At 67.9% G+C, this 56,225-nt stretch carries 53 protein-coding genes, 3 tRNA genes and 1 pseudogene (2 of these 57 only partly in view); 31 read left to right on the top strand and 26 right to left on the bottom strand.

Annotated elements, in window-relative coordinates:
• The 9 genes and pseudogenes from gnd to AOM45_RS01990 all read left to right on the top strand — a co-directional run.
• Positions 1–536, top strand: partial view of a phosphogluconate dehydrogenase (NAD(+)-dependent, decarboxylating) gene (gene gnd, locus AOM45_RS01955; protein ID WP_081901853.1) — the 3' portion only. 379 nt of this gene lie to the left of the window's left edge; only the last 536 of its 915 coding nucleotides appear in the window; its start codon lies beyond the left edge, outside the window; the stop codon is at positions 534–536.
• Between the two features lie 3 nt (positions 537–539).
• Positions 540–1,646: a DNA replication/repair protein RecF gene (gene recF, locus AOM45_RS01960; RefSeq protein WP_030465615.1), complete on the top strand. Its 1,107-nt coding sequence runs from the start codon at positions 540–542 to the stop codon at positions 1,644–1,646.
• A 97-nt stretch (positions 1,647–1,743) separates the two neighbouring features.
• Entirely contained in the window at positions 1,744–2,277 is a 534-nt protein-coding gene (locus AOM45_RS01965; protein ID WP_035909137.1) for a DciA family protein, read from the top strand.
• A 226-nt stretch (positions 2,278–2,503) separates the two neighbouring features.
• Positions 2,504–4,474, top strand: coding sequence for a DNA topoisomerase (ATP-hydrolyzing) subunit B (gene gyrB, locus AOM45_RS01970; protein WP_030465613.1), 1,971 nt, complete (start codon positions 2,504–2,506; stop codon positions 4,472–4,474).
• A 56-nt stretch (positions 4,475–4,530) separates the two neighbouring features.
• On the top strand, positions 4,531–7,074 hold the full coding sequence (gene gyrA / locus AOM45_RS01975; protein ID WP_030465612.1) for a DNA gyrase subunit A: 2,544 nt from the start codon (positions 4,531–4,533) through the stop codon (positions 7,072–7,074).
• A gap of 34 nt (positions 7,075–7,108) precedes the next feature.
• Positions 7,109–8,107, top strand: a complete 999-nt coding sequence (locus tag AOM45_RS53990; RefSeq protein WP_030465611.1) for a DUF3566 domain-containing protein — start codon at positions 7,109–7,111, stop codon at positions 8,105–8,107.
• A gap of 73 nt (positions 8,108–8,180) precedes the next feature.
• Positions 8,181–8,254: transfer RNA gene (locus tag AOM45_RS01985), tRNA-Ile, on the top strand.
• A 194-nt stretch (positions 8,255–8,448) separates the two neighbouring features.
• Positions 8,449–8,568: pseudogene (locus AOM45_RS52635) on the top strand (DLW-39 family protein); the annotation flags it as partial.
• Positions 8,569–8,602: 34 nt separating this feature from the next.
• A tRNA-Ala gene (locus AOM45_RS01990) sits at positions 8,603–8,675 on the top strand.
• A gap of 199 nt (positions 8,676–8,874) precedes the next feature.
• On the opposite strand, the gene AOM45_RS01995 is transcribed toward AOM45_RS01990, so the two are convergent.
• Positions 8,875–9,267 (bottom strand): DoxX family protein, encoded by a 393-nt coding sequence (locus AOM45_RS01995; RefSeq protein WP_035909134.1) that lies wholly within the window; start codon positions 9,265–9,267, stop codon positions 8,875–8,877.
• A 94-nt stretch (positions 9,268–9,361) separates the two neighbouring features.
• Here AOM45_RS01995 and AOM45_RS02000 point away from each other — a divergent pair, with 94 nt between their 5' ends.
• Complete coding sequence (locus AOM45_RS02000) at positions 9,362–9,895, top strand: DUF2020 domain-containing protein (RefSeq protein ID WP_030465609.1); 534 nt, start codon at positions 9,362–9,364, stop codon at positions 9,893–9,895.
• Positions 9,896–9,953: 58 nt separating this feature from the next.
• On the opposite strand, the gene AOM45_RS02005 is transcribed toward AOM45_RS02000, so the two are convergent.
• Positions 9,954–10,520 carry a hypothetical protein gene (locus tag AOM45_RS02005; RefSeq protein ID WP_030465608.1) on the bottom strand — a complete coding sequence of 189 codons (567 nt, stop codon included), beginning with the start codon at positions 10,518–10,520 and terminating at the stop codon, positions 9,954–9,956.
• 95 nt (positions 10,521–10,615) lie between these two features.
• Between AOM45_RS02005 and AOM45_RS02010 the strand changes: the two genes are divergently transcribed.
• Positions 10,616–11,164 carry a peptidylprolyl isomerase gene (locus AOM45_RS02010; RefSeq protein ID WP_030465607.1) on the top strand — a complete coding sequence of 183 codons (549 nt, stop codon included), beginning with the start codon at positions 10,616–10,618 and terminating at the stop codon, positions 11,162–11,164.
• On the top strand, positions 11,161–12,051 hold the full coding sequence (locus AOM45_RS02015; protein ID WP_063756970.1) for a rhomboid family intramembrane serine protease: 891 nt from the start codon (positions 11,161–11,163) through the stop codon (positions 12,049–12,051). Before AOM45_RS02010 ends, AOM45_RS02015 begins: the two co-directional genes overlap by 4 nt.
• A gap of 1 nt (position 12,052) precedes the next feature.
• On the opposite strand, the gene AOM45_RS02020 is transcribed toward AOM45_RS02015, so the two are convergent.
• Complete coding sequence (locus tag AOM45_RS02020; protein ID WP_030465605.1) at positions 12,053–12,448, bottom strand: PH domain-containing protein; 396 nt, start codon at positions 12,446–12,448, stop codon at positions 12,053–12,055.
• Positions 12,449–12,694: 246 nt separating this feature from the next.
• Positions 12,695–12,961, bottom strand: coding sequence for a cell division protein CrgA (gene crgA, locus AOM45_RS02025; RefSeq protein WP_030465604.1), 267 nt, complete (start codon positions 12,959–12,961; stop codon positions 12,695–12,697).
• 436 nt (positions 12,962–13,397) lie between these two features.
• On the opposite strand from crgA, the gene AOM45_RS02030 reads away from it, so the two are divergent.
• Together AOM45_RS02030 and AOM45_RS51665 are read left to right on the top strand one after the other, a co-directional pair.
• Complete coding sequence (locus AOM45_RS02030) at positions 13,398–14,339, top strand: class E sortase (protein ID WP_156093618.1); 942 nt, start codon at positions 13,398–13,400, stop codon at positions 14,337–14,339.
• Positions 14,339–14,494 carry a hypothetical protein gene (locus tag AOM45_RS51665; protein WP_169774241.1) on the top strand — a complete coding sequence of 52 codons (156 nt, stop codon included), beginning with the start codon at positions 14,339–14,341 and terminating at the stop codon, positions 14,492–14,494. The genes AOM45_RS02030 and AOM45_RS51665 overlap by 1 nt, the downstream gene beginning before the upstream one ends.
• A gap of 142 nt (positions 14,495–14,636) precedes the next feature.
• Here AOM45_RS51665 and AOM45_RS02035 read toward each other — a convergent pair whose 3' ends face one another.
• Positions 14,637–15,977, bottom strand: a complete 1,341-nt coding sequence (locus AOM45_RS02035) for an FAD-dependent oxidoreductase (RefSeq protein ID WP_030465602.1) — start codon at positions 15,975–15,977, stop codon at positions 14,637–14,639.
• 77 nt (positions 15,978–16,054) lie between these two features.
• Here AOM45_RS02035 and AOM45_RS02040 point away from each other — a divergent pair, with 77 nt between their 5' ends.
• Positions 16,055–16,696: an aminodeoxychorismate/anthranilate synthase component II gene (locus AOM45_RS02040; protein WP_030465601.1), complete on the top strand. Its 642-nt coding sequence runs from the start codon at positions 16,055–16,057 to the stop codon at positions 16,694–16,696.
• 49 nt (positions 16,697–16,745) lie between these two features.
• Here the strand turns inward: AOM45_RS02040 and pknB are convergent, their stop codons facing one another.
• Genes pknB through AOM45_RS02075 form a run of 7 tightly spaced genes read right to left on the bottom strand, consistent with a single transcriptional unit; the run spans position 16,746 to position 26,361 of the window.
• Complete coding sequence (gene pknB, locus AOM45_RS02045) at positions 16,746–18,752, bottom strand: Stk1 family PASTA domain-containing Ser/Thr kinase (RefSeq protein ID WP_030465600.1); 2,007 nt, start codon at positions 18,750–18,752, stop codon at positions 16,746–16,748.
• A gap of 55 nt (positions 18,753–18,807) precedes the next feature.
• Positions 18,808–20,250: a serine/threonine-protein kinase gene (locus tag AOM45_RS02050; RefSeq protein WP_030465599.1), complete on the bottom strand. Its 1,443-nt coding sequence runs from the start codon at positions 20,248–20,250 to the stop codon at positions 18,808–18,810.
• Positions 20,250–21,716 carry a peptidoglycan D,D-transpeptidase FtsI family protein gene (locus AOM45_RS02055; protein WP_030465598.1) on the bottom strand — a complete coding sequence of 489 codons (1,467 nt, stop codon included), beginning with the start codon at positions 21,714–21,716 and terminating at the stop codon, positions 20,250–20,252. The genes AOM45_RS02050 and AOM45_RS02055 overlap by 1 nt, the downstream gene beginning before the upstream one ends.
• On the bottom strand, positions 21,713–23,185 hold the full coding sequence (locus AOM45_RS02060) for an FtsW/RodA/SpoVE family cell cycle protein (protein ID WP_030465597.1): 1,473 nt from the start codon (positions 23,183–23,185) through the stop codon (positions 21,713–21,715). The genes AOM45_RS02055 and AOM45_RS02060 overlap by 4 nt, the downstream gene beginning before the upstream one ends.
• Positions 23,186–24,619, bottom strand: coding sequence for a PP2C family protein-serine/threonine phosphatase (locus AOM45_RS02065; RefSeq protein ID WP_030465596.1), 1,434 nt, complete (start codon positions 24,617–24,619; stop codon positions 23,186–23,188).
• The gene (locus AOM45_RS02070) at positions 24,616–25,077 is read right to left on the bottom strand and encodes an FHA domain-containing protein FhaB/FipA (protein WP_030465595.1); all 462 of its coding nucleotides are present in this window, start codon (positions 25,075–25,077) and stop codon (positions 24,616–24,618) included. The genes AOM45_RS02065 and AOM45_RS02070 overlap by 4 nt, the downstream gene beginning before the upstream one ends.
• A 51-nt stretch (positions 25,078–25,128) precedes the next feature.
• Complete coding sequence (locus AOM45_RS02075; RefSeq protein ID WP_030465594.1) at positions 25,129–26,361, bottom strand: FHA domain-containing protein; 1,233 nt, start codon at positions 26,359–26,361, stop codon at positions 25,129–25,131.
• A gap of 118 nt (positions 26,362–26,479) precedes the next feature.
• Here AOM45_RS02075 and AOM45_RS02080 point away from each other — a divergent pair.
• The 4 genes from AOM45_RS02080 to AOM45_RS02095 all read left to right on the top strand — a co-directional run bounded on the left by AOM45_RS02080 (position 26,480) and on the right by AOM45_RS02095 (position 29,068).
• Positions 26,480–26,562: transfer RNA gene (locus tag AOM45_RS02080), tRNA-Leu, on the top strand.
• Between the two features lie 89 nt (positions 26,563–26,651).
• Entirely contained in the window at positions 26,652–27,464 is an 813-nt protein-coding gene (locus tag AOM45_RS02085; protein ID WP_156093590.1) for an NADP-dependent oxidoreductase, read from the top strand.
• Positions 27,465–27,779: 315 nt separating this feature from the next.
• Complete coding sequence (locus AOM45_RS02090; RefSeq protein WP_030465592.1) at positions 27,780–28,397, top strand: hypothetical protein; 618 nt, start codon at positions 27,780–27,782, stop codon at positions 28,395–28,397.
• A 14-nt stretch (positions 28,398–28,411) separates the two neighbouring features.
• Positions 28,412–29,068 carry an NAD(P)H-binding protein gene (locus tag AOM45_RS02095; protein WP_030465591.1) on the top strand — a complete coding sequence of 219 codons (657 nt, stop codon included), beginning with the start codon at positions 28,412–28,414 and terminating at the stop codon, positions 29,066–29,068.
• 55 nt (positions 29,069–29,123) lie between these two features.
• Here AOM45_RS02095 and AOM45_RS02100 read toward each other — a convergent pair whose 3' ends face one another.
• Positions 29,124–30,404 carry a D-arabinono-1,4-lactone oxidase gene (locus AOM45_RS02100; RefSeq protein WP_030465590.1) on the bottom strand — a complete coding sequence of 427 codons (1,281 nt, stop codon included), beginning with the start codon at positions 30,402–30,404 and terminating at the stop codon, positions 29,124–29,126.
• 87 nt (positions 30,405–30,491) lie between these two features.
• Between AOM45_RS02100 and AOM45_RS02105 the strand changes: the two genes are divergently transcribed.
• On the top strand, positions 30,492–31,673 hold the full coding sequence (locus AOM45_RS02105; RefSeq protein WP_030465589.1) for an amino acid deaminase/aldolase: 1,182 nt from the start codon (positions 30,492–30,494) through the stop codon (positions 31,671–31,673).
• Here the strand turns inward: AOM45_RS02105 and AOM45_RS02110 are convergent.
• On the bottom strand, positions 31,670–32,314 hold the full coding sequence (locus AOM45_RS02110) for a TetR family transcriptional regulator (RefSeq protein WP_063756969.1): 645 nt from the start codon (positions 32,312–32,314) through the stop codon (positions 31,670–31,672). The two genes, AOM45_RS02105 and AOM45_RS02110, sit on opposite strands and share 4 nt — an antisense overlap.
• 82 nt (positions 32,315–32,396) lie before the next feature.
• Here AOM45_RS02110 and AOM45_RS02115 point away from each other — a divergent pair, with 82 nt between their 5' ends.
• From AOM45_RS02115 to AOM45_RS02125, 3 genes are read left to right on the top strand one after another with little or no spacing between them, the layout of a single operon-like run.
• The gene (locus AOM45_RS02115; RefSeq protein WP_030465587.1) at positions 32,397–33,644 is read left to right on the top strand and encodes a GH1 family beta-glucosidase; all 1,248 of its coding nucleotides are present in this window, start codon (positions 32,397–32,399) and stop codon (positions 33,642–33,644) included.
• Between the two features lie 40 nt (positions 33,645–33,684).
• Positions 33,685–34,845 carry an MFS transporter gene (locus tag AOM45_RS02120; protein WP_081901880.1) on the top strand — a complete coding sequence of 387 codons (1,161 nt, stop codon included), beginning with the start codon at positions 33,685–33,687 and terminating at the stop codon, positions 34,843–34,845.
• Positions 34,845–35,624, top strand: a complete 780-nt coding sequence (locus tag AOM45_RS02125) for an SDR family NAD(P)-dependent oxidoreductase (RefSeq protein WP_030465585.1) — start codon at positions 34,845–34,847, stop codon at positions 35,622–35,624. The genes AOM45_RS02120 and AOM45_RS02125 overlap by 1 nt, the downstream gene beginning before the upstream one ends.
• A 340-nt stretch (positions 35,625–35,964) precedes the next feature.
• Here AOM45_RS02125 and AOM45_RS02130 read toward each other — a convergent pair whose 3' ends face one another.
• On the bottom strand, positions 35,965–36,324 hold the full coding sequence (locus tag AOM45_RS02130) for a hypothetical protein (RefSeq protein WP_035909125.1): 360 nt from the start codon (positions 36,322–36,324) through the stop codon (positions 35,965–35,967).
• A gap of 494 nt (positions 36,325–36,818) precedes the next feature.
• Between AOM45_RS02130 and AOM45_RS02140 the strand changes: the two genes are divergently transcribed.
• On the top strand, positions 36,819–38,201 hold the full coding sequence (locus AOM45_RS02140; RefSeq protein ID WP_059362162.1) for a helix-turn-helix domain-containing protein: 1,383 nt from the start codon (positions 36,819–36,821) through the stop codon (positions 38,199–38,201).
• Positions 38,202–38,300: 99 nt separating this feature from the next.
• Positions 38,301–38,636 (top strand): hypothetical protein, encoded by a 336-nt coding sequence (locus tag AOM45_RS02145; protein WP_236703053.1) that lies wholly within the window; start codon positions 38,301–38,303, stop codon positions 38,634–38,636.
• A gap of 70 nt (positions 38,637–38,706) precedes the next feature.
• Here the strand turns inward: AOM45_RS02145 and AOM45_RS02150 are convergent, their stop codons facing one another.
• Positions 38,707–39,417: an SDR family oxidoreductase gene (locus AOM45_RS02150; protein ID WP_030465580.1), complete on the bottom strand. Its 711-nt coding sequence runs from the start codon at positions 39,415–39,417 to the stop codon at positions 38,707–38,709.
• 85 nt (positions 39,418–39,502) lie between these two features.
• Here AOM45_RS02150 and AOM45_RS02155 point away from each other — a divergent pair, with 85 nt between their 5' ends.
• Positions 39,503–40,330, top strand: coding sequence for a LysR family transcriptional regulator (locus AOM45_RS02155; protein ID WP_030465579.1), 828 nt, complete (start codon positions 39,503–39,505; stop codon positions 40,328–40,330).
• On the opposite strand, the gene AOM45_RS02160 is transcribed toward AOM45_RS02155, so the two are convergent.
• From AOM45_RS02160 to AOM45_RS02175, 4 genes are read right to left on the bottom strand one after another with little or no spacing between them, the layout of a single operon-like run.
• Complete coding sequence (locus tag AOM45_RS02160; RefSeq protein WP_030465578.1) at positions 40,323–41,342, bottom strand: CopD family protein; 1,020 nt, start codon at positions 41,340–41,342, stop codon at positions 40,323–40,325. The two genes, AOM45_RS02155 and AOM45_RS02160, sit on opposite strands and share 8 nt — an antisense overlap.
• Positions 41,339–41,869 (bottom strand): copper resistance CopC family protein, encoded by a 531-nt coding sequence (locus tag AOM45_RS02165; RefSeq protein WP_030465577.1) that lies wholly within the window; start codon positions 41,867–41,869, stop codon positions 41,339–41,341. Before AOM45_RS02165 ends, AOM45_RS02160 begins: the two co-directional genes overlap by 4 nt.
• Positions 41,866–42,591, bottom strand: a complete 726-nt coding sequence (locus AOM45_RS02170) for a YcnI family copper-binding membrane protein (protein WP_030465576.1) — start codon at positions 42,589–42,591, stop codon at positions 41,866–41,868. The genes AOM45_RS02165 and AOM45_RS02170 overlap by 4 nt, the downstream gene beginning before the upstream one ends.
• 45 nt (positions 42,592–42,636) lie before the next feature.
• Complete coding sequence (locus AOM45_RS02175) at positions 42,637–43,152, bottom strand: hypothetical protein (protein WP_059362165.1); 516 nt, start codon at positions 43,150–43,152, stop codon at positions 42,637–42,639.
• A 58-nt stretch (positions 43,153–43,210) separates the two neighbouring features.
• On the opposite strand from AOM45_RS02175, the gene AOM45_RS02180 reads away from it, so the two are divergent.
• Positions 43,211–44,812: a BCCT family transporter gene (locus tag AOM45_RS02180; RefSeq protein WP_030465574.1), complete on the top strand. Its 1,602-nt coding sequence runs from the start codon at positions 43,211–43,213 to the stop codon at positions 44,810–44,812.
• A 41-nt stretch (positions 44,813–44,853) separates the two neighbouring features.
• Here AOM45_RS02180 and AOM45_RS02185 read toward each other — a convergent pair whose 3' ends face one another.
• Positions 44,854–45,288 carry a DUF6474 family protein gene (locus tag AOM45_RS02185; protein WP_030465573.1) on the bottom strand — a complete coding sequence of 145 codons (435 nt, stop codon included), beginning with the start codon at positions 45,286–45,288 and terminating at the stop codon, positions 44,854–44,856.
• An 82-nt stretch (positions 45,289–45,370) separates the two neighbouring features.
• Here AOM45_RS02185 and AOM45_RS02190 point away from each other — a divergent pair, with 82 nt between their 5' ends.
• Positions 45,371–47,014, top strand: coding sequence for a TM0106 family RecB-like putative nuclease (locus AOM45_RS02190; RefSeq protein WP_030465572.1), 1,644 nt, complete (start codon positions 45,371–45,373; stop codon positions 47,012–47,014).
• Here the strand turns inward: AOM45_RS02190 and AOM45_RS02195 are convergent.
• Positions 47,011–47,769, bottom strand: a complete 759-nt coding sequence (locus AOM45_RS02195) for an SDR family NAD(P)-dependent oxidoreductase (RefSeq protein WP_030465571.1) — start codon at positions 47,767–47,769, stop codon at positions 47,011–47,013. The two genes, AOM45_RS02190 and AOM45_RS02195, sit on opposite strands and share 4 nt — an antisense overlap.
• 369 nt (positions 47,770–48,138) lie before the next feature.
• On the opposite strand from AOM45_RS02195, the gene AOM45_RS02200 reads away from it, so the two are divergent.
• Positions 48,139–49,920: a gamma-glutamyltransferase family protein gene (locus AOM45_RS02200; protein WP_030465570.1), complete on the top strand. Its 1,782-nt coding sequence runs from the start codon at positions 48,139–48,141 to the stop codon at positions 49,918–49,920.
• An 11-nt stretch (positions 49,921–49,931) separates the two neighbouring features.
• Here AOM45_RS02200 and AOM45_RS02205 read toward each other — a convergent pair whose 3' ends face one another.
• The 3 genes from AOM45_RS02205 to AOM45_RS02215 all read right to left on the bottom strand — a co-directional run bounded on the left by AOM45_RS02205 (position 49,932) and on the right by AOM45_RS02215 (position 51,170).
• Positions 49,932–50,159, bottom strand: a complete 228-nt coding sequence (locus tag AOM45_RS02205) for a hypothetical protein (protein WP_030465569.1) — start codon at positions 50,157–50,159, stop codon at positions 49,932–49,934.
• 88 nt (positions 50,160–50,247) lie between these two features.
• The gene (locus tag AOM45_RS02210; RefSeq protein ID WP_030465568.1) at positions 50,248–50,592 is read right to left on the bottom strand and encodes a hypothetical protein; all 345 of its coding nucleotides are present in this window, start codon (positions 50,590–50,592) and stop codon (positions 50,248–50,250) included.
• Between the two features lie 203 nt (positions 50,593–50,795).
• The gene (locus AOM45_RS02215; RefSeq protein ID WP_030465567.1) at positions 50,796–51,170 is read right to left on the bottom strand and encodes a hypothetical protein; all 375 of its coding nucleotides are present in this window, start codon (positions 51,168–51,170) and stop codon (positions 50,796–50,798) included.
• A 349-nt stretch (positions 51,171–51,519) separates the two neighbouring features.
• On the opposite strand from AOM45_RS02215, the gene AOM45_RS02220 reads away from it, so the two are divergent.
• Complete coding sequence (locus AOM45_RS02220; protein WP_030465566.1) at positions 51,520–52,263, top strand: class I SAM-dependent methyltransferase; 744 nt, start codon at positions 51,520–51,522, stop codon at positions 52,261–52,263.
• A gap of 20 nt (positions 52,264–52,283) precedes the next feature.
• Entirely contained in the window at positions 52,284–55,439 is a 3,156-nt protein-coding gene (locus tag AOM45_RS02225; RefSeq protein WP_030465565.1) for a glycosyltransferase, read from the top strand.
• A gap of 55 nt (positions 55,440–55,494) precedes the next feature.
• Here AOM45_RS02225 and AOM45_RS02230 read toward each other — a convergent pair whose 3' ends face one another.
• Positions 55,495–56,225 carry the 3' portion of a hypothetical protein gene (locus AOM45_RS02230; RefSeq protein WP_051782821.1) on the bottom strand. The gene runs 415 nt beyond the window's last position, so only the last 731 of its 1,146 coding nucleotides appear in the window; its start codon lies off the right edge, out of view; the stop codon is at positions 55,495–55,497.

Genomic DNA, 56,225 nt, shown 5'->3' on the forward strand with positions numbered 1-56,225 from the left:
GCGGCGACGCGAAGCACGTCGAGCAGGCGATGCCGATCTTCGACGCGCTGCGTCCGGAGGGTCCGCGTGAGGAAGGCTTTGCGCACGCGGGCAAGGTCGGTGCCGGCCACTACTCGAAGATGGTGCACAACGGCATCGAGTACGGCCTGATGCAGGCGTACGCCGAGGGCTTCGAACTGCTCGACAAGACCGACGTCGTGGACAACGTGCCCGCGGTGATCTCGGCCTGGCAGCGCGGAACCGTTGTGCGGTCGTGGCTTCTCGACCTGCTGGTGCGCGCTCTGGAGTCCGACCCGGAGCTCGACGACCTGCGCGGGTACGTCGAGGACTCCGGTGAGGGCCGGTGGACCGTCGAGGAGGGCATCAACAACGCGGTGCCGCTGCCGGTGATCTCCGCCGCGCTCTTCGCCCGGTTCACCTCCCGGCAGGAGGACTCGCCGGCGATGCGTGCCGTCGCCGCGCTGCGCAACCAGTTCGGTGGCCACTCGGTGCACCTCGCGGGTCCGTCGTCCGGTTCGGGCAGCACCCAGGGCTAGCGGGTGCACGTCAGACACCTCCAGGTCAGCGACTTCCGCTCGTGGGAACTCGCGGACCTGGCGTTCGAACCTGGCGTCTCGGTGCTCGTCGGACGCAACGGTCAGGGCAAGACGAACCTGGTCGAGGCGATCGGGTACGTGGCGACGCTGGGTTCGCACCGCGTCGCCACCGACGCGCCGCTGATCCGGCACGGTGCCCAGCGCGCCGTCGTGCGGGCGGTCGTGGTCAACGACGACCGCGAGCTGCTCGTGGAGCTCGAGATCACGGCGGGCAAGGCGAACCGGGCGCGGATCAACCGCGGTCCGGTGCCGCGTCCGCGCGATGTGCTCGGGATCCTGCGCACCGTGTTGTTCGCACCGGAAGACCTCTCTCTGGTGAGAGGCGATCCGAGCGACAGGCGGCGGTTCCTCGACGAGATGCTCGTGTTGCGCGCGCCCCGGTTCGCCGGAGTTCGCAGCGACTACGACCGTGTCCTCAAGCAGCGCAGCGCGTTGTTGAAGACGGTGAAGCATTCTCGATCGGCGGACCTGTCGACGCTCGACGTCTGGGACGGGCATCTCGCGAAGCACGGCGCGGAGCTCCTGGCCGCGAGGATGAAGCTGGTCCGCGACATGGCGGGCCACGTGACCTCGGCGTACGCGGAGGTCGCTCCGGAGTCGCGGCCGGCGCTGATCTCGTACAGGTCGAGCGTCGGCGAACTGCCGGAGGACAGGGAGAGCATCGAGGACCTGTTGCTCGCCGAACTCGACCGGGTTCGGCGGCAGGAGATCGAACGCGGCGTGTGCCTCGTCGGCCCGCACCGCGACGACCTCGACCTCACGCTCGGCGAACTTCCCGCGAAGGGGTACGCCAGTCACGGAGAGTCGTGGTCGTTCGCGCTCGCGCTGAGGCTCGGCGGGTACGAACTGATGCGTGTCGACGGCATCGAACCGGTGCTCGTGCTGGACGATGTCTTCGCGGAGCTCGACCGCGGCCGGCGACAGCAGCTGGCCAAGGTGGCGGCCGCCGCCGAGCAGGTGCTGATCACCGCGGCGGTGGCGGAGGACGTGCCGGACGAGCTGAGCGGTGCCCGGTTCGAGGTGAATGGCGGGGAGGTCCGGCGTGTCTAACTCAGATCCCCAAGATGTAGCTCGATCGGGTGTGTCCGCCCACACATCTGGGGACAAGTCTGTGGATGGTGTGGATAACTCCGTCACAAATCCGGACTTGTCCACAGGTTCATTCACACCTGAGGGTGAGTCACTGAAGGGTTCCGACCTCGCACGGGCCGCTCTCGAAGCCGCGAAGGCGAGCGCGAAGGCCCGCGGCCGGGTGCCGGGGAGCAAGTCGAAGGGCCGTCCGGTCAACCGCCGCCGGCGTCGCTGGTCAGGGCCAGGTCCCGACGACCGCGACCCTCAGCCGATCGGGCGGATCGCGTCGAGGGTCGCCGCCGACCGCGGGTGGGTCGAGCAACTCCAGGGTGGTCAGGTCTTCGGCCGTTGGGCAAAATTAGTAGGTGAGGACGTCGCCGAGCACGCGAAACCGATCGCGCTCAGTGACGGGGAACTGACGGTCCAGGCGTCGTCGACGGCGTGGGCCACTCAGCTGCGCCTGCTGCAGCGCGACCTGCTCAAGCGGATCGCCGCGGGCGTCGGCCACGGCGTCGTGAAACGGCTCAAGATCAAGGGCCCGGACGCTCCGAACTGGCGACACGGCCCCAGGCACGTTCCGGGGCGCGGTCCGCGTGACACCTACGGGTGAGGCTCTGTCAAGGGCTCAGCGGCCGTTCTGTGGCGCAATGAGCGTTCACCTGCGGATTTGAACCCCCGTTTCAGCCGTCCTGACCCGTCTTGAGCCGCGTCAGGCTCTCTGTGACCGATTCAAAGGTGTCCTTGACCCCTTTCTGTCGGGGTAGCCCGGTAGAATCACGGGGAGCGTCACCCATCACCGTGCGGCTCTGCCGCATCAGCGAGGAGACTCCAGGCCCGTGTCAGCTAAGAAGAATGAGTACGGCGCGTCCTCGATCACCGTCCTCGAAGGCCTCGAGGCAGTGCGCAAGAGGCCGGGCATGTACATCGGCTCGACCGGCGAGCGCGGTCTGCACCACCTGGTCCAGGAGGTTGTGGACAACTCGGTCGACGAGGCGATGGCCGGCTTCGCGACGACTGTCGACGTCACCCTGCTGGCCAACGGCGGAGTCCGGGTGATCGACGACGGTCGTGGCATCCCCATCGACGTGCACCCGGTCGAGGGCAGGCCCACCGTCGAGGTCGTGCTGACCGTGCTGCACGCGGGCGGCAAGTTCGACAGCGACTCCTACGCGGTGTCCGGCGGTCTGCACGGCGTCGGCATCTCCGTGGTGAACGCGCTGTCCACGGCCGTCGAGGTGGAGATCAAGCGCCAGGGGTACGTGTGGACCCAGCGCTACGAGAACTCGAAGCCCGCGCACGAGCTGCGCCAGGGCGAGCCGACCGACGAGACGGGCACCACCGTCACGTTCTGGGCGGACCCGGACATCTTCGAGACCACCGAGTACAACGTCGAGACGATCGCGCGCCGCCTGCAGGAGATGGCGTTCCTCAACAAGGGCATCACCATCGTCCTGCGCGACGAGCGGGTCTCGGAGGAGGACGAGGAAGCCGACGCCGAGGGCCACAAGGCCGCGGTGAAGGAACGCGTCTACCACTACCCGGGTGGTCTGGAGGACTTCGTCCGCCACATCAACCACACGCGCGACGCCGTGCACCAGAAGGTCATCGGCTTCGAGGCGCAGGGCGACGACCTCCAGGTCGAGGTCGCGATGCAGTGGAACACCGGCTACACCGCCTCGGTCTACACGTTCGCGAACACGATCAACACGCACGAGGGCGGCACGCACGAAGAGGGCTTCCGCGCCGCGTTGACGCGTGTCGTCAACGAGTACGCGCGCGAGAAGAAGCTTCTCAAGGAGAAGGACGCCAACCTCACCGGTGACGACATCCGCGAGGGTCTCGCCGCGATCATCTCGGTGAAGTTGAAGGAGCCCCAGTTCGAGGGCCAGACGAAGACCAAGCTGGGCAACAGCGAGGCGAAGTCGTTCGTGCAGAAGTCGACGAACGAGCACCTGGCCGACTGGTTCGAGCGCCACCCCAACGAGGCGAAGACCATCGTCACGAAGTCGGTGTCGTCGGCGCAAGCCCGCATCGCCGCGCGCAAGGCCCGTGAGCTGGTGCGCCGCAAGGGCGCGTTGGACATCGGCGGCCTGCCGGGCAAGCTGAAGGACTGCCGCTCGACCGAGCCGGAGCGCTGCGAGCTCTACATCGTCGAGGGTGACTCCGCCGGCGGCTCGGCTAAAGAGGGGCGCGACTCGATGTACCAGGCGATCCTGCCGATCCGCGGCAAGATCATCAACGTCGAGAAGGCGCGGATCGACCGCGTCCTGAAGAACACCGAGGTCCAGTCGCTGATCACGGCGCTCGGCACCGGCATCCACGACGAGTTCGACCTCGCGAAGCTGCGCTACCACAAGATCGTGCTGATGGCCGACGCCGACGTCGACGGCCAGCACATCCGCACGCTGCTGCTGACGCTGCTGTTCCGCTTCATGCAGCCGCTCATCGAGCACAACCACGTGTACCTCGCGCAGCCGCCGCTCTACAAGATCAAGTGGCAGCGGACCGAGCCGGAGTACGCGTACTCCGACCGCGAGCGCGACGCCGTGATCAAGGACGGCATCGCGTCGGGCAAGAAGCTCGGCAAGGACGACAACATCCAGCGGTACAAGGGTCTCGGTGAGATGAACGCCGAGGAGCTGTGGGAGACCACGATGGACCCGGCGAACCGGATCCTGCGCCAGGTCACCATGGACGACGCGGCCACCGCCGACGAGCTGTTCAGCGTGCTCATGGGCGAGGACGTCGAGGCACGCCGTTCGTTCATCACCCGCAACGCCAAGAGCATCAAGTTCCTGGACATCTGAGTCCGGTCTTTCGTTCTGGGCATCCTGGCGTTTCTGGCGAGTAAGGAAGAAGAACAGTGAGCGAGACGACTCTGCCGCCGGACCACGACCGCATCGAGCCGGTCGAGATCCAGCAGGAGATGCAGAACTCGTACATCAACTACGCGATGTCCGTCATCGTGGGTCGCGCGCTGCCGGACGTGCGCGACGGGTTGAAGCCCGTGCACGTGCGAGTGCTGTACTCGATGTTCGACTCCGGTTTCCGTCCCGACCGCGGCTACAACAAGTGCGCGCGTGTCGTCGGCGACGTGATGGGCAACTACCACCCGCACGGTGACTCGGCGATCTACGACGCGTTGGTGCGTCTCGCCCAGCCGTGGGCCCTGCGGTACCCGTTGATCGACGGCCAGGGCAACTTCGGTTCCGTGGGCAACGACCCCGCCGCGGCCATGCGGTACACGGAATGCCGGCTCTCCCCGTTGGCCATGCACATGCTGCAGGACATCGAGGAAGACACCGTCGAGTTCCGCGACAACTACGACGGCCGCATCCAGGAGCCGACGGTCCTCCCGTCGCGCATCCCGAACCTGCTGATCAACGGCAGCTCCGGCATCGCGGTCGGCATGGCCACCAACATCCCGCCGCACAACCTCCGCGAGGTCGCGGACGGCGTGGTGTGGGCACTGGACAACTTCGAGGCCTCCGACGAGGAGACCCTCGAGGCGATGATCGCCCGGATCAAGGGCCCGGACTTCCCGACGTACGGCCAGATTCTCGGCACCTCCGGCATCGAGGACGCATACCGCACCGGTCGCGGCTCGGTCCGGATGCGCGCCGTGATCGAGGTGGACGAGGACGCCAAGGGCCGCACGATCCTCGTCGTCACCGAGCTGCCGTACCAGGTGAACCCGGACAACCTGGTCGAGAACATCGCCGCGCTGGTCCGCGACGGCAAGCTCACCGGCATCGCGAACATCGCCGACGAGTCGAACCGCCGCATCGGCATGCGCATCGTGATCACGCTCAAGCGCGACGCGGTGGCGAAGGTCGTGCTGAACAACCTCTACAAGCACACCCAGCTGCAGTACTCGTTCGGCGTCAACATGCTGGCGCTGGTCGACGGTGTGCCGCGCACGCTGCGGATCGACCAGATGATCCGCCACTACGTGAAGCACCAGATCGAGGTCATCGTGCGGCGGACGCGGTTCCGCCTGCGCAAGGCCGAAGAGCGCGCGCACATCTTGCGCGGCTTGGTGAAGGCGCTCGACCAGCTCGACGCGGTGATCGCGTTGATCCGCCGGTCCGAGACGCCGGACATCGCGCGCACCGGCCTGATGGAGCTCCTCGACGTCGACGAGATCCAGGCCAACGCGATCCTGGAGATGCAGCTCCGCCGCCTGGCCGCCCTCGAGCGTCAGAAGATCATCGACCAGTTGGCCGAGATCGAGCTGGAGATCGCGGACCTCAAGGACATCCTCGAGAAGCCCGAGCGGCAGCGCAAGATCGTGCGCGACGAGCTCACGGCGATCGTGGACAAGTTCGGCGACGACCGGCGCACCAAGATCATCCCGTTCGACGGCGACGTGTCCATGGAGGACCTGATCGCGGTCGAGGACGTGGTCGTCACGATCACGCGCACCGGCTACGCGAAGCGCACCAAGACCGACCTCTACCGGGCGCAGAAGCGCGGCGGCAAGGGCGTGCAGGGCGCACAGCTCAAGCAGGACGACATCGTCGCTCACTTCTTCGTGTGCTCCACGCACGACTGGATCCTGTTCTTCACGAACAAGGGCCGTGTGTACCGCACGAAGGCGTACGAGCTGCCCGAGGCGAACCGCAACGCGCGCGGTCAGCACGTCGCGAACCTCCTCGCGTTCCAGCCGGAGGAGGAGATCGCGCAGGTCATCCAGATCAAGAACTACGAGGTGTCGCCGTACCTCGTGCTCGCCACCCGGAAGGGTCTGGTGAAGAAGTCGAAGCTCTCCGACTTCGACTCCAACCGATCGGGTGGTCTTATCGGCATCAACCTGCGCGAGGACGACGAGCTGGTCGGAGCGGTGCTCTGCTCGGCCGACGACGACCTGCTCATGGTGTCCGCCGACGGCCAGTCGATCCGCTTCCACGCGACCGACGACGTGCTGCGCCCGATGGGGCGTGCCACGTCAGGTGTGCAGGGCATGCGGTTCAACGCAGACGACGAGCTGCTGTCCGTGGGCGTCGTCCAGGAAGGCCTGTTCGTTTTGGTCGCGACGGACGGTGGGTACTCGAAGCGAACGCCGATCGAGGACTACCCGGTTCAGGGCCGTGGCGGCAAGGGTGTGCTGACCATTCAGCACGACCGGCGACGTGGCAGGCTGGTCGGAGCGCTCATCGTCGACGTCGACGACGAGCTCTACGCCATCACCTCGAGCGGCGGGGTCATCAGGACCCGTGCCGAGCAGGTGCGCAAGGCGGGACGGCAGACGAAAGGCGTGCGGCTGATGAACCTCGGCGAGAGCACCACTTTGATCGCCGTCGCACGCAACGCGGACGAGCCCAGCGACGTCACTAACGGTGAGACGTCTGTCGCGGAGGACTCTGCCGCCGACCAGGCAGCCACCCCCACCGACTCGGCCGAGTAGCCGGAATCGTTAGCGAGAGGTCAAGGACAAGCTCGTGACTCCACCCGAGAACCGCGAAGGTCGGGACGCGGACAAGACCGCGGTGATCACCAAGCCGACTCCGCAGAAGCCTGCGGAGAAGGCGGACTCGGCCGCGCCGCCGGCCTCGGGTTCCTCGGGTGGGGACAAGACCAAGCCGGTGTCGGCGGAGAAGGCGGCCGAGGCCGCCGCATCCACCGCGCCTGCCGAGACCCCCGCTGCCGAGAAGAAGACCGAGAAGGTCGAGAAGGTCGCGCCTGCCGCAGCTGCTCCGGCTCCGGCCGAGCAGAAGACGGTGTCCATCGACACCCCGGCTCCGACGCCCGCACCCGCGGCGACGCCCGCACCCGCGGCCGACGAGCCCGTCGTCGTCTCGACGCCGCCGCCCTGGCAGCGCGTGACGAACGACACGGAGGCCGGCGAGCAGGACACGGCGGAGGCGCACGTGGCTCCGGCCGCGCCGCCCGTCCCGTCCGCGGCACCTTCTGAGCCCGCGTTCCCGTCGACCGACCCGGACACCGTCAAGGTGCAGAAGCCCATGGTCACGGGCTCGGCCGTGCCGGTGGGCCTGGGCAGCAGCCGCACGTCGGTGAACCTCGGCAACGGCGGCAGCCGTCCCGCCGCGGCCACCCCGTCGGCCCGTCGCCCCGGCCGCGGCCCGCGCCGCGCCTCGCTGCAGGTGAAGCGCGTCGACCCGTGGTCGGTGCTCAAGCTCGCCCTGGTGCTGGGCGTCGCGCTGTTCTTCGTCTGGCTCGTGGCGGTCGGCGTGCTCTACGGCGTCCTGCACGGCATGGGTGTCTGGGACAAGATCAACAGCACCGCGAACGACCTGCTCCAGGCCAATGAGCCGGGCGAACCGCTGATCAGCGCCGGCCGCGTTTTCGGCGTCTCGGCGATCATCGGCGCGGTCAACATCGTGCTCTTCACGGCCCTCGCGACCGTCGGCGCGTTCGTCTACAACGTGTCCGCGGATCTGGCCGGTGGCTTGGAGTTGACGCTCTCCGAGCGTGAATGACCCCCGATTTGGGAGCGGCGAGGACGATCCTGTAAGGTTCTCCTCGTCGCCCCGAGGGGTGACAGTTGATCGAGGGCCTATAGCTCAGGCGGTTAGAGCGCTTCACTGATAATGAAGAGGTCGGAGGTTCAAGTCCTCCTAGGCCCACTCGATTCGCGGGATAGCTATGCGAGCGGAATGCGCTCACCGATTGCGAATCATCGTCCTTTTTCTCTGGGGGCCAAGCCCCCAGACCCCCTGCCGGGGGCGAGCCCCCGGACCCCCATCATCATCGCTCGCACCGGCTCTGCATCGTGTAGCGTGATGGGGTCGTGCGCCAGCAGTCTTGGGAGGGATTCGAAGTGGCTAAGAAGATCATCGCACTCGTCGTGGTTGCCGGTGCGGTCCTGTTCTTCGTGAAGCGCAGCCGTTCGGCCAAGGCCGATGCGGACCTGTGGCGCGAGGCCACCGCCCCCACCGACTGATCTCGCGGGCGGCTTGCCGCCCCGGATCTTCGGGGACGTAGCTCAATTGGCAGAGCACCGCCTTTGCAAGGCGGGGGTTAGGGGTTCGATTCCCCTCGTCTCCATTCGAACCTCGGGCCGAGGAGTGTCTGCGGAAAGCGCAGACACTCCTCGGCCCGAAGTGTTTTCTGGGGGCCGAGCCCCCAGACCCCACGCCGGGGGCAAGCCCCCGGACCCCCGGCCGCCTCGCCTTCGGCTTCGGCAGGCCCTATCCATGAGCTCTGCCGATCTGGCGTTCAGCTCTTGGGCGTTGCTCCTTGGGGGTCACACGTTGGTTAGTGACTTCTTTCCTGACTTGCGGAGTTGGTCGACGCTCCAGGCGCCGGCGCCTGTGAACACCAGCAGCAGGAACGCCCACGAGTAGACGGCCGCCAGCTCGCCGCCGTTCTGGATGGGCAGCAGGCCGCGCGGCTGGTGCACCACGAAGTAGGCGTAAGCCATGGCGCCGGAACTGATCAGTGCGGCCCACCTCGTCCACAGTCCGATCAGGACCAGGGCGCCGCCGATCAGCTCGATGAGACTGGCAGGGCCCGCGGGCCAGGCGAGCAGGGAGCCTCCCTTGAGGATCTTCTGGACTCCGTGGATCAGGAAGAAGAGGCCGATTACGATCCGGAACAGGGCCAAGGCCTGGTCACGTCTTTGCTCCAGAAACTGCATGGCGAGTGGTCCTTCCGGGCAGGGCGAAAGAAGTTGAACGATCATCTACTCTGCCGGTTGGAAGGCTTTCGTGGTCTGGTTGACTGTTGCTCCTATGAAACGCGCACTGTTGCTGCCCTTGCTCGGTGTACTCGCCGCGTGCGGTACGGAGGTCGTTCAGAGCTCGCCGGTTCCCGCGCCTCAGAGCGAGCAGGCAACCGCTACGACCAGCGCCGCTCCGACCGTGCCGGCCGCGCCGCAGCCCGCGAAGGACGGTGCCTGTCCGTACCTCGCGACGGCGTTCGTGGCCGAGGCCAACGGTCAGCGTGTTCCGAAGGTGAAACTGTCAACGGACGAACCGCACCCGGCGTGCTTCTTCTACGCCAACGCGACCGAGATCCAGTTGAGCGTTCGTGTCTACGTCGGTGACGAGCGGGTCGCGAAGCTGATCGTGAACGAGGCGGCACCGGACGGGTCGCAGCCTGCGAGCTCGCCTGCCGGATGGACCGGAGGGTACGTCAGCAACGACACCGGTGTCGTGTACGCCGTCTCAAAGGGCACTGCCGCCGTGGTCGTGACGAGCAACCAGAAGCAGTCGATCAAGGCTCGCCGCATCGCGGACGAGGCGATCAAGGGCCTCAAGCTCTGAAGACGCGCGAACGGGTGGTCTTCCAGCCGGAAGACCACCCGTTCTGCTGTTTCTGGACCTACTTGACGGGTTCCTTCTGGGTCGGCACCTGCCCGTTGAGAACCGGCTCCGGCAGCGGGGCCTGCTCCTCGTCCTGCAGGTGGACCTCTTCCGGCCTGCGCGTCAACGCGACGTAGCCGGCCACCGCGGCCGCGATCAGGAGACCGACGACCCACGGCCACTTGCGGCTCTTCGGCGCGTCGGCACCGAGCTTGCCCGCGGCCTTGCGGATCTCCTTGGCACGCGACTTCGCGTCCTTGCGCGCGTGCTTGGCGGCCTTGCGAACTTCCTTGCGTACTTCTTCGGCCTTGCTCATGAGCTCAGCGCGCGTCTTCGCGCTCTTCTTGGCGAGGCGCTTGCGGGAGCGGCGGGTCTGCTTCTCCCAGTCCTCGGCCTTGCCCATGAGCGTGTCTGCCCGCTCGACGAGCGCGCCGCGAACCTGGTCAGCCGTGATGCCACGCTCGGCGAGCTTCACCTCAGCGGCGTGACCAGCGCGAACGACACCCTGACGCGCGGCCTTCAGACCGGTGCCGACAGCCTTGCCAACGGACTCGCCGGCACGGGTCATGACGTCCACCTCGTCCATTCTGTGCTCCACACGTTGTCGTCCGGTTATGTGCTGCAAGTACCCCATGGTGCCCCTTTCTGAACATCCCCGCCCGTGGATGGCACGATGGGGTGGTGGCTGACAGCAACGAATCCTTCGTCGGGACCAAGGTGACGGCGACCCTGCACACCACGCAGGGCGACATCCGTCTCAACCTGTTCCCCGACCACGCCCCCAAGACGGTGGCGAACTTCGTCGGGCTCGCCGAGGGCACGAAGAACTACACCGAGGCGAACGCGAGTGGCACGAACTCGGGCCCGTTCTACGACGGCACCCTGTTCCACCGCGTCATCGCGGGCTTCATGCTCCAGACCGGTGACCCGACCGGCACCGGCCGCGGTGGCCCCGGCTACCGCTTCCAGGACGAGTTCACCTCTGACCTGCAGTTCAACAAGCCCTACATCCTCGCGATGGCGAACGCCGGGCCGAACACCAACGGCTCGCAGTTCTTCATCACCGTGGCGCCGACGACGTGGCTGAACTTCAAGCACACGATCTTCGGTGAGGTCGCGGACCAGGAGTCGCGCGACGTCGTCGACGCGATCGGCAACACCTCGACCGGCGCGGGCGACCGTCCCGTGAACGACATCAAGATCGAGCGGATCACGATCGAACGCGCGTGAGCGACGCCCTCGTGCCACCGGACGGGCCGATCGGAGCGGAGCCGGAAACCCCGGTCTGCGCACGTCATTCCGATCGGCCCACCCGGCTGCGCTGCACCAGGTGCGACCGTCCGGCCTGCCCGGACTGTCTGCGCGACGCCGCGGTCGGCTCGCAATGCGTCGACTGCGTGAACGAGGGCAAGCGCACGGTCCGGCGCGCGCGCACGATGGCCGGCGCGGAGCAGTCGGAGGGGCGTCTGGTCGTCACGCCGGTGATGATCGCGTTGAACGTGATCGCGTACCTGGTGACCGTGGTGCAGTCCGGCAGCCTGTTCACCAACCAGACCTCGGCGGTCTTCCAGGCGACCGTGCTGGATCCCGTGCTCGCCGCGAACGGCGAGTGGTGGCGGATCCTCACGTCCGGCTTCATGCACTACGGGCTCTGGCACCTGGTGCTCAACATGGGCGTCCTCTACATCGCCGGGTACCACGTCGAGCCGGAGCTGGGCAGGCTGCGGTTCAGCGTCGTGTACTTCCTGGCGCTGCTCGGAGGCAACGCGGCCGCGTTCTACTTCGGCGGCGTGTGCGACCGTCTGGCCGGCGCGTCCGGCGCGGTGTTCGGCATCATGGGCGCGCTGCTCGTGGTGTGGCGCCGCAAGAAGCGCGACATCTCCACGGTCGTCGTGATCGTCGTGATCAACCTCGTGTCGAACCTCTTCACCGACGCCTCACTGCTCGGGCACCTCGGTGGGGTCGTGGTCGGCGGACTGGTGACGCTCGCGATGGTCAAGGCGCCCCGCGAGAACCGCAACCTCTACCAGATCGCTGCGGTGGTGGCGGCGCTCGTGCTGATCGGTGGCATGTTCGCGTTGCACGCGAACGGCCTCATGAACGTCGTCTGCGTCTAATTCACGGCCGCAGTGCGTGCAGCACGCCGGCGACTTCTTCCGGGTCGGCGCCGAGGTCCAGTTTCGTGAGCACCACGAGACGGTCGTCGGCGTCGAGTTCCAATGTCTGCTGTTCCCTGCCGAGGCGCCGGGTGGTCTGCAGCTTGACCTTCACCTCGTGCCACGGCAGCAGCGTCGTGCTCGCGAGCCCGCGCACGGCGAGCCCGTTCACGTCCGCGGTGAGCCGCGGGCGAGCGATCGTCGCGAACGCCGCGAGGTAGCTGACCAGCAACGTTGCCAGTCCGACGAGGAGACGGCCCCCGTTGTCGTCAGCGAGGAACGTCGCGACGGCGAGCAGGAGGGCGAGCGCCCACGCGGCGGCGACGAGCGGGGCGGGAGTCGACCAGGTGCGAGTCACACCGTCGAGTGTCCCGCATGAAATGTGGACAACTGAACGGGTCCGCATGAGGGGAAACCGACGCTTGTGCAATTTCGCGCAAAGTTGTCCACAGGACTTGTCCCCAATGGGGATGACTTACAGCCGTGTGCTTCGGTGACGCTCGGATGAACCAGGTGAACTCGGTCGAAACAAAGGTCGGCCCGGACGTGTGACGTCCGGGCCGACCTCTACGAACAGTGAGCTGATGAGCCTCGTGCGTGGCTGCTACCGCCAGCGCATCGTCATGAGCAGGCCGATGATCATCAGCGCGAAGCCGATGGCGAAGTTCCACGCGCCCAGCTCGAGCATGAACGGGATCTTCTCGGCCGCGATGTAGTTGACGACCAGCCACGCGAGACCGAGCAGCATGAAGCCGAGCATCACAACGACGTAGACCGGGTGAGACGGCCCCGCTGCCTTGACCTTGACCGGCGTGCGGCGGTCAGTGGGTGCGGTGTAGACCGCCTTCTTCCGGACCTTCGACTTGGGCATGCTGTCCTCGCCTGACGTGGATATCCGTGAGTGACGCTAGTTTACGTGCACTACTCGGGAGACACGTTAACGTAGCGAAGGTGGTCAGCGAACCACCTGGAAGACGCAGTTGTTTTCAGTTCACAGTCCGCGCGGAGGTTCTCAGGTGAACTCGGGACCGCAGCAGCCGCCTCCACGGCGTCCTGCACCCCGTCGTGACGACCTGCAGCACGTGCGGGCCACCCCGTCGCCGCGCCCGTTGCCTCCGCCCGACGCGACCCAGTTCACCAGCGCATTCTCCGGCAGTCTGCCCCCGGCAGGTGCCCCGCCGCGCCGTCCACAAGGCCCGCCGCCGCAGGCCACCGGCACGCCCGCACGCGGAATGCCGCCCCAGGGCATGCCTCCTCGCGGAACCCCTCCCAGGGGGATGCCGGGCCAGGGGATGCCGCCTCGGGGAATGCCGCCTCGTCCTCGCCCGGTCGATCCGCCCACCGAGGTGATCCCGCGCGTTGAGGACGACTACGACGACGAGTACTACGACGACGACTATTACGACGAGGACGAGAAAGACGCCCTGCCGCCGGAGAGCCTCGCGCGCAAGACGGTCCGCGGCGTCGGCGAGGCCCTCATCACGATGGGCCTGGTCGTGCTCCTGTTCGTCGTCTACGAGGTCTACGTGACCGACCTGCTCTCCGCGGAGAAGCAGCAGGAGGCAACTGCGGCGCTCGACTCCGAATGGGGCTCGAACACCGTCACGCCGCCCCCGGCAGATCCGAACCGCCAGTCGAAGCTGAACCTCATCGAGGGCAAGGCCTTCGCGAAGATGTACATCCCGGTCTTCGGCAACGACTGGAAGTTCTCCGTCGTCGAGGGCACTACCGACAAGCACCTGGAAATCGGTCCGGGCCACTACAAGGACACCGCCCAGCCGGGCGAGGCGGGCAACTTCGCGATCGCCGGCCACCGCGTCGGCAAGGGTGCCCCGTTCAACGACCTCGACCTGCTCGAGTCCTGCAACGCCGTGGTCGTGCAGACCCAGACCCAGTGGTTCGTCTACCGCGTGCTCCCGATGAGCAGCGAGGTGGCGGGCTGGGCCTCGAACCCGAAGGCGAAGCAACCGGCCTGCGCCGGCGTGGCCCCGCTCTCGACCACCCTCGGCGACGCCTACGCCAAGACCGTGGGCCAGGAGATCGTGCTGCCGACCCAGGGCGAGGTCATCGCCCCGATCCCGCACCAGACGGCCGCCGCGGTGCCCGCCGACAAGCAGGCCCGGCTGCTCACCCTGACGACCTGCCACCCGCGCTTCTCCGACCGGCAGCGCCTGATCGTGCACGCCATCGAGACCAAGAGCTACCCGGTGGCCGACGGCTTCGTGCCGCCAGAGATGACGGAGGGCTGATGTACGGCTGGATCTGGCGGCACCTGCCGGGCCCGCTGTATCTGCGAGTCGTCGAGGCCGTCGTGCTGGTGGTCGGCATCGTCGCCCTGCTGATGTTCGTGGTGTTCCCGTGGGCGGAGCCGAAGCTGCCGTTCAACAACGTCACCACCCAGTGAGCCAGTCGGCGTCGTTCGCCACAGACGGTCGCAAGCGAGCAACACGGCCTGCGCCGGGTTGAGCGCGTGCGTGCCACCGCCGGCGAAATGGTGAAGCCGCCACCGCGCCCACGCGATGGCGGCTTCATCGGGGAACGGCCGTTCAGCCGTTCGAGATCGAGGTCATCTCCTCACGCGACACGACCTTGACGCGCTCCCGGCCGTGCGCCGCACCCAGGGCGATCTCGTGCGCGTCGAGCCTGCTCCAGCCCTCGTTCGTCACGAACGGCACGCCGCGCTGCTCGAGGAACTCGACCACGGCGTCCCGTGACGGCGAGGCACAGCGGGGGAGCGACGGGGCGTCTTCCAGGAGGCTGGTGATGGTTTCCAGCGCGTCGCCCTTGGTGTGGCCGATCAGGCCGATCGGGCCCCGCTTGATCCAGCCCGTCGTGTAAACGCCGGGCATCGGCACCTCGTCCAGGTCCAGCACTCGGCCGGCGAGGTGCGGGATCGTGCCGGAGACGTGGTCGAACGGGATGTCGGTCAGGTGCGTGGAGAGGTAGCCGACCGCGCGGTACACGGCTTGGACGTCCCAGTCGGTGAAGACGCCGGTGCCGCGGACGTTGCCGTCGCCGGTCAGCTCCTGCGTTTCGGTGCGCAGGCCCGTGACGCAGGACGAACCCAGGACCTCCACCGGTGCTTCCAGGAAGTGGAGGTGCAGGCGGCGGGGGCGGGTGCCCTCGTCGCGGATCGCCCACTCCTGGAGGGTCTTCACGATCATCTCGACCTGCTTGTTCGAGCGGATCGCGGCCATGGAGGCCTCGTCGAACTCGATGCCCTCGGCGTGGACGATCACCTCGACGTTCGGCGAGTGGTCCAGTTCGCGCAGTTCGAGGGGCGTGAACTTCGCCTGGGCCGGGCCGCGGCGGCCGAAGACGTGGACGTCGGTCACCGGTGACGACCGAAGGCCCTCGTAGACGTTCTGCGGGATCTCGGTCACCAGGAGCTCGTCCGCGGTCTTGGCGAGGATTCGCGCGACGTCGAGTGCCACGTTCCCGACGCCGAGGACCGCTACGGACTTCGCCTCCAACGGCCAGGTGCGCGGGGCGTCCGGGTGGCCGTCGTACCAGGACACGAAGTCCGCGGCGCCGTAGCTGCCGGGGAGGTCGATGCCCGGGATGTCCAGCTGTCGGTCGGACGACGCGCCGGTCGAGAAGATGACCGCGTCGTAGAACTGGCGCAGGTCGTCGAGCTTGATGTCGACGCCGTACTCGACGTTGCCGAAGAAGCGGACCGACGGCTTGTCGAGCACCTTCTGCAGTGCCGTGACGATGCCCTTGATGCGCGGGTGGTCGGGCGCGACGCCGTAGCGGACGAGGCCGTAGGGCGCCGGGAGCTTTTCGAAGAGGTCGATCTGCACGTCGACGTCGGACTTGGTCAGGATGTCGGCCGCGTACACACCGGCTGGGCCGGCGCCGACGACAGCGACGCGCAAAGAACTCATGACACCTATTTTAGGGTAGCCTAACCTCAAGGAAGACGAGAGCTAACTCACTCGACTCGACCGACTAGGCTCTGTCCATGCGCGTGCTCGTGGTCGACAACTACGACAGCTTCGTCTACAACCTCGTCCAGTACCTCGCTCAGCTTGGTGCGGAGTGCGTCGTGCGGCGCAACGACGAGGTTGACCTCGACGAGATCGACGACGTCGACGGCGTGCTCGTGAGCCCCGGCCCCGGTACGCCGGAGCGGGCGGGCGCGAGCATCGACGTCATCAAGAAGTGCGCCGACACCGGAAAGCCGGTCTTCGGCGTGTGCCTCGGCCACCAGGCGATCGGTGTGGTGTGGGGCGGAACGGTCGACCGCGCGCCCGAGTTGCTGCACGGCAAGACGAGCATCGTCTTCCACGAGGGCAAGGGTGTGCTCAAGGGCGTGCCGCAGCCGTTCATCGCGACCCGCTACCACTCGCTGACGGTGCTGCCGGAAACGATTCCCGCGGAGTTCGAGGTCACCGGCAAGACCGAGACCGGCATCGTGATGGCCATGCGCCACAAGGAACTTCCGGTCGAGGGCGTGCAGTTCCACCCCGAGTCGGTGCTGACCGACGGCGGCCATCGGATGCTCGCCAACTGGCTCAAGGTCTGCGGCTTCGAGGTGCCGGAGGCCACGGTCGCGCAGCTCGAGACCGGCATGCGCACGCTCGCCGCGGCCGCCCGCCAGTAACGAAAAAGGGCGGCTTCCGCAGTGGAAGCCGCCCCAGCTCGAAAGCTTTCTACGTCGTCACGACGCCGAACTTGCCGATCGTCAGCGTCACGGTCGACCCCTTGGTGAACGGCTGACCCTTGCCGGGGTTCTGCGCGACCACCTTCTTGTCCTGCGAGACGTTGGTGACCGGCTGGTCCTCGATGTTGAGGTTGCCGTTCCAGCCCAGCGACCTGAGCTTGTTCTCGGCTTCCTTCTGCGACAGGCCCGTCAGGTCCGGCATCTCGAGCTGGTTGCCCTTCGAGACCCGGATCGTCACCTGCGTGTCCTTGGCCGCCTTGCTGTTGCCGGTCGGGTTCTGCGACACGACCCGGCCCTCCGGCTGCGCGCTGTCGACCTGCTCGACGTTGACCTTGAAGCCGGAACCCTCGAGCGTCTGACGGGCGTCGTTCACGTCACTGCCCACGACGTTCGGCACGTTCTGCTTCTCCGGTGCCTTGCCGAGCTGGATCGTGATCGTGCCGCCCTTCTTGAGCTTCAGGCCGTTCGCCGGGTTCTGGCTCGCGACCTTGCCGACCTTGTTCTGGTCGTCGACCTCGACGGCGTCGGTGCTCTGCTGCAGCTTGAAGCCGTTCGGATCCTTGTCCAGGATCGCCTGCGCCTCCTGCGGGGTCTTGCCCGTCAGGTCGGGCACGGTGCCCTCGCCGGGAGGCGCACCGATGGAGATGGTGACCGTTGAACCCTTGTTGACCTGGCTGCCCTCCGGCGGGTTCGTGCCGACGACCTTGTTGATCTGGTCGGCCGTGCACTTGGCGGCGGCGCCGTTCGGGCCGGGCTCGCAGGCGACGTCCTCGGTGGCGGCCACCAGACCGGCCTTCTGGATCTTCTCCTTGGCGTCCAACGGGCTCAGGCCGACGATCGACGGAACGGGGACCTTCTCCGTGGCCTTGTTGCTGGTATCCATGATGTTCGAGGTGATCCACGCAGCGAGGCCGAGCACGGCCACGCACAGGATCACCACGAGCGTGATCATGATGGCCTTCTTGCGCTTGGCGCGCCGCTCTTCTTCCTCGTCCGCGATCGGGTCGTAGTCGTCGTCCGGCTCCGACTTCAACGCCGCGGGACGGTGCCTGCCGCCGCCACCGGAGATCACCTGCGTGCGCGGGGTGCGCGCCGCCTGCTCGTTCATCACGGCGGTGCGGTCCTCGGCCGTCATCACGGCCGGCGCGGACGGACGCTGACCCGACAGCACGCGCACCAGGTCGGCCCGCATCTCCGCGGCCGACTGGTAGCGGTTCGCCGGCCCCTTCGCCATCGCCTTCAGCACGATCGCGTCGAGCTGCGGCGACACCTTCGGGTTCAGCGACGACGGCGCCTTCGGGTCTTCCCGCACGTGCTGGTACGCGACCGCGACGGGGGAGTCGCCGGTGAACGGCGGCTCGCCGGTCAGCAGCTCGAACAGCACGCAGCCGGCCGCGTAGACGTCGGACCGGGCGTCGACGGACTCGCCGCGCGCCTGCTCCGGCGACAGGTACTGGGCGGTGCCGATCACCGCTGCGGTCTGGGTGACCGCGGCCTGGCCGTCGTGTATCGCACGGGCGATGCCGAAGTCCATCACCTTCACGGCACCGGACTTCGTGATCATCACGTTGGCGGGCTTCACGTCGCGGTGGACGATGCCGTGCCGGTGGCTGAAGTCGAGAGCGGCCGAGACGTCGGCCATGACCTCCATCGCGCGCTTGCCCGACAGCGGGCCCTGCGTCTTCACGATGTCGCGCAGCGTTCGCCCGTCGACGAACTCCATGACGATGTAGGGCAGCGGACCGTACTCGGTCTGCGTCTCGCCGGTGTCGTAGACGGCGACGATCGCCGGGTGGTTCAGCGCCGCGGAGTTCTGCGCCTCGCGGCGGAATCGCTCCTGGAACTGGGCGTCACGGGCGAGGTCAGCGCGCAGCACCTTGATCGCCACGTCTCTGCCGAGGCGGACGTCCCGCCCCTTGTGGACCTCGGACATGCCGCCGTACCCGAGGGTCTCACCCAGTTCGTAGCGGTTTGAGAGCAGTCGCGGAGTGCTCATCGGTGCTTCGTCCCGCTCCTAGTCGACGGTGTTCCCAGCTCGGTTCTTGTCTTGCTCATGGCGCGCACGTCACCTTCACCTGCGAGCCGGCCGGCACCCCGCCTGTCGGCGAGATGGCGGTGACCCTGCACTTCTTCAGGTCGCCCGGCGCCGTGCCCTGGGGGCTCTGCACCCTGGGCTCCAGGCCGTGGCCGATCAGGTCTGTCCTGACCTCGTCGCCAGAACGACCGATGTAGTCGTCCTCGTCGACTTGCATCAGCGCGTTGCCCGGTATCCGATCAGCCGAGTCGGGCTTCGCCTGCCCGTTCGCCGGCGGGTTCACCGAACTGGACGCGGCCGGTCGGTCACCTTGCCCGTTCCCGGTGTTCGGCTTCACTGCCCACTGCCACACGAGGACCACGCCGAGCACCAGCAGCACGGTCACCAGGAAAGCGACCATAACCCAGACGACGGTCCGGTTTCTCCCCGGTGGTGTCGGCATGGGGGTGAACGTGCCGGTTTGGTGCGCCGGTGGCATCGCCGGGTGGGTGCCGGGACGGCCCTGGTGGTGGGCCATCTGCGGTGGAATCGGCAACGGCTGCGACACCTGGGGTGGCGGCGGAGGCGGTGCCACCTGCTGCGGCACGACCTGGGGCATGGCGAACCCGGACGGCGTCGGCAGCGGCTGGCCCACCCGCACCGCGCTGACCGCGGCGGCGAACTCCCCACCGGTCCGGTAGCGCTGCCGAGGGTCCTTGACCAGCGTCGCTTCGATCAACGCGCGGGCACCCGGCGGCACGTCCGGCGGCAACGGCGGCGCCATGTCGCGGATGTGCATCATCGCGACGGTCACGGCGTTGTCCGACAGGAACGGCCGGTGTCCGGCCAGGCATTCGTAGCCACACACGGCCAACGAGTAAACGTCGCTCGCCGGTTCGGCCTCTCCGCCAAGAGCTTGTTCGGGCGCGATGTAGTGCGCGGTGCCCATCACCATGCCCGACCGCGTCACGGGTGCCGCGTCCACGGCCTTCGCGATGCCGAAGTCGGTGATCTTCACCTTCCCCGACGGCGTGACCATGATGTTGCCCGGCTTGACGTCCCGGTGCACGAGCCCGCGTTCGTGGGCGGCCTGCAACGCGTTGCCCGTCTGCTCCAGCAGGTCGAGCGTCACCTCGGCGGTCAGCCGGCCGCGCGAGATGATCGTCGCGAGCGGTTCGCCCTCGACGAGCTCCATGACGAGGTACGCGGTGTCCTCCGGTCCGTCGCTGACGGACGCGGTCTCGCCGTAGTCGTGCACCGACGCGATGCCGGGGTGGTTGAGCGACGCGGTCATCCGCGCCTCGGTGCGGAAGCGGTGCAGGAACTCGGGATCGCCGGACAGCTCGGCCTTGAGGACCTTCACGGCCACCCGCCGGTCGAGCCGTTCGTCGGCGCCTTCCCAGACCTCGCCCATGCCACCGACCGCGATCCGCCTGGTCAGGCGGTAGCGGTCGGCGAGGAGCTGGCCCGTGGTCAGCATCAGCGACCCGCCAGGTACGCGTTCATCACGGCGCGCCCGATCGGGGCGGCGACCTTGCCACCGGTGGCACCCAGACCGCGGTCGCCGCCGTCCTCGACGATGACCGCGATCGCGATCTCCGGCTTCTGCGCCGGCGCGAACGCGATGTACCAGGCGTGCGGCTTGGTCTTCAACGGGTCGTTGCCGTGCTCGGCGGTACCGGTCTTCGACGCCACCTGGACGCCGATGCCCTGGCCACCGGTGTTGATCTCCGACTGGATCATCATGTCGCGCAGAGCGGCCGCGTTGTCCTTGCTCATCGCGGTCTCGACCTCGTCGGGCTCGGTGTCCTCGATCCCCTTCAGGTCCGGGCCGAGGATCTTCGACACGAGGTACGGCTGCATCCGCTTGCCGCCGTTGGCGATCGTCGCGGCCACCACGGCGTTCTCCAGCGGCGTGATCTGCACGTCGCGCTGGCCGATGCCGGTCTGGTAGAGCGCCGCCTCGTCCGGGATCGCGCCGAGCGTCGAGGTCTCGACAGGCAGCGGCACCTTGAGGCCGGGGTCGTTGAAGCCGAACTTCTCCGCCTGCCTGCGCAGCTTGTTCGCGCCGAGCTGGCCCGCCATCTCGCCGAACGCCGTGTTGCACGACTTGGCGAGCGCGGTCTCCATCGACACCGTCTGGCCGGGGCCGCACGGGGTGCCGTTGAAGTTCGGCAGGTCCGTCTGCGTGTTCGGCAGCTTGATGGTGCCGGCGGCGGTGTACTGCGTGTCCTTGTTCTTGCCGTCGGCGAGCGCACCCGCGGCCACGATGACCTTGAGCGTCGAACCGGCCGGGTAGAGGGCCTGCGTCGCGCGGTTGACCAGCGGGTCGTTCGAGCCCTCCGCGTTGAGCTGCTTCCACGCCGTGGCCTGCTCACCGGCGTCGTGGCTCGCGAGCAGGTTCGGGTCGTAGGAGGGCGTGCTCGCCATCGCGAGGATCTCGCCGGTCTCCGGCTTGATCGCGACGACCGAACCGGTGAAGCCCTTCGCGGTCAGCTGGTCGTACGCGACCTGCTGGACCTTCGGCTGCAGGGTGAGCTGCACGTTGCCGCCGACCGGGTCACGACCGGTGATCAGCGCGGAGATCCGGCGCGCGAACAGCCGGTCGTCCGAGCCGTTCAGCAGGTCGTTCTCGGCGCGCTCCATGCCGGAGGTGCCGTACGTGACCGACAGGTACCCGGTGACCGGCGCGTACGCGGGGCCGTTGCTGTAGGTGCGCAGGAACTTGAGACGGTCCGTCGTCTCCTTGACGTCCGCGATCGTCGTGCCGTCGGCAGCGATGATCAGACCGCGCTTGCGGGCGTACTCGTCGAGCAGCACCCGGCGGTTGTACGGGTTCTTGCGCCACTCGTCGGCGTTGATGACCTGCACCCACGTGGCGTTGCCCAGGAGCAGCAGGATCATGACCATCATGGCCATGCCGACGCGGCGGAGCGGTGTGTTCATTTGGGACGCTCCACCATCACAGTGTGCTGGTCGGCGATAGCCGGTTGTTGCGGTTTCGGCTTGGGAGCCCGCTGCGGAGCCCTCGCGGAGGCAGAAATTCGCAGTAGCAACGCGACCAGGATGTAGTTCGCAAGAAGTGACGAACCGCCGTAGGACAGGAACGGCGCGGTGATACCCGTCATCGGGATCAGCTTGGTGACACCGCCGACGACGATGAAGACCTGGAAGCAGACCGCGAACGCCAGACCGCCACCGAGCAGCTTGCCGAAGCTGTCCCGCACGGCGATGGCGCTCCGCAGGCCGCGCAACGCGAAGATCATGTAGATCAAAAGCAGGGCCGCGAAGCCGACGAACCCGAGCTCCTCGCCGATCACGGCGGTGATGAAGTCGGTGTTCGCCTCGGGGATCATCTCCGGACGGCCAGCGCCGAGCCCGGCACCACCGATGCCGCCGGTCGCGAGACCGAACAGCGACTGCGAGATCTGGTAGCCGCCACCGATCTTCTCGTAGCGCGCGATCGGGTCCTGCCAGTTCGCCACGCGCTGCTGGACGTGCGTGAAGAGCTTCCACGCGACGACCGCACCACCGGAGAACAGGCCTAGACCGAGCACGACCCACGCCGCGCGTTCGGTGGCGACGTAGAGCAGCACGAGCACGATGCCGAAGAACAGCAGCGAGGAGCCGAGGTCCTTCTGCAGGACCATGACCGCGACCGCGACGCCCCAGGCCGCGAACAGCGGGCCGAGGTCGCGGGCGCGCGGCAGGTCCATGCCGAGGAACCGGCGGCCCGCGGTCGTGAAGAGGTCCCGCTTCGACACCAGGAACGCGGCGAAGAAGACCATCAGGAGGATCTTGGCGAACTCACCGGGCTGGATCGACAACGGGCCGATGCGCAGCCAGATCTTCGCGCCGTTGATCTCGGGTGCGATGAAGCCGGGGAGCACACCGGGCAGCATCAGCGCGACGAGGCCGACGAGGCCGAACGTGTAGCCGAACCGCGCGAGCATCCGGTGGTCCGTCAGGAACTTCAGCGTGGCCGCGAACAGCAACAACCCGATGGCGGTCCAGATGACCTGCTTGAACGCCACCGGGTCCCACACCGAGCCGTCCGGGAAGACGGTGCCCTCGTTGGCGAGGTCGATCCGGTGGATGACCACCAGACCGAGCCCGTTGAGCAACGCGACGCACGGCAGGATCGCCGGGTCCGCGTACGGCGCCCACCTGCGGACGGCGAGGTGGGCACAGGCGAAGAGGCCGAGGTAGGCGAGGCCGAGGTAGAGGATCCTCAGGCTCAGCGACCGCTCCTGGTTGAGTTCGACCAGGATCAGCGCCAGCGTCACGAGACCGGCTGCGAACGACAGCATCACCAGCTCGGTGCCGCGCCGCGTGGGCGGTCGCAGTCCCGGCGACGTGTTCGTCGCCACCGACGCGCCTGGCGAGCCTTCCCCGGTGGGGACGGGCGAGCTCAACTACGGACCCTCCCGGCATTCCACGCCGACCTTCTGCGCGGTCGAGGAGGGCGGCGTCTCGGTGGTCCCGGTCGTCCCGGTCGTCCCGGTCTCGGGTGAACCGTTCGCCGGCGGGTTACCGGACGTGGTGGTCGGCGGCGTGGTCGTGGTGGTCGTCGTCGTGGTCGTCGTGGTCGACGTCGACGACGTGTCCTTGCACAACGGCAGGATGTACTCGGTGCGCAGCAACCTGACCGCGGCGCGCGCGCCGTCCAGACCGTTGTCGCTGCGGATGCCCGCGGTGATGGTCTTGCGGCCGGCTTCCTGCAGGTCCTTCAACGTGATCGGGCTGCAGCCCGTCGACCCCGGCGGGCACGAGTCCTCGACCTTGGACGACAGCTTGAAGCCGAGCACCGTGCCGTTGAGGCCGCGGAAGATCGCGACCTGGCCGTCCTCGGTGGCGCCGACGTAGTACTGGGTGTTGAGCCACAGCTTGCCGCCGACCGCCACGACGGCGGTCAGCAGGAGCAGCACGAAGATGATCGCGAACGCCTTGAGCGCGTTCTTCTTCTTGCGCTTCGGGTCCTGCGGCGGCGGAGGTGCCTCCACCCGCTGCGGCATCGGCGGGCGCTGCTGCGTGAGCGCGCTCGCCCGCGAGGCCGCGGAGTCCGGCGGGGTGTTGTGCTCCTCGCTGCCGTCACCAGCCGCGCCGCCGAGGATCGGGTAGTCGTCGCCGAAATCGACGTCCTCGACGTCCGCCACGATCACCGTGACGTTGTCGGGTCCGCCGCCCTTCAGCGCGAGCTCGATCATCCGGTCCGCGCACGACTGCGGGTCCGGGATGCGGATCGCCTCGTCGAGCGTCTCCAGGCTCACGACGCCGGACAGACCGTCCGAGCAGAGCAGGAACCGGTCGCCGACGCGTGCTTCGCGCACGGTGAGGCTGGGCTCGAAGTCGTGGCCGGTGAGCGCACGCAGCAGCAACGAGCGTTGCGGGTGCGTGGCGGCCTCGTCCGGCGTGATCCGGCCCTCGTCGATCAACGACTGGACGAACGTGTCGTCGTGCGTGATCTGCGCGAACATGCCCTCCCTCAGGAGGTACGCGCGCGAGTCGCCGATGTGCACGAGCCCGAGGCGGTTGCCCGCGAACAGGATGGCCGTGAGCGTGGTGCCCATGCCCTCCAGGTCCGGGTCGCTCGTCACGAGCTCGGAGATGGCGCCGTTGCCGGCCGCGACCGCGTCGCGGAGCTTGCCGAGGAGGTCGTCGCCAGGCTCGTCGTCGTCGACGTGGGCCAGCGAGGCGATGACCACCTTGCTCGCGACTTCACCGGCGGCGTGGCCACCCATGCCGTCGGCGACTGCGAGCAGGCGAGGGCCCGCGTACACGGAGTCCTGGTTGTTGGAGCGAACCAGGCCCCTGTCGCTGCGGGCCGCGTATCGAAGAACCAAGGTCATGAGCGCAGCTCGATCACCGTTTTGCCAATGCGGATCGGGGTGCCGAGCGGTACACGCAGGGGTGCGGTGACCTTGGCTCGGTCTAGATAGGTGCCGTTCGTGGAGCCGAGGTCCTCCACGTACCAGTCGGTACCGCGCATGGACAGCCTCGCGTGCCTGGTCGACGCGAAGTCGTCGTCCAGGACGAGAGTGGAGTCGTCAGCGCGGCCGATCAGGATCGGCCTGCCGTCGAGCGAGATGCGGGTGCCGGTCAGCGCCCCGTGGGTGACCACGAGTTGCCGAGGCGCCTTGCTTCCCCTCGCCGACTTCTCGGACCTCCGGAAACCGGGCAGACCTGACGCCCGGAGCCCTGAGGCTGCGTAGAGATCAGAGCGGACCACACGTAGGGCGGCCAGCACAAAGAGCCAGAGGAGCACGAGAAAGCCCGCTCTGGTCAGCTGCATCACCAGCTCTGGCACCGGTTGTAACCGCTCCTGCCTTGAGTTGCCTACCGACGCCCGTATCGACCTCTAGCCCGCGGTGCGGAAGACCAGTGACGAGTGGCCGATGCGGACGACGTCGCCCTCCGCGAGCTGCCAAGTCTGCACTGGCGTGCCGTTCACCGTGGTCCCGTTGGTCGAACCGAGATCAGCGAGCATCGCATTCTGCCCGTCCCAGGAGATTTCCAGGTGGCGCCTGGAGACTCCCGTGTCCGGGAGGCGGAAGTCGGCTTCCTGCCCACGTCCTACGACGTTTCCACCCTGCTTGAGGTTGTACGTGCGGTTGGAACCGTCGTCGAGGTGCAGGGTCGCGTTGAGCTGGCGGTTCGCGCCCTGGGTCGCCGGCGGGGCGTATCCGCCCTGGTTGTAGCCCTGGTCGTAGCCGCCCTGCTGGCCGTAGCCCTGCTGCTGGCCGTAACCCTGGTCATACCCGCCCTGCTGGCCGTAACCCTGGTCGTAGCCGCCGCCCTGCTGCTGCCCGTACCCCTGGTCGTAGCCCTGCTGGCCGTAGCCCTGCTGCTGGCCGTAACCCTGGTCGTAGCCGCTGCCCTGCTGGCCGCCGCCGTAACCCTGGTCGTAACCCTGCTGCTGGCCATAACCCTGGTCGTAGCCCTGCTGGCCGCTGCCGTAGCCGCCGCCCTGCTGGCCGTAGCCCTGGTCGTAGCCCTGCTGCTGGCCGTAGCCCTGGTCGTAACCCTGTTGCTGGCCATAACCCTGCTGCTGGCCGTAGCCCTGCTGCTGGTCGTAGCCCTGCTGGCCGTAGCCGCCCTGACCATAAGGGTCCTGGCCGGGCTGGCCCTGTCCTTGTCCGTAGCCGGGTGGCTGGCTCATGGATCGGTCTCCTGCGGTGCGAGGTGGTGCTGACCGTCGGCTGGCCGCTTTCACGTCGGGGTCGACGGACGAGCTGGTTCGGAACTGTCCGGTGTGCAGCGCCTCGGAGCGCTCCAGGGAGACTACGACGTCACCATAGGTATCCCATCCGGACTCGGCCAGGTGCTCTCGCAGGCCCTCTGCGAGAAGCTGGGTGATGCGTAGTTCATCCTGCTCGTCGCCCGCAAGACGTTCGTGGTCCTGGGCTCCGAGCAGCACCTTGTAGTGGTTGGGGGCTAGCAGTCTGCCACCCGCGAGCTCGCGGATGTTGCTGTCACCCTCACGTTGCAGCGCCTGTGCCACCTCTTGGGGCACCACGTTGCCGCCGAACACGCGCGCGAAGGTGTTGCCGACCAGACCCTCCAGCTTGCGCTCGAAGCGTTGCAGGCCCATGTCAACTCCTTCCGCTCGGACTCCGCTCCTGTACCGATCGTATCCGGGTACGACGACGCCTACAGGGGTCGATTAGGAACCTGGTTTGGACGCGTGCTAGTGTTCCCAACGTCTCCAGGGGCAAGTGGCGGAATGGCAGACGCGCACGGTTCAGGTCCGTGTGTCCGAAAGGACGTGGGGGTTCAACTCCCCCCTTGCCCATCGAAAGACAGAAGGAACCCCTCTCGCGGGAATCGCGAGGGGGGTTCTTTCGTTGATCGGCAGTATCGGATTCCTTGATCCAACAGGTGATGTCTGTCACTCGTTCGGGGGTCGGCATGTGGGCGATAGCGGCAGCGGACTTCGGTGCTCCGCTCGAACTCGTGGAACTTCCGGAGCCCACGGCGGGACCCGATGAGCTCAAGGTGCGGTTGTTCGCCGCGAGTGTGAACCCGTTCGACCGCAAAGTCGTCGACGGGATGCTTCGCGGTTCCACTCCGCACGTGTTCCCGTTGGTTCCTGGAACTGATGGGGCAGGTGAGGTCGTCGGTTCCGGAGAGAGGATTTTCGGCACCTTCTTCCACCACCCCGTCGGCATCGGCACATACGCCGAGTACGTCACAGTTCCGGCGGAGAACACGTTGGCTCCATTGCCGGACGGCCTCGATCCCGCCGTCGCCGCCGCATTGCCGACCGCCGGCATGACGGCGTTGCAGTTGGTCGAGTCGCTGGGCGACGCGGAATCCGTGCTGATCGTCGGGCCGAACGGCGGTGTCGGGTCGTTCGCCGTGCAGATCGCCCGTGCGGCGGGCAAGCGGGTCATCCCGATCGGCCGTGGCGACTCCCTCGTCGAGGCCGACGCGCTGATCGACCTCGTGAGCGCCGACCGTTCGTCGTTCGAGGCGAACGCGCGCTACGCGCCGTTGGCCTTCAACACCAACTACGTCTCCAGCGATCCGGCGCAGAACTTCGGGATGAAGGGGTCGCGGGAAACGTTGGTGCGGCTCGCGTCGATGGTGCAGGCAGGAGACCTTGAAGTTCCAATCTCCCGCCGCGTGCCCCTGCGTGAGGCTGTTGATGTTTTCGCAGGTCGTGGCCCCGGCAAGACCGTGATCATCATGTAGGTGGTCGTTCTGGCGCGGTGAACGGTCGGCGGACGGTGACCGGTACCGCTGACCGGTATTTCGCGCCCACGCCTGGAGCACCCACTCTGAGCAGGTCTTTTGGTGCGTCCATCCGGATTAACGTCACCCAGACGGCAGCACCGTAGGACCGAACTCCCCGCGCCGTTCTTCGACCGGTCACCGACCGGTCGGCGCCGTCGATCGCAGGGGGTGGTTTGACCTGGGGGCGGGCCGCACGCTTCCTGCTAATCCTTATCCAGAGCACGAGTCGAAACGCGGCGGATCGCCCGCCGCGGGTGACGAGGAGGCACTGGCGTGAGCAGCACCCCAGCAAGGATCGCGGCCCTCGACAGCTCGAACGGTTTGTCGACGACCCCGGTCCCGGTTCCGGAACTGCCCGCGTCCGTCGAGGAGTTGGCAGCCGCCGCGGCGATCCGCCTCGGCTGGCACGGAGTGGTCCTCCCCGAGATGGTCCTGATGGGCCGCAAGGTCGTCGTCGTGGCCGAGCTCCTGGCCGACGCCCACGCCGAGCGCGTGTGCGTGGGTGCGGGGCCCGAGGCCGACAAGACCACCGTCTCCACGTGGGTGTGGCCCGAGATGGAAGGCCGCGTCCCGCCGGCCGCCGTCCGCATCGTCGGCGTCCTGGCCGTCGCCCGCCACTGGCGCACCGCGCTCGCGTCCGCCGTCCCCTTCGCCCGCTACGGCAACGCCGCGGTCGTCCTCCCCGAGTCGGTCGCCTTCTCGCACGACTACCTGTCGAACTGCCTGCCGCGCGTCCGCCGCTACGGCGTCTCGGTGCTGCTGGCCGACGACGAGAAGGACCTCTCGGTCGACGTTTCGGGCCGCCAGGAGAACGTGCCGGCCGAGGACACCGCCATCACCCGCTGGGTCAACGAGCTCGTCTACGAGCAGATGCTCGCCACCGCTTCCTGATCTACGGTTGGGCTGTGCGAGTAGTCATAGCCGGAGGACACGGGCAGATCGCGCTGCTTCTGGAGCAGCAGCTGGCCGCCCGTGGAGATACCGCGACCGCGCTGGTGCGCAACCCCGATCACTTCGCCGACGTGCAGTCAGCCGGAGCCGTTCCGGTGCTGTGCGACCTCGAGTCCGCTGATCTGGACTCGGTCGCCGCCTATTTGAACGGTGCGGACGCCGCGGTTTTCGCCGCAGGCGCCGGGGCAGGCTCAGGAGCCGCCCGCAAGGACACAGTGGACTACGGGGCCGCCGCCCTGTTCGCCTCGGCCGCGGTCGAGGCGGGGGTGCGGCGGTTCGTCCAGGTCTCGACGGTGGGAATCGAGTCGGCCGACTCTCCTTCGGTGGATCCGGAGTTCGCGGTCTACCTCAAGGCGAAGAAGCTGGCAGAGGACGACCTGAAGCCCCGTGATCTCGACTGGACGATCCTGCGTCCCGGGCCGTTGGTGAACGACGCGCCCACGGGTCTGGTCACGTTGGCCGCGCCTCGGTTGCCCCGTGCGTCGGTGACGCGCGGGGACGTGGCCGCCGTGCTCGCGGAGCTGCTCACCGCACCGCAGACGATCGGCAAGACGCTGGAGCTGACGAACGGCGAGACGCCGATCGCCGACGCCGTTCGCGTCGTGCTTTGAGAGTACGCGGGGAGCTTTCGTACTCTCCTGGAGTACGCGAGGCCCCCGCGTGCGGTCAGCCGAGCACGCGGTCCAGGTACGCGTTGGTGAAGGTTCTGGCCGGGTCCACCTCGTCGCGCACCCGCAGGAAGTCGTCGAAGTGCGGGTACAGCGGGCGGAGCTGCTCCGCGGTCAGGTCGTGCATCTTGCCCCAGTGCGGGCGGCCGCCCACGGATGCGGCGATGCTCGCGTACGCGTCGAAGAAGGCCTTGTACGGCATGCCCAGCGCCTGGTGCATTGAGATGTAGGCCGTGTCGCGGCCGTTCGCCGTGGACAGCCAGATGTCGTCTGCCTGAGCCACGCGCACTTCACAGGGGACGATCAGGGCGTCTCGGTCGCCCAGGCGGTTCGCGACAGCTCGGAGTTCGGCGATCACGTCCATCAGCGTTTCGCGCGGGATGGAGAATTCCGTTTCCACGAAACGGACTCGGCGTGGGGTCACGAAGACGTTGTGCGAGTAGTCCGAGTAGGAACGCTCGGAGATCAGGGAGCCGCAGAGCTCGTTCAGGCGTCTGGTGTAGCGCGGGAAGGTCTTGGCCACCTTGCACACCGCACCGAACGCGGCGTTCTCCATCACCTCGTACTCCCACGCCTGGCGGAGTTTCGAGAGGGGGCGGGCCGGTTCGGGGATCCTGTTGTTGCGCTTGAGGATCACGCGGTGCGAGTGCGTGAACCAGTGGAACTCGACGTGGTCCTCGACCGCGCACAGGTCGTCGAACTGTTCCAGGACGGCGTCCAGCCTGCCCGGTGCCTCGGTGGCCTGGAGCACGAACGAAGGGACGCACTGGAGGGTGATCGTGCTGATCACGCCCAGCGCGCCGAGGCCCACGCGGGCCGCGTTGAACAGGTCCGGGCGTTCGGACCGGGAGCACGTCACCACCGAGCCGTCGGCCAGCACCAGTTCGAGCTCGGCGATGGCCGTGGCCAGGACACCGAGCTTGGCGCCTGTGCCGTGGGTCGAGGTGGAGACCGCGCCGGCGACGGTCTGGGCGTCGATGTCGCCCAGGTTCGGCATCGCCAGGCCCAGGCGGTGGAGGTCGGCGTTGAGCACGTGCAGCGGGGTGCCCGAGCGGACGGTCACCAGACCGTTTTCCGTGTCCGCGCGCACGATTCCCGTCCACCGGTCGAGGTCCAGCGCCACTTCGGGCGCCACCGCGATGTCGTTGAACGAGTGACCGCTGCCCCGCGCGCGGACACGGCCGCTGGACGTGACCGCCGCTGCGATCTCATCCGTGCTCGAGGGGTGAACGACGCGCGTAGGGGTGCACGAAGCCGTTCTAGCCCAGTTCGTCCACACGCCGAACCTCCACGAGAGAGTGTGACCTGCGAGTAACGTAAGTGAAAGCTCTTCACGTTTCAAGGGTTGACGACGTACCGTCAGGGCATGCGCAGAACTCGACTCGATGCCGCGACGAAGGATCTGGATCCTCCGTTCGCGATCGTCGACCTGGACGCCTTCGACCACAACGCGGCGGACCTCGCCCGTCGCGCTGCCGGTCATCCGATCCGGGTGGCGAGCAAGTCGATCCGGGTGCGCGATCTGGTGAGCCGGGCTCTGGAACGGCCCGGCTACTCCGGTGTCATGTGCTACTCGCTGGCCGAGGCGCTGTGGCTGTCCGAGCAGAACGTCAGCGAGGACCTGCTGGTCGCCTACCCGACCGCCGACCGGGCGTCGCTGCAGAAGCTCGCGGCGAACGAAACCGCACGTCAGCGCGTCACGATCATGGTCGACTCGATGGCGCACCTCGACTTCGTGGACGCCGCGATCGGTCCGCACTCGGACATCCGGGTCTGCCTGGAGCTCGACGTCTCGTGGCGGCCGTTGCCCGGCCTGCACATCGGGCCGCGCCGCTCGCCGATCCACACGCCGCAGCAGGCGAAGGCCCTCGCCGCCCGGATCACGCAGCGGCGCGGGTTCAAGCTCGTCGGCGTCATGGCGTACGAGGGGCAGATCGCCGGGCTGGGGGACAACCCGCCCGGTCAGCCGTTGCGCGCGCTCGGGATCCGGTTCATCCAGTCGAAGTCCGGGCCCGAGCTGATCCAGCGCAGGTCCGCCGTCGTCAGCGCGATCCGGCAGGTCGCGGACCTGGAGTTCGTGAACGGTGGTGGCACCGGCAGCCTGGAGCTGACCGGGTCGGACCCGTCCGTCACCGAGCTCGCGGCCGGGTCGGGGCTCTTCGGGCCGACGCTCTTCGACGCCTACCAGGCGTTCAAGCCGGAACCCGCGGCGCTGTTCGCGCTGTCCGTCGTGCGCAAGCCGAACAAGCGCACCGCGACGCTCTTCGCCGGCGGGTACATCGCGTCCGGCACGCCGACGCCCGACCGTCAGCCGTCGCCGTACCTGCCTGCCGGGCTGAAGACGCTCGGCCTCGAAGGTGCCGGCGAGGTGCAGACGCCGGTCACCGGGAAGGCGGCGGAGTACCTGAAGATCGGTGACCGCGTCTGGATGCGTCATGCCAAGGCCGGCGAGCTGTTCGAGCGGTTCGACGAGGTGCACCTGGTGCACGGTGACCGCATCGAGCGGACCGTGCCCACGTACCGCGGCGAGCGCCGGAACTTCGGTTAGGCCGGGAGCCGGGACTTCAGGTAACCCCTGACGAGGGCCCTCGCTTCGCCCAGGATCGCGGGGTCGCCCATCGGGGTCTTGCGGAACGCCATCTTCATGACGGCGTCGGCGGCCTCGACGGCGATCGCGATCGGCAGCTGGACCTCGGCCATCGGGATGCCGAAGCGGCCGGAGATCAGCTCGGAGATCTTGTCGGAGATGACGGCGTTGTTGTCGCGGCGCTCGTCGAGCAGCCGCATGTCCACGACGTCACCGAAGTGGAGCCTCCCGAACGCGGGGATCTCGCGGTGCATCGTCACGTAGACGTCGAACACCGTGTCCACGGCGTCCCACCAGTGCTCGAGTGTCGCCTGCTCGAGCCTCTCGGTGATGCCCTGGGAGAACCTGTCGACGTTGCGCAGCGTCAGCGCCTGCACGACGGCTCTCTTGTCCGGGAAGAACTGGTACAGCGAGCCGACCGCCACTCCCGCTCTCTCCGCGATCAACGTCGTGGTCACGCCGTCGTAGCCGACCTCGTCGATCAGGGTCGCGCAGGCCTCGAGCATTCGTTCGACTCTCTTGGCGCTGCGCTGCTGAACGGGCTGGCGGCGAAGCGGGGTGGTGCTCGTCACGGCGACTCCCAGTAGTTCGGGTGCTTCCATCTTGCCTGTTGTACGGCTCTTTCACTTCCCTGAACCTGTCAACACGCCTACGATCCGAACAAGTTTCACATTTGGAGGATCGATGAGCGACTTCCTCTGGGGAGTGTCGACGTCCGCGTTCCAGATCGAGGGCGCGTTCAACGAGGGCGGACGAGGCCCTTCGGTGTGGGACGAGTTCACTCCGGTACACGAAGGTCATGACGCCAGCGTTGCTTGCGATCATTACCACCGGTGGCGCGAAGACGTTGCGCTCATGACGCAGCTCGGCGTGAACGCGTACCGGTTCTCGATCGCGTGGCCGCGCATCCAGCCCTCCGGCAAGGGGCCCGTCAACGCCGAGGGCCTCGACTTCTACGACCGCCTGGTCGACGCGCTGGTCGAGGTCGGCATCGCCCCGGTCGCGACGCTGTACCACTGGGACACGCCGCTGGAGCTCGAAGCCGAGGGCGGCTGGCTCAACCGGGACATCGCCGACCGGTTCGCCGACTACACGGCGCTGGTCGCGGACCGTCTCGCCGACCGCGTGAAGCTGTGGATCCCCATCAACGAACCCGCCATGGTGACGTTGCAGGGCTATGCGATCGGTGAACACGCCCCTGGCAAGACGTTGCTCTTCGACGCGTTGCCGACCGCCCACCACCTGAACCTCGCTCACGGCCGTGCGGTCGAAGTGCTGCGTTCGTTCAACGCACAGGCCGTTGGCACCGCGAACAACCACACGCCGGCCTGGCCCGCTACTCCGAACGACGCAGCAGCCGCCGAGGCGTACAGCGAAATCCACAACTGGCTGTACGCGGACCCACTTCTGTCGGGCCGATATCCGGACGCAGTCGCCGATCTCCTGCCGGTTGTGGACGGAGATCTGCAGGTCATCCACCAGCCGCTCGACTTCTACGGGGTCAACTACTACAACCCGACGCGGCTGAAGTCCCCGTCGGAGGGCAACCCGCTGCCGTTCGAACTCGTGGAGATCGACGAGTACCCGCGCACCGGGTTCGGCTGGCCGGTCGTGCCGTCCGGGCTTTCCGAGATGATCACGACGTTGCGTGAGCGGTACCCGAACCTGCCGCCCGTGTACGTGACCGAGAGCGGGTGCAGCTTCCCCGACGAGATCGCGGACGCCGACCGGATCTCCTTCCTCGACGGCCACCTCAAGGCCGCGCTGGAAGCGGGTGTCTCCGGGTACTTCGTGTGGTCGCTGCTCGACAACTTCGAGTGGGAAGCCGGATATTCGCAGCGTTTCGGCCTGGTCCAGGTCGACTACGAGACGCAGCGCCGCACGCCGCGCGACTCGTTCCACTGGTACAGAAAGGTGATCAGTGGTGAGTGAGGCACTCGCGGAGCCGGTCGTCCCGGTTCGCCGGAGCTGGATGGCCTTGCTGTTCGTCGCGAACCTCGGTCTGTGGCTCGCGGTCTACGCGCCGATCCAGATCCTGTTGCCGCGTCAGGCCGAACTGCTGGACAAGGCGAACAAGACGTTCGTGTTCGGCGTCGTCACCGGTGTCGGCGCGTTCGTGGCGATGGTGGGCGTGCCGCTCATCGGGTTCCTGTCCGACCGCACGACCTCGCGCTTCGGCCGCCGGCATCCGTGGACGCTGATCGGGTCGATCGTCGCGGTGGCCGGCCTCGCTGTTCTCGCCGGCGCGCACTCGGTCCTGGTCATGACGATCGGCTGGTGCCTGGTGCAGGCGGGAGTCAGCAGCATGCTCGCCGCGCTGACCGCCGCCGTGCCGGATCGGGTGCCCGTCGCGCAACGGGCCAAGGTCGGTGGGCAGTTCGGCATCAGCCAGATGCTCGGCACCGTGCTGGGCGCGGTCGTCGTCACGGAGCTGGTCACCGACCTGGAGGCCGGCTACCTGGCCTGCGCGGCGATCGTGCTGGCCGGAGCGTTGTTCTTCGTGCTGAGGACGCCGGACACGCAGTTGGCCGTGAAGCCGGTGCGGCCGACGTTCTGGATCTCACCCCGTGAGCACCCCGACTTCGCGTGGGCGTGGCTCGGGCACTTCATGCTCAACGTCGGCAACGCGTTCGGCACGCTGTACCTGTACTTCTTCCTGAGCGACGCGGTGCACCACCCGTCTCCCGACCAGGGCTTGCTGCAGTTGATGGTCCTGTACGGGGTGGCGCTCACCGCAGGAGCGGTGCTGTTCGGCGCACGAAGTGATCGTTCTGGCCGTCGGAAGCCGTATGTGTACGGCGCGTCAGCGGTCATGGCGTTGGCGGCGCTGTTGTTGGTGGTGTCGCCGACGTGGCCGGTCGCGCTCGTCGCCTCCCCGTTGCTCGGCGTCGGCTTCGGCACGTACCTGGCCGTCGCGATCGCGCTGCTCACCCAGGTGTTGCCCGCCGCGGCCGATCGGGCCAAGGATCTGGGCGTGATCAACGTGGCCAACGCGTTGCCGCAGGTCATCGCCCCCTTGCTGACCACGGTGATCCTCGCGAACCTTGGTGGTTACCGCGGCCTGTTCGCGGCATCGGCACTGGCGACCGTGCTGGCGGCGGTGTTGATGAGTCGAGTGCGATCGGTGGTCTGATGCAGCTGTCGGGCAAGAGGGTTCTGGTCACGGGAGCGTCCCAAGGGATCGGCGCGGAGGCCGCGTTCAGGTTCGCGGCCCACGGCGCGCACGTCCACCTTGTGGCCCGCAGCGCCGAACTGCTCGATCTACAGGTCAAACGGATCATCGAGTTCGGTGGCTCGGCGTCCGCGCACACGGCAGATCTCGCGGACGCCGCGCAGATCAGCGCGCTCGCCGAGGAGGTTCCGGCACCTGACGTGCTGGTCAACAACGCGGGCGTCGGCCGCTGGCTGTTCCTCGACGACACCTCAGCCGACGAGCTGCAGACGATGACCGCCGTGCCGTACCTGGCCGCGTTGCTCCTGACCAGGGAGTACTTGGGCGTGATGCGTGCACGCGGCTCCGGCTGGATCGTCAACGTGAACTCGCCGGTGTCGCGGCTGCCGATTCCCGGCTGCGTGGGCTACCAGTCGTCGCGGTGGGCTCTCCGGGGCCTGACCGCTTCTTTGCGGCTTGATCTGCGGGGCACCGGGGTCGGCATCAGCGAAGTGATTCCGGGCAAGGTGTCCAGCGAGTACTTCACCAACAACCCCGGTGCCGAGGAGCGGATCCCGGCGATCGCTCGGCTGATCCCCACCGTGACGCCGGAGCGGTGCGCGAAGGCGATCGTCGACGCCGTGGAGAAGGAACGCGCTGAGCACCTGTTCCCTTGGCAGCTCAAGGCGTTCGAGATCTCCGGCCGGCTGTTTCCCGGCCTCACCTCGTACCTGACCTGGAAGACGGGCACACACCGCTGACGAAGTGCACGCGGGGAGCTTCCGTTCGCTCTGACCGCACGCAGGGGGCCCCGCGTACCCCAGAAGGAAACGCGGGGCCCCCGCGTGACTTCCGCAATGTGGAAACGGCCCCTTGCCTGCGCGGGAGGGGCAGACAAGGGGCCGACGTGGTGACCGCGGGCCGACAACGGTCGGGGAGGGAAGGTGCACGTCACCGGCCCGCGGGAATCTGTGGAGTTGTGAAGCTGACCGGGGTCCGCGATGTCGCGGTCGGGGGTTCGCGCATCGCGGACCACCGGTCAGTAGGCGGTTTGCAGACCTGGTCGTGTCGGGGGGACGCCAGGTCAGACGCAAACGCCCGTTAGTGGGCTCGAGCCACCGCGCGGCGGGTCCGGGTGACAGGAGGAGTCACCGGGGCCTCGCGCAGGTGGCGAGCCGGGCGCGGGGCGAGTCCGCCCGCAACCAGGTGTTCGTACGCGGCGCGCCACACCGAGCAAGGTGACTTCTGCTGGCGCCAACGGCCGGAGCACTCAGGGCAGTTGCCCTTCTCGTCCGGCTCGTGCGCTGCCAGCAGAGCACGCCATCCCTCGGTCAGCCGAGGGAGCTCGGATCGAGCCACCGACAGGAGGGACGGGGCGTCCGCGCGGCTCGCCAGCTCCGTGAGCAGGTCGAGGCGTTCCCACACAGCGTTGCGAAGAACCTGTCCGAGGATCGCGTCCATCGAAACGTCACCGTCACCTTTCCGCCTGGTCGGCGGCTTCGCGTAGCGCAGCCCTGAGCTGTACGAGCTGGTCGTGGGACAAGACTGCCGTCTCCCCGGGAGGTCCGACCAGAACCACTTGGCCCTGAACGACCTTCACGGTGAGCTGGCGGTCCCGGTCGACCACGTCGCCGCAGCTGATCTGCCACGTCCGACGCTGCCCGGTCGTGCCGCGCCATGTGGATTCGGTGTCACCCGTCTCCACAATGGAGGTGGAACTCGGGGAGGAGCTGTCCACTATCGGTCGTTCCTCTCCGTGCTCACTCGCTTACCGGAATCTAGATTGCGATGATTCATGCCGGAACGGGACGTCACAGCGCTGACCGGTGGAAGTCTTACGGTGAGCGGTAAGCGGTGTTCGGCAGGGCCGATCAGCCCTGCCGAAGAGGACTTCTCGGGCTCGGGGACCTGCCCCTAGTCTGCCGATGACGCCCAACGGACTGTGAGGGTGCGCGATGAACACCATGAGTTCCCAGGGCTCTCCGATCCCACCTGAGGTGTGGGACCACCAGGAGATGCGGGACGCACTGGCCCGACGAGAGATCAGCTCGGTCTACCGGCTGCTCCGACGGCACGGCGTGTCCCAGCGCCAGATCGCGGCGCTCACGGGCCAATCACAGTCCGAGGTCTCGGAGATCCTCAAGGGACGCCGGGTGATGGCTTATGACGTCCTGACCAGGATCGCCGTCGGCTTGGGTGTCCCACGTGGATACATGGGTCTCGCCTATGACGAGACAACGGCAGTGAGGGTGGCCGCGACCGCGGACTCACCCCATCCTGAGGAGGACGAGTCGGTGAAGCGTCGGAAGTTCCTCGCGCACGCCGCCGCCGTGACAGTCGGCGCGGCCGTGTTCGGAGCGGACTCCGGGTCGTGGGTTTCTCACCCCACACAGACTCCGGCTCCGGGACGCATCGGCATGACCGATGTGCGCCAGGTCGAAGCGGCGACGCGGGCTCTGCGCGCCCTCGACTACCAGTACGGCGGCGGTTCCTGCCGCGACGCCGTCGTCGCCCAGCTGTCCTGGGGACAGCAGATGCTCGGTGCGAGCTCCACGGACATCGTTCGCCAGCGCCTCTACGTCGCGCTGGCCGACCTGCACAACCTCGCCGGCTGGACGTCGTTCGACACCGGCCTGATGGACTCGGCCCGCAACCACTTCGGTCAGGCGCTCGACCTCGCCAAACAGGGCGAGAACGAGGCGCTGATGGCGAACATCCTGTACCGCATGGGCCGCGTGTACTTGCACCAGAACGCTCCGGACGACGCGCTGAAGGTGTTCCAGCTGGGTCAGCTGGCGGCGCAGAACTCCGGTTCCGAACTGGCCGTCGGCATCCTGTGCGCGAACGAGGCCTGGGCCTACGCGAAGATGGGCTCCGACGAGCAGGCGCTCAAGCTGCTCGGTTGCGCGCGCGACGAGTTCTCCCGCGCGAACGTCGCCGAAGCCCCCGCATGGGCCAAGTTCTTCAACGAGATCGACCTCTCGTCCATGATCGGCACGGTGCACACGGAGCTGGCACAGACTGTGGATGCCAAGTACACGCGGACCGCCATCCCGGCACTGTCCAAGGCGATCAACAACTTCGGTGACGAGTACGCCCGCAGCCGCTCGTTCAACCTGACCTCGATGGCGATCAACCACCTGCTCGAGGGCGACATCGACCACGGCGCCAAGATCGGCCGCCAGGCCGTGGACCTGTCGGAAAGCCTCAAGTCCGTCCGCACGAAGCAGCGCATGGAGCCGCTTCGCCAGGAGGCCGAGAAGCGTCGCAACAACCCCGAGGCCCGCGAGCTCGCGGACCGCGTCGCCCGCTTCACCGGTGCCGAGTCGGCCGCCTGAGCCGAATCTCGTTTGGGACCCATAGCATCACTTTCGGATGGTGTGGGACACGAACCGGTAACGCCAGGACCTCCGCACACGAATGCAGCATCGACGGGCGTGAAATCCACGCCTAAGGTGCGGCAGGTCGGGGCGAAGGACGAGGTGCGGCGCGTGAGCCTTACTCGGAGGTGGCGTTCCAAGAGAGCGCTGCGGTCCGCGCAGTTGCTCGACGAGGTGGTGGACACCCAGTTGCCGCTGCTGGCGGCGTTCGACGAGGAGCGACGGCGCCGATCCGCCGACTACCTCGCGGAGCTCGTGGCGCTCGCGCAGGACTACCGCTACTACGCCAACGGCTGGATCGACAGCCGTGAGCTGGATCGCCGCGGTCAGCGGACGATGAACCGGCTGGCGCGCATGCGTGAGGAATCTTCGGCTCGACTGATCACCGATTAGTCCGTTCGTGCGCAGCTCGCCGCGCTGATCGGACCACTCACCGAGTGCGCGGATGTTTCACGTTGAACAATCACCACGGCACGGGTCCGCTGTGGTCGAACAGGCCCCCGGTCGGCCCGTCGTCGGGCAGGGTGGCCAGCTCGATCGCGATCCTGGCTCCCTCCGCGGGTGTGTCCCTCCCCTGGAAGCCGTTGAGGTCGGTCGCCACGTAGCCGGGACAGGCCGCGTTGATCTTGATGTTCGTGAGTTCCTTGGCGTACTGGACGGTGAGCGCGTTCAGGAACGTCTTCGCCGGTGTGTAGGTCCCGTTGACCTCGCCGAACTCCACTCCCGGCGTGGTCTGCAGCGTCAGTGACGCGAGGTGGCTCGACTGGTTCACGATCCGCGGTCGTGCGGACCTGGCCAGCAGCGGCAGCATCGCGTTGGTGACCCTGAGGACGCCGATCACGTTGGTCTCCAGCACGTCCCGCAGGCTTTCCGCCGTCGCAACGGACGGGGCCGCCGGCCAGACCCCGGCGATCGCCGCGTTGTTGACCAGCACGTCGAGGCGTCCGAACCGCTCCTCGAACAGCGCTGCTGCCGCCTTGACACTCTCGTCGTCGGTCACGTCCAACGCCACCGCGAACGCGTCGACGCCGTTCGCCCGCAGCTTCTCGGCGGCTTCCTCACCCTTCTGCACGTCCCTCGCACCGACTCCGACCGTCATCCCGAGCCCGGCCGCGATCTCGTACCCGATTCCCTTGTTCGCGCCGGTGACCAGCGCAATCGTCTGTTCGCTCATGCATTTCATCGTGGTCGGCGGTGGTCTGAGAACCAACATCGCTTCGGTCTGGCAGCGATACCCGGCCGGTATGGATACTGATGGCGTGGAAACGCGCGAGCTGCGGTACTTCGTGGCGGTCGCCGAGGAGCTGCACTTCGGCCGGGCTGCCGACCGCCTCGGCATCGCCCAGCCGCCGTTGTCGCGCACGATCGCCCAGCTCGAACACCGGCTCGGCGTCGCGTTGCTGACCCGCACCAGCCGCAAGGTCACGCTCACCGAGGCGGGCGCGGTGCTGCTGGCCGAGGGAAGGGCGATCCTGGGCGCGGTCACCGCGGCGGAGAGGCACACCCGCACCGTGGATCGGCCTTCGCTGGTGCTGGCCGCCAAAGCAGGCGGTTCCAGCGAACTGCTGGCGAAGCTGCTCGACGCCTACGCCGCTGAACCGGGTGCGGTCGCCGTCGACCTGATGCTGGTCCAGGCCCACGCCGCGCAACCGCTGCTCGACGGCCGTGCGGACGTGGCGATCCTGCACGAACCGTTCGACTCGACCGCTGGTCTCGACGTCGAGCCGCTGCGCGCCGAGAACCAGTTCGCGATCATGCCGAAGTCGCATTCCCTGGCCGGTGCGGCCCAGCTGCGGATGGCTGACGTGATCGATCTGCCGGAGCTGGCGCGTTGGCCGGAACCTGACGGCACTTACCTGCCCGGCCCCGGCGTGGAGGTGCACGACCTGACGCAGCTGTTCCAGATGATCGCGCTCGGCCGTGCTGTCGCGGTCATGCCGGAAGTGGTTCGCAACGGCCTGCTCGAAGGCCTGACCGCGATACCGGTGGTGGACGCGCCGAAGGTGACGACGGTGATCGCGTGGCCCCCGCACAGCAGGTCACGTGCCGTTGCCGACCTGGTGCGCGTGGCGATGGGCTTCAGCTGACCGGAGCCCGGCTCAGGATCACGGCGAGACCGAACGCGACGCCCATGATCGTCACCTCCAGCACCGCCCACTGCACGATCGCCGTGACCTTGTGCTGCGAGATCTTCGGCAGCAACCGCCACCGGATGTGCGCGCCGAGCACGGCGATCAGCGCCGCGCACACGAGCTTGCCGAGGAACAACAACCCGTAGCCGGTCGTGACCAGTGACTGCGGGAACGGCACCACCGGGTTGAGGACCAGCTCCAGCAGCCCGTTGAACAGGCCGGTCACCGAGACCACGATCAGCGAGATCGTCGCGACCTTCGAGAACTTCGGCAGCGCGGCCGCGAGCAGCCCCTTGCGGTAGGCCACCAGGGCCATCAACGCGCCGAGCCCGCCCGTCCACGCCGCGGCGCCCAGGACGTGCAGCTCCATGGAGACCATCGAGTAGTCGTGGTACTTCCAGTTCGAGGCGTGCCCGGTCACCGGGATCGGCAGCAGCCCGAACATCGAGATGAGGATGCGCAGCTCAGCGGGCACGGACTCGCCGCTGCGGACCGCCATCACGCCGACGACCAGGTAGACGAACGCGCAGGCCGCGCTGAACAGCAGGCCCTTCCCGGCACCGACGGTCGCGATGTAGTCGACGGCGTTGCCGATGCTCACGTCGCTGCCGGGCCGCAGCTCGGCGGCCTGGAGCACGATCGCCAGCAGTGCGGTGACGACCCAGACGGCGGCGGCGACTACCGCGGCCGGCCGGGCGAGCCGCATGACCGGTTCGGTGTGCGTGGGCCGGTCGAAGCCGAGCAGCTTCGGCAGGATCGACAGCCCGACGACGATCGTCGCCGAGACGTCCAGCAGCACCCTCGTGATCGGCAGGCCGTACCGGACCGCCGCCCCGGCGTCCACGACCCCGGCGACCACGACGGGTGGTGCCAGCACGAGGCCGAGCGCGATGCCCGCGAGCGCACCGAGGACGAGCCCGGCGAGCACGCGGTAGTGGCTGGGAGCGGCGGTCCGGACGTCGGTCATGCCTTCGTGCCCCCGCCGCGCAGGGCGAAGAACACGCCACCGCCGAGCAGCACCACGGCACCGACGATCCACACCCAGACGGGCAGGCCGTCGCTCGAACCGCTGTCGCCGGTGGCGGTGTTCGCGGACGCGGGCGTGGTCGGCGTGCCCGTGCCGTCCTTGGTCAGCGTGAACGTCAGCTCGCCGGACACCGGGTGGCCGTCCGCGGAGAGGATCCGGTAGCCGATCTTGTACTCGCCGGCCTTGCCGAGCGCGTTGACCTTGGCGGAGACCGCGTTGTCCTTGATCGTCGGGTCACCGGCGACCTCGTAGTGACCGCCACCGGCGTCGACCACGGAGATCGTGTTGATGCCCTGGCCGCCCTGCACGTCCTGGTCGAACGTCAGCGTGACGGTCGACGGACCCGCCTCCAGCGAGCTCTTGTCCTTCGGGTCGCTGCTGATCAGAGCGTTGTGCGCCGCCGCGGGGGCGGCCGTGACGAGCACGGCCGCACCTGCGATCAGGCACGCGATGAGCGCGCGCTTCATGCCTTGCGCCGCGAACGCAGGATGGCGCCGACACCGAAGCCCAGGCCGAGCGCGCCGACGGCGAGACCCGCGCCCCCGAGGTAGCGGGCCGTGTTGTCCGAGCTCGAGACCGCGGCCTCGTGCGTCTCGGTGCCGGGCGTGGCCGCGCCGTGGCCGTGGTCTTCTTCGGCAGCCTTCTTCGGGGCGAGCTTGAGCGCGGGCGCCGGGTGCTCCGGCTCCTTGCCGTCGGCGCCGGTGGACTGGCTCCAGTCCACGACCTCGCCGTTCTCGTAGGTCTGCTTGGCCGGGAGCTCCAGCTTGTCCTTGCCCTCCGGCAGCGTGCCGAGCGCGACGAAGAACTCCTGGTACTCGTTGATCCCGATCTTCACGCCGGGGTCCGCGGTCCAGGTGATCGTCCGGAACGCCTCGGTGATCTCCTTGCCGCCGATCGTCACGGGCTTGTCGAGCTTGGCCTTGACGGCCTCGGCCTTCCAGCCGGGCAGCGGCTTGGTGCGCACCGAGGTGAGCGGGGTGTCCTGCGGCAGCGTGACTTCCAGCTTGATGGTGCCCGCGTTGTCCCGCTCGTTCGGGACGCGGAACGCGAAGGTCGCGCGGCCGCCCTGGGTGAACTCCGACGGCTGGGCGCTGACGTGCGCCGATGCGATGGTCGGGGTGCCGAGGACGGCGAGTCCGGCCACGCCGAGGACGGCGAGCGCGCGCACGCCAAATCGATTTGTCGACATGAAGTTGTGGCTCCTGATTGCCAAAGGGACTGACGGATCGAGTGATCAGGAGCCACAGGGCGGGCCGCGCAGCCCGTTCGCACGTCTCAGGTCCGTGTGGTGCGCGCTGCGGACGTAAGGCGTGCTGGTGAACGTCCGCACCGGCTTGGTGACCGGCAGCGGCGTGAGCCTGCGGGGGATCAGGCGGGTGACTGCGGAGAACAGCCTGAACAGGGCGTTCTCCGCGTGGAAGAGGAGCAGGCCGGTCAGCGTCGCGGCGACGAGGTGCGCCACGAACATCTGCCCGGTCAACGTGTTCGTGTGCTCGTGGTTGACCCACGTCAGCAGCACGTGTTGCGCGAGCTGGGCCGTACCCAGCCCCGCGATGACCGACAGCCTGCCGGTGCGCTTGTCGGCGAGGCTCCCCGCGGCGAACGCGATGAGCACCACCAGCGGCAGCGCGTGGACGAACTCCGACAGCTCTCCGCCGCCCAGCCCGTGCGCGGCGATCGTGAGCGCGGAAGAGGTCAGCGCGAGCGCGGCACCACGCAGGGTGCGCAACTCACTCGACCGTGTGCTCACGTCGGTGAGGGTAATCGGAGGAGTTTGGTTCGGTCTACGAGCGGGTAACTACGGCCGCATGCACAACCAATGCGACCAGCCGGGCCGTACCGACAGGGTCGTGTTCGGCGTTGCCGCTGGTCTGACGCTTGCGTTCGTGGCCTGGGGAATCGTCGGCACCACCAGCTTGGCGACCTTCTCGAAGTCGGCGCTCGCCTGGGTCATCCAGAACCTGGGATGGGCTTTCGTGATCTCGGCCTCCGGGTTCGTGGTCTTCGCCCTCTGGCTCGCGTTCAGCCGCTACGGCAAGATCCCGCTCGGCCGCGACGACGAGAAACCCGAGTTCAAGACCATCTCGTGGGTGGCGATGATGTTCAGCGCCGGCATGGGCATCGGTCTCATGTTCTACGGCGTCAACGAGCCGTTGTCGCACTTCGTGAAGCCGCCGCCCGGTACCGACGGCGACCCGCTGGAAACCGCGATGGCCACCACGCTGTTCCACTGGACGCTGCACCCGTGGGCGATCTACGCCATCGTCGGCATCGCGATCGCGTACAGCAGCTTCCGCCGCGGCCGGTCCTCGCTGATCAGCGCCGCGTTCACCCCCGTGCTGGGCCGCCGGGCCGCGTCCGGCTGGGGACGTGCGATCGACGTGATGGCGATCTTCGCGACGCTGTTCGGCTCCGCGGCCTCGCTCGGCCTGGGCGCGCTGCAGATCGGGTCGGGCCTGGAGGCCGCGGGCTGGGCGGGCAACGTCGGCACCGGTGTGCTGGTCGCCGTCATCGCGATCCTGACCGTGGCGTTCGTGGCGTCCGCCGTGTCGGGCGTCGCGCGCGGCATCCAGTGGTTGTCGAACATCAACATGGTGCTGGCGGTGACGCTGGCGCTGTTCCTGTTCGTCGTGGGGCCGACGGTGTTCATCCTGAACCTGCTGCCGACCGCCATCGGGGACTACTTCCGCGAGCTCGCGACGATGGCCGGCCGGACTGCCGCCTCCGGTGGCGACGCGACCGAGACCTGGCTGTCCGGGTGGACGATCTTCTACTGGGCGTGGTGGATCTCGTGGACGCCGTTCGTCGGCATGTTCATCGCGCGGATCTCGCGTGGGCGGACGATCCGGCAGTTCGTGGCCGGCGTGATCCTGGTGCCGTCCGCCGTGTCGCTGGTGTGGTTCGCGATTCTGGGCGGCACTGCGATCTTCGAGCAGCGGCGTGGGGTGGATCTGGCTGGTGCCTCTTCGCCGGAGTCCCAGTTGTTCTCGCTGCTGGACCAGTTCCCGTTGGCCGCTGTGGCCGGGGTCGTGGTGATGGTGCTGGTGGCGATCTTCTTCGTGTCCGGGGCGGACGCGGCCTCGATCGTCATGGGCACGCTCTCACAGCGAGGCTCGATCCGGCCGACGAAGCCCGTGGTGATCTTCTGGGGCGTGCTGACCGGTGCCGTCGCCGCGGTGATGTTGTTGGTGGGCGGCTCGAACGCGCTGACAGGGCTGCAGAACCTCACGATCATCGCGGCGTTGCCGTTCATGGTCGTGATGGTCGGTCTCTGCTTCTCGCTGGCTCGTGATCTCCGGTCGGATCCGATGATCCGGCGCGAGGAGCGGGTGGCTGAGGTGATGGAAGAGGTGGCCGAGAGTTATCCACAGATCGCCGAACGGCAGCTTGACCTGCCCGTATCGCGATAAAATGGACAGGGGTCGTCCCCCCGGGAGGGTGGGGGTCTGCCCTAGCGCACGTTCAAGCGCCTGAGCAGTTCCTGCTCCAGCACGTCCAGATCAGTTCCGACGGCCCGGTGCGCGGCTTTGCGCCGGGCCGTCGGCATGCGTTCGGAAGCGCGAACAGCGGCGAGGAGTTGGGCGAGCCGCGCCTCGGTCTTGGAAACCCACGCTTCGTCGGAAGCGCGCAAAGACTCCATGGACTCCGAAAAACCGACAATCCGTGCGTGCAGGCGGGCGCCATAACCCGAGTACTTGCCGATGTCCGCCACGTCTATGCCCAGGCGGCGGGCGCGATAGCGGTCGTACTGTTCGCTGAGGGCGCCCGCGCCGCGGGCCAGCACCGGAGCCAGGACCGGAATGAGCGCCGGGGCCACCACCTTTGCCACTCCGACCAGGTTCTTGGCCCTCTTGGGCGTGAACAGATGCCCGGTTTTGCGCGCCATTCGGGTACACCTCCTCCGTCAGGAGAAACTTACTGCCCAGGTTGCCGACACATCCTCCCGACGCGCGACATACGCTGCATCCGTGACTTCCCAGGTGCAGCTAGACGCCGGCGTGGTCACTCGTTGTCGGCGGCGGGTGCACCTCGAAAACGATCCGGAGATGCGCGACGCTCCCAAGGCGGCGCCGGATCCGGCTTCGGAACAACGGAAAGCGGACGCGACGAACCATCGTCGTGCGGTGGCCGACGCGCTCGGGCGGCTGGTCGGATCGGACCTCTTCGAGGTGCCGAGCGGGGCCGACGTGCGCAGTGCGGACCGCGAGCGGGTGACGCTCGCCGCCATGGAGATGGGGGCGCCCTACATCTGGGGCGCCGCGTTGCCGCGTGATCCTCGCGGTGGGCGGCGTGGTGGGATCGATCTCCTGGTCAAGGACTCGACCGGGTACGTGCCGGTGCTCGTCGTGCGGCACAAGATCACTGATCCTGGTCAGGGGGCCAAGACGAGTCCGTTGACCATGCCGTTGCCCGGTGGGAGCCGGACGGACCCGCACCGCAAGGTTCGGCCGCAGCCTCGGGACCAGCTTCGGCTCGCTCATGCGCAACGGCAGTTGCAGGCTGCCGGGTACGCGCGGAGTGGACGGGCCACCGGTGGTGTCATCGGCATGGACGCGGACGTCGTGCTGTGGCACGACCTGGAGGCGCCGACGTGGCCCGGTGGGCGGACTGCGCTGGCCGAGTACGACGCCCGGTTCAGCGATCGGCTGGCTGTGGCGTTGGCTGCGGTGAACCAGAAGGATCCGCTGGCGCGGCCGTCGCGGATCGTGGACTGCAAGACGTGTCCGTGGTGGCCCACCTGCGACAGCGATCTCAAGCAGGGGCGGGACGTCAGCCTCGTGGTGCGCGGCGAGGACGCCGTCGCGTTGCGGAAGGCCGGGCTGTCCACTGTGGACGCGCTGGCGGAGCTGGATCCCGCGGCTGAAGGGCCGATCCAGCTCGTCGGCATGCCGTTCGGAGACGCCGTGGTGCTGGCGCGCGCGTGGTTGCGTGACCTGACGTTGGTGCGCCGGGTGCCTGAGATGAACGTGCCGCGTGCGGACGTCGAGGTCGACGTCGACATGGAGAGCTTCGGCGATCTCGGCGCGTACATGTGGGGCTGTCTGCTGTCCGGGAAGGACATCGACGAGGAGCACGGCTACCGCGCGTTCGTCACCTGGGACGCGCTGCCGTGCGACGACGAGGCCCGTTCGTTCGCCGAGTTCTGGACCTGGCTCACCGGGATCAGGTTGCGGGCCAAGGCGCGAGGGCTGTCGTTCCGCGCCTACTGCTACAACGAGCTGGCGGAGAACCGCTGGCTGCTGGCGTCGGCGGAGAGGTTCGCGGGCAAGCCCGGCATCCCGACGGTGGCGCAGATCAAGGAGTTCATCGGGTCGGACTCCTGGGTGGACCTGTTCGGGATCGTGCGCGAGCAGTTCCTGTGTGCGCACGGCAAGGGACTGAAGATCATCGCGCCGGTCGCGGGGTTCCAGTGGCGGGACCCGGAGGCCGGTGGCGAGAACTCCATGCGCTGGTACCGGGGCGCGGTCGGGATGAACGGCGACGCGCTCGACACCGAGCAGCGGCGGCGGCTGCTCGAGTACAACGAGGACGACGTCCGGGCCACCCACCGCCTGCGCGAGTGGATGACCTCGGACGCCATGTCACGTCTGCCGTACGCGGGTGATCTCTAGCGAGGAGCCATGCGGAGAGCGCCGTCCATGCGGATGACCTCGCCGTTCAGGTAGTCGTGCTCGATGATCGAGAGCGCGAGCTGCGCGTACTCGGCCGGCTGGGCCAGGCGCTTCGGGAACGGCACGCCGGCGGCGAGGCCCGCGCGGAACTCGTCGGAGACCGTGGCGAGCATCGGGGTGTCGACGATGCCGGGCGCGATGGTGAGCACGCGGATGCCCACGCTCGAGAGGTCGCGGGCGGCCGGGAGGGTCATGCCGACGACGCCGCCCTTGGACGAGGCGTAGGCGACCTGGCCGATCTGACCGTCGAACGCGGCGATCGACGCGGTGTTGATGATGACGCCGCGGGCGCCGTGCTCGAGCTCCTCGGTCTTGCCCATCGCGGCGGCCGCGAGGCGCAGGACGTTGAACGAGCCGATCAGGTTGATCTCGATGATCTTGCGGTAGAGGTCGAGGTCGTGCGGGCCGGTCTTGCCGACCGTGCGGGACGACGGGCCGATGCCCGCGCAGTTCACCGTGATGCGCAGCGGGGCGCCGGAGCCCGCCGCGGTGTCGACGGCGGCCTGGACCTCTTCGCCCGAGGTCACGTCGGCGGCCAGGTAGGTCACGCCCTCGACGGCCTCGGCCTTCTCGATGGCGCTGGGCAGGTCGAGCGCGAACACCTGCGCTCCACGCGCCGCCAGCGCACGTGCGGTCGCGCCGCCGAGACCGGACGCGCCACCGGTGACGATGGCCGCGGTACCCGAGATCTCCATGCCTTCATCCTCCTCGAAGCGAACTGCTCGCGAGGAGGTTAACGCTCGTTACCTCAAGAGTTGATACTGCCTCAACGGTCGGTCCAGTGGAGCAGCGCCACCAACGGCACCGCTGCCAGCAGCGCGAGCCCGATGAAGATCGTCGCGACACCCAGGATTCCCATGCCTGAACTGTGCCGTTCGAAGGTGTTCGAACACATCGGCCGCGCCGGTAGACCTCTGGTAGGAGATCCGTCACGGTCAGCTACAACGAAAGTCGTAGACGGTGGACGCGGAGATCGAGCCGATGGAACGGACTGCTCCATTCGGGGGTGGGGCATGCGTCACTCGGAGTCACGCAATTTAGTTAGCGTCGCATACCTTTATGGGGTGTTCACCACGCGCCCCGAACTCGTCGGCACCTTCGGCATGGTCGGCTCGACCCACTGGCTCGCCTCGTCGGCGGCCATGGCTGTGTTGGAGGACGGCGGCAACGCCTTCGACGCCGCCGTCACCGCGGGCTTCGTGCTGCAGGTGGTGGAACCGCACCTCAACGGCCCCGGTGGCGAGGTGCCGATCATCTTCGCGGCGGCCGGCTCCGGTCCGCGCGTGCTGTGCGGCCAGGGCGTGGCGCCGGCCGGCGCGTCGATCGAGCACTACACCGAACTGGGGCTGGACCTCGTGCCGGGCAGCGGGCTGCTCGCGGCGACCGTGCCGGGTGCGTGGGACGGGTGGCTGACCCTTCTGCGTGACCACGGCACCAAGTCGTTGCGCGACGTGCTCGACAGGGCGATCGGCTACGCCCGCGACGGCTTCCCGCTGCTGCCGCGGGTCGTCGACACCATCGAGCTCGTCTCCGACCTGTTCCGCGACCACTGGACGACGTCGGCCGCGCAGTGGATGCCCGGTGGCGTCCTGCCCGTGCGTGGTGGACGGTTCCGCAACCCGAAGCTCGCCGACACGTGGGAATGGCTGCTGGCCGCGGGTGAGGCCGCGGGCGCCGACCGTGAAGCGCAGATCGAGGCCGCACGCCGGGCGTGGTCGCAGGGTTTCGTGGCGGCGCAGGTCGACGAGTTCTGCCGGCGTGAGTTCCGGGACGACTCCGGCCGTGACCACGCCGGTGTGCTGACGGGCGCCGACATGGCGTCGTGGGAGGCGACCTACGAGGACGCGCTGGTCGTCGACTTCGACGAGTGGTCGCTCGTGAAAGCCGGCGCGTGGACGCAGGGACCCGTTCTGGCGCAACAGCTGCGGCTGCTGGAGGGGTACGACCTGTCCTATGTGGACGGCAAGCCCACCGCGGAGACCGTGCACCTGGCCGTCGAGGCCGCGAAGCTGGCGTTCGCCGACCGCGAGGCCTGGTACGGCGACGACCCCGGCGTGCCGCTGGAAACGCTGGTGTCGCGGGCTTATGCGACCGAACGCCGGTCGTTGATCTCCGACTCGGCGTCCTTCGAACTTCGTCCCGGTTCGCCCGACGGCCGGGAACCGTTGCTGCCCAAGCACATCACCGGCGGTCCGGCGACGTCGGTGAGCGACCCGACCGGCGCGCTCGGCGAGCCGACCGTCGCCCGCTCCGGCGTCACGCGCGGCGACACCGTGCACGTGGACGTGGTGGACCGCTGGGGCAACATGGTCTCCGCGACCCCGTCCGGCGGCTGGCTGCAGTCGTCGCCGACGATCCCGTCGCTCGGCTTCTGCCTGGGCAGCCGCGCCCAGATGTTCTGGCTGGACAAGGGTTTGCCGAACTCGCTGGCACCGGGCAAGCGCCCGCGGATCACCCTGTCGCCGTCCATGGCGTTGCGCGACGGCCGACCGGCGCTGGCGTTCGGCACACCCGGCGGCGACCAGCAGGACCAGTGGCAGCTCGGCTTCTGGCTGGCGCACCGGGCGGGCCTGAACCTGCAGGAGGCGATCGACTCGCCGATGTGGCACTCGAACGCGTTCCCGAGCTCGTTCTACCCGCGCGCCTGGACCCCTGGCGAGCTCGTCATCGAGTCCCGCGCCGGCGGGGACGTCCTGGCTGCGTTGCGAGCGCGTGGCCACCAGGTCGTGGACGCCGGCGAGTGGACCCTCGGCCGGATGTCAGCCGTGGCAAGGGATGCGGCAGACGGACTCCTGCGCGCCGCCGCGAATCCACGGGGTGCGCAGGGCTACGCGGTGGGCCGCTAGTCAGCCGCTAGTCAGCCGCCGACGACGTGGCTGCCGTCGTGGATCATCTCCACGTTGGCACCACCGAAGTTGTGCAGGGTGCTGACACCCGCCGCACCCGCGACGTCGCTGACCTTGCCGATCGCGTCGACCTGCGGCAGCTCCGGCGTCGGCAGCGGGCTGGCGCTCGCGGTGCCCGCCATGGCCGCGATCGCACCGGCGGCGATACCCGCGGAAGCGACGATCTTCTTGATGCTCAAGGCGTTTCGCTCCTAGGAAAAGTGGAACGGCGCCCGATTCGAGGGGGAGGGAATCGGACGCCGCCCCGGCCAGGAAGTACTGGTCAGATCAGATGCCGAGCCCGGCCTGCGCGCTCGGCGGACCCTGCGGCTCGTTGAGACCGAGGAGCGTGGCGGCGGGAACACCGCTGCCACCGGCGTCGACGTTCTCGACGATCGCGTTCACGTCGAGGTCCTGCGCGTTGACGGCCTGGATCTTGCCGTTGACGTCGCTGGTGTCCACCGAGGCGAGGTCGCCGACGCTGGCGACGTCACCGAGCTGGCCGCCGAGGTCCGGGGAGGTACCGGCACCGACGCCGGCGGTGTCAGCGTGCGCGATGCCGCCCAGGCCGAGCATGACGGTGGCGCTGCCGAGGGCAACAGCGGCCCCCGTGATGGTCTTCCTGAGGTTCATGGGCGCGAACGTTTCGCGTCCGACCCCTCTACATCAAGCTGCGTAACTCAGGCGAGGGAACTTCTTCATCCGTTGGTGGGATCTGAGCGGCTCAAGCGCACGTGAGCACCACACGAGAAAACGGGCAAATTCCGCAGTCGCCGCGCCCGAGCGGGCAGCGTTCATCACCGCCATCAAGCGCGGCGACTTCGAAAATCGCTGACTCAGGCGATCGCGCCCGGCGGCAGCTTCAGCTTGAACGGCAGTGTCGTCACAACGGCCAAATCGGAAGCGGTCGCCTTCATCAGCGACGGCGCGTTCCTGGCACCCGGCTCAGGCAGGTCGAGCAGCCTGTCCACAGCCTCGACGAGCGGTCCCTCGTAGATCCACACGGCCTGAGCCGGCCGGGCCGAGTCGCGGACCGCGGGCAGACGTCCCGCGCGCGCTTCCGTCTCCGACCAGAACAGGATCGAGTCGATGAACCCTCTGCGCTGCTTGAACGCCATGATGCGGTCGAGCTGGCCGGCGTCGTCCCTCAGGTGGAGGAACTGAAAGCCGTTCTCGCGCAGCTCGATGACCTTGCTCAGTGCGTGGTCCATGGCGCACCTACCCCTGTGAGGTCCCCTTCGGGTGACTGATCAGTCATACGACCCGAAAGGATCGTACGGTAAGTCAACGTTCGTCCGTAAGACGTACTCCGAACGAGTATCTCAATTGGTGGACGTTTGTGGCTTAGGGTAATCACTAGCGTCCTTGTTGGGGGAAACGGCCAGGAGGGCCATTACGGTTCGCGTCAGGAACGCCAAACCACCCAATGTGACTAATGTCACGCTGATCCACATGTGTCGCCTCCGAGTGGTGACTTACACAAGTAGTAGACGTGTAGCACTGCCGGAAGGTTGTACGTACCCGCCACGCCGCAGGTCAGGGTCGGGCAGAATCTCCGTCGTGGACTTCGAGGTCGTGAAGAAGCAGGCTCTGGACTTCAGGCAGGAGCTGCTCACGCGCAAGGAACAGCTCCAGGTCGACTTCAGCTGGTACCCGTACGACACGATGGCCAACATCTTTCACCTCGACGCCATGCTGACGGGTGAACGCCGCAACCTGTTCGAGCAGGTCGCGGGCGGCACGGTGGCGGACATCGGGGCGGCGGACGGTGACTTCGCCTTCTTCCTGGAGCAGCGGCTCGGTTGCTCGGTCGACCTGATCGACAACGCACCGACGAACTTCAACGGGGTACGCGGGGCCCACCGGATGCGCGAGGAGCTGGGCTCGAACGTGCAGATCCACGAGGTCGACCTCGACACCCAGTTCCGGCTGCCGCGCGACCACTACGACCTCGTCTTCTTCCTGGGAATCCTCTACCACCTGAAGAACCCGTACTACGTGCTGGAGGAGCTGGCCAAGCGCGTCGACCGCCTGGTGGTGTCGACGAGGATCGCGCAGCTCTCGCCGGACCACGAGACGAAGTTCGCACACCTGCCGGTGGCCTACCTGCTGCACCCGACCGAAGCCAACAACGACTCCACCAACTTCTGGATCTTCTCCGAGGCCGGTCTTCGCCGGATCTTCGACCGGACTGGTTGGGCGATCGAGGACTACGTCAGCGTGGGTGCTACTGAAGGTTCCGATCCGGCGCACGCCGACCGCGACGAACGAGCGTTCGCGCTGTTGCGCAGCACCCGCCGATGAACAGCGCTGGAGACAGATACATGGAGTTGGACCGCCGGATCGAGTGGACCGGGGAGCGCTGCGTCCCGTGGACCGAGGACACGCAGGTGGTGTACGAGCACTACCACCGGTATGCGCTCGCGCGGGACCTCGTCGCGGGCAAGCGGGTGCTCGACCTCGCCAGTGGTGAGGGCTACGGCGCGGCCATGCTCGCCGAGACGGCCGCGGAGGTCGTCGGGGTCGACATCGACGTACCGTCGGTCGAGCACGCGCAGGTGAACTACGGCGGTGCCGCGCTGAGGTTCGTCGTCGGATCCATCACCGATCCCGCAGTGCTGGCCGACGCGGGCCAGTTCGACGTCATCACCTGCTTCGAGGCGATCGAGCACGTCACGGACCACGCCGGGCTGATGGAGCTGATCGGCGCGCGACTGGCGCCCGGCGGTCTGCTGCTGATCAGCACTCCGGACACCGAGATCTACAGCCACGAGCACCACAACTGCAACGAGTTCCACCTCAAGGAACTCACCGAGCACGAGTTCGACGAGCTGTTGCGGGCCGACTTCGCCAACGTCGCGATGTTCCGGCAGAACGTCGCCGTCGGCTCGGTCATCACCGCGACCGGCAGCACCGAGGGCTCGGTCAGCGGGCACACGGTGCGGGCTCACGGCGACACGTGGTCGGTCGAGCGCGGTCTGCCGCACACCTACCTGTTCGCGCTGGCCTCGCAGGGCCCGCTTCCGCCGCTGCCCGCGGCCGCGATCATGCTCGACCCCGACCAGACGCTGGCGCAACGCCGTGCCGGCCAGCTGCACGCGCTGTACGAGAGCACCAGGGCGGAGGTGGAGGAGCTCAAGTCGACGATCCAGGGACTGGAGCAGCAGCGCCAAGCCGAGGAGCGGAACAAGCTGTCCGTGCTGGAGTCGCTGAGCGACTCGCACACCGAGCGTGAGCGGCTCTCCGCCGAGCTGCACCAGGCGTCGCGCAACGCCGACCGGTCGGCGGCCGTCATCGAGTGGATGCAGGACTCTGCCGGCGTGCTCGAGCAGCGCGCGATTCGGGCAGAGGCCGAAGTACAGCGACTGCGGGAACAGGTCGCCGAGCAGAACGCGCTGGTGCAGCGCGCCCTCGGCAAGTACCGCAACGTCGTCGAAAAGGTGGCGCCGCGCGGCAGCACGTTGCGCGACACCTACGAGAGGGCTCTCGGGCGGCAGCCGGGGGTCATGCCGCAGACGTCGGTCGAGCTGCGGACGCCCGTCGCCGTTCACACCAGTGACAAGCCGCTGGCCAGCATCATCATCCCGGTGCACGGCAAGTGGTCGTACACGCGCCAGTGCCTGCTGAGCATCAACGCCGTTCACCCCACCGTGCCGTTCGAGGTCATCGTCGTCGACGACGCTTCTCCAGACGACAGCGCGGAGAAGCTCGCGGCGTGCACCGGTGTCAGGCTGGTGCGCACGCCGCGCAATCTGGGATTCATCGGCGCCTGCAACCTCGGCGCGGAGAAAGCGCGCTCCGAGCTGCTCGTCTTCCTCAACAACGACACAGAGGTGACGTCCGGCTGGCTGGAGGCGTTGGTCGAGACCGCGAACTCGGACGACCGGATTGGTCTCGTCGGCGCCAAGCTGGTCTATCCGGACGGCACCCTGCAGGAGGCCGGCGGCATCATCTGGTCCGATGCGACGGGCTGGAACTACGGCCGCAACGGCGATCCGAACGACCAGGCCGTCAACGTTCTGCGCGACGTGGACTACTGTTCGGGCGCGGCGATTCTGGTGCGCCGCGACCTCTTCGAGCGGATCGGCGGGTTCGACACGCTGTTCGCCCCCGCCTACTACGAGGACACCGACCTCGCGTTCGCGATCAGGGCCGCTGGGCACCGCGTGGTCGTGCAGCCGAAGTCCGTGGTGGTGCACCACGAGGGCATCTCGCACGGCAAGGACGTCAGCAGCGGCGTGAAGCGGCACCAGGAGCTCAACCGCACCGTGTTCGCGGAAAAGTGGGCCGACGCGCTCACCCGCCAGCTACCCGGCCCGAGTGAGGCGAACCTGTGGCTCGCCCGCCAGCGCGATCCGTTCGACCGCAACGGGCCGCTGGTGCTGGTGATGGACCACCAGGTGCCGCTCACCAGGATGGACTCCGGGTCCGTTCGCATGCGCGCGGTGCTCGAGGAGCTCGTCGGCCTCGGCTGCCGCGTCGTGTTCTTTGCCGCCAACGGCAGCGAGCACCAGCCGGACAGCGATGAGCTTCGCCAGCTCGGCATCACCGTGCTGACCCAGAACGAACGGCAGTGGCAGTTCCTGCGCGAAGCGGCCTCCGAGCTGTCGTTCGCGTTGCTGTCGCGTCCCAACGTCGCCTGGATCATGCTCGAAGAGCTGCGTACGCGGGCGCCGCAGTGCGTCATCGCCTACGACACCGTTGACCTGCACTTCCTGCGACTGGAGCGGCAGGCCGCAGTGGCCGAGCGCGACGGGCACCCTAAGGACGCGCTCGGGTTGCGCCGCAAGGCGAACGCCGTGCGCGAGCTGGAGCTGGGCCTTGTCCGGGCGACCGACGTGACGTTCGTGGTGTCCGAGGCCGAGCAGCAGATCCTGTTGCAGGTGGTGCCCGGTGCCGACGTGCGGGTGTTGTCCAACGTGCACACCATCGACTGGACACCGGCCTCTGTGGACGGTCGTACCGATGTCGTGTTCGTCGGCGGGTACGACCACGTGCCGAACCGGGATGCGGCCCAGTGGCTGGCCAAGTCCATCATGCCGTTGGTGCGCAAGGAGATCCCGGATGCGATGCTGCGCCTGGCCGGCTCCAACCCGACGAAGGACGTGCTGGGCCTGCACGACGAGGACGCCGGTGTGGACGTGCTCGGTTTCGTCGACGACCTCGGCCCGGTGTACGCGCGGGCGCGGATCACCGTGGCGCCGCTGCGGTACGGCGCCGGGGTGAAGGGCAAGATCGGCCAGAGCGTCAGCGTGGGCGTCCCGGTGGTGGGCACGACCCTGGCGCTGGAGGGCATGCACCTCGTGCCGGAGCAGGACGTGCTCCTCGGTGACACCGAGGAGGAGATCGCCAGGGCGATCGTGCGGCTGATGCGGGACGACGACCTCTGGTACCGGCTTTCTCGTTCCGCCAAGGAGAAGGTCGCGGCCCAGTTCGGTCCGCAGGTCGCTCGCACGGTGCTGGAAGGCCTGCTCAAGTAGCTGAACGAACGAAGGGCCCCGAGTCGCCTCGGGGCCCTTCGTGCTGTTCGCTGGCTCAGCGCACCGTCGGAGGTGCGAAGTCGAGCTGGTTCTTCAGCAGCGTCTTGAACTGGTTCTCCGTCGTGCTGTCCGTCTCGGAGGAGAAGACCTCGACGATGATCACCTTGTTGTAGTACACGTAAACGCCGCGCAGGACCTTCTTGCCGGCGTCGGTGACGACCTTGACGCCCTTGTAGGAGAGGTCCTTGTTCTCCTTCAGCGCGGACTGGTCCTGCAGCCAGCTCGCGACCACTTTGCTCGCCGCGGTCTGGTCCGAGACCGCGAGGGCGAAGACGCTGAGGGTGTTCTTGCCGTCGACCGTGGTGCTGAGCGTCGCCTCGGTCATCGCGCCGGCGATGAGCGCGTCGGTGGTCTTGCCGACCAGCAGCTTCTGCGCGGCCAGCTTCGGCAGGTCGAACTGACCGCCGCCCTGCCGCTCGACGCCGGGAAGCGGCCCGTAGATCGAGTCGGCGGTCGCCCCGGAGTCCGGCTTCTGCGCGGGCGGGTCGGCCAGCGGCTTGACCGTCGCGGAGGTCGGCGTCGACGCCTGGTCCGTCGGTGACTGCGCCTGGTTGTCCTTCTTGCTGGTGAAGAAGAAGTAGCCCCCGACGCCGAGACCGGCCAGGAGCAGCACGATCAGGACGATGCCGACGATTTTCTTGCCCTTGCCGGACGACTCGCCCGCCGAGTCGAAGACCTCGGGACCCTGGTTCCACGACGGAGGTGAGAAGACGTCGTGCTCGCCGT

The organism is Lentzea aerocolonigenes (assembly GCF_000974445.1).
GTDB lineage: Bacteria > Actinomycetota > Actinomycetes > Mycobacteriales > Pseudonocardiaceae > Lentzea > Lentzea aerocolonigenes.

Bases quoted from the DNA above. Each gene is read 5' to 3' on its own strand.
- AOM45_RS02120 (WP_081901880.1), top strand. From the start codon at position 33,685: ATGGCCTTGCTGTTCGTCGCGAACCTCGGTCTGTGGCTCGCGGTCTAC.
- AOM45_RS02055 (WP_030465598.1), bottom strand. From the start codon at position 21,716: ATGAACACACCGCTCCGCCGCGTCGGCATGGCCATGATGGTCATGATC.
- AOM45_RS02215 (WP_030465567.1), bottom strand. From the start codon at position 51,170: ATGGACCACGCACTGAGCAAGGTCATCGAGCTGCGCGAGAACGGCTTT.
- AOM45_RS02165 (WP_030465577.1), bottom strand. From the start codon at position 41,869: ATGAAGCGCGCGCTCATCGCGTGCCTGATCGCAGGTGCGGCCGTGCTC.
- AOM45_RS02210 (WP_030465568.1), bottom strand. From the start codon at position 50,592: ATGAACCTCAGGAAGACCATCACGGGGGCCGCTGTTGCCCTCGGCAGC.
- AOM45_RS02005 (WP_030465608.1), bottom strand. From the start codon at position 10,520: ATGGACGAGGTGGACGTCATGACCCGTGCCGGCGAGTCCGTTGGCAAG.
- AOM45_RS02185 (WP_030465573.1), bottom strand. From the start codon at position 45,288: ATGGCGCGCAAAACCGGGCATCTGTTCACGCCCAAGAGGGCCAAGAAC.
- AOM45_RS01995 (WP_035909134.1), bottom strand. From the start codon at position 9,267: ATGCAGTTTCTGGAGCAAAGACGTGACCAGGCCTTGGCCCTGTTCCGG.
- AOM45_RS02115 (WP_030465587.1), top strand. From the start codon at position 32,397: ATGAGCGACTTCCTCTGGGGAGTGTCGACGTCCGCGTTCCAGATCGAG.
- AOM45_RS02050 (WP_030465599.1), bottom strand. From the start codon at position 20,250: ATGCTGACCACGGGCCAGCTCCTCGCCGACCGCTACCGCCTGACCAGG.
- pknB (WP_030465600.1), bottom strand. From the start codon at position 18,752: ATGAGCACTCCGCGACTGCTCTCAAACCGCTACGAACTGGGTGAGACC.
- AOM45_RS02105 (WP_030465589.1), top strand. From the start codon at position 30,492: ATGCGCAGAACTCGACTCGATGCCGCGACGAAGGATCTGGATCCTCCG.
- AOM45_RS02085 (WP_156093590.1), top strand. From the start codon at position 26,652: ATGTCTGTCACTCGTTCGGGGGTCGGCATGTGGGCGATAGCGGCAGCG.
- AOM45_RS02040 (WP_030465601.1), top strand. From the start codon at position 16,055: ATGCGCGTGCTCGTGGTCGACAACTACGACAGCTTCGTCTACAACCTC.
- AOM45_RS02065 (WP_030465596.1), bottom strand. From the start codon at position 24,619: ATGACCTTGGTTCTTCGATACGCGGCCCGCAGCGACAGGGGCCTGGTT.
- AOM45_RS02000 (WP_030465609.1), top strand. From the start codon at position 9,362: ATGAAACGCGCACTGTTGCTGCCCTTGCTCGGTGTACTCGCCGCGTGC.
- crgA (WP_030465604.1), bottom strand. From the start codon at position 12,961: ATGCCCAAGTCGAAGGTCCGGAAGAAGGCGGTCTACACCGCACCCACT.
- AOM45_RS02195 (WP_030465571.1), bottom strand. From the start codon at position 47,769: ATGGAGATCTCGGGTACCGCGGCCATCGTCACCGGTGGCGCGTCCGGT.
- AOM45_RS02160 (WP_030465578.1), bottom strand. From the start codon at position 41,342: ATGACCGACGTCCGGACCGCCGCTCCCAGCCACTACCGCGTGCTCGCC.
- AOM45_RS51665 (WP_169774241.1), top strand. From the start codon at position 14,339: ATGTACGGCTGGATCTGGCGGCACCTGCCGGGCCCGCTGTATCTGCGA.
- AOM45_RS02035 (WP_030465602.1), bottom strand. From the start codon at position 15,977: ATGAGTTCTTTGCGCGTCGCTGTCGTCGGCGCCGGCCCAGCCGGTGTG.
- AOM45_RS02110 (WP_063756969.1), bottom strand. From the start codon at position 32,314: ATGGAAGCACCCGAACTACTGGGAGTCGCCGTGACGAGCACCACCCCG.
- AOM45_RS02130 (WP_035909125.1), bottom strand. From the start codon at position 36,324: ATGGACGCGATCCTCGGACAGGTTCTTCGCAACGCTGTGTGGGAACGC.
- AOM45_RS02075 (WP_030465594.1), bottom strand. From the start codon at position 26,361: ATGGGCCTGCAACGCTTCGAGCGCAAGCTGGAGGGTCTGGTCGGCAAC.
- AOM45_RS02225 (WP_030465565.1), top strand. From the start codon at position 52,284: ATGGAGTTGGACCGCCGGATCGAGTGGACCGGGGAGCGCTGCGTCCCG.
- AOM45_RS02180 (WP_030465574.1), top strand. From the start codon at position 43,211: ATGCACAACCAATGCGACCAGCCGGGCCGTACCGACAGGGTCGTGTTC.
- AOM45_RS02150 (WP_030465580.1), bottom strand. From the start codon at position 39,417: ATGAGCGAACAGACGATTGCGCTGGTCACCGGCGCGAACAAGGGAATC.
- AOM45_RS02125 (WP_030465585.1), top strand. From the start codon at position 34,845: ATGCAGCTGTCGGGCAAGAGGGTTCTGGTCACGGGAGCGTCCCAAGGG.
- AOM45_RS02140 (WP_059362162.1), top strand. From the start codon at position 36,819: ATGAACACCATGAGTTCCCAGGGCTCTCCGATCCCACCTGAGGTGTGG.
- AOM45_RS02170 (WP_030465576.1), bottom strand. From the start codon at position 42,591: ATGTCGACAAATCGATTTGGCGTGCGCGCGCTCGCCGTCCTCGGCGTG.
- AOM45_RS02030 (WP_156093618.1), top strand. From the start codon at position 13,398: ATGCCGCCTCGTCCTCGCCCGGTCGATCCGCCCACCGAGGTGATCCCG.